Origin of the sequence: Micromonospora sp. NPDC049044, from assembly GCF_040649215.1 — a bacterium.
Classification (GTDB): domain Bacteria; phylum Actinomycetota; class Actinomycetes; order Mycobacteriales; family Micromonosporaceae; genus Micromonospora.
The window spans coordinates 57,672-115,342 of sequence record NZ_JBEZFA010000014.1 but is presented as its reverse complement, the minus strand read 5'-3'; the positions used below and the strand labels follow the sequence as shown (position 1 = coordinate 115,342).

The 57,671-nt window shown below is 71.2% G+C and carries 48 protein-coding genes, 1 tRNA gene and 1 pseudogene (2 of these 50 cut by a window edge); 27 read left to right on the top strand and 23 right to left on the bottom strand.

Annotation, left to right across the window (positions count from 1 at the left end):
- Both ugpC and malQ read left to right on the top strand, forming a co-directional pair.
- Positions 1–326, top strand: partial view of a sn-glycerol-3-phosphate ABC transporter ATP-binding protein UgpC gene (gene ugpC, locus AB0B85_RS14545; RefSeq protein ID WP_357407249.1) — the final stretch only. The gene continues 883 nt to the left of window position 1, outside the view; only the last 326 of its 1,209 coding nucleotides appear in the window; its start codon lies beyond the left edge, outside the window; the stop codon is at positions 324–326.
- Between the two features lie 185 nt (positions 327–511).
- Positions 512–2,581, top strand: coding sequence for a 4-alpha-glucanotransferase (gene malQ, locus AB0B85_RS14540; RefSeq protein ID WP_357407247.1), 2,070 nt, complete (start codon positions 512–514; stop codon positions 2,579–2,581).
- A gap of 11 nt (positions 2,582–2,592) precedes the next feature.
- Here the strand turns inward: malQ and AB0B85_RS14535 are convergent, their stop codons facing one another.
- Complete coding sequence (locus AB0B85_RS14535; protein WP_357407245.1) at positions 2,593–3,702, bottom strand: winged helix DNA-binding domain-containing protein; 1,110 nt, start codon at positions 3,700–3,702, stop codon at positions 2,593–2,595.
- A gap of 179 nt (positions 3,703–3,881) precedes the next feature.
- Between AB0B85_RS14535 and AB0B85_RS14530 the strand changes: the two genes are divergently transcribed.
- The 4 genes from AB0B85_RS14530 (at position 3,882) to wrbA (ending at position 6,394) form a co-directional block, all read left to right on the top strand.
- Positions 3,882–4,274, top strand: coding sequence for a hypothetical protein (locus AB0B85_RS14530; RefSeq protein WP_357407243.1), 393 nt, complete (start codon positions 3,882–3,884; stop codon positions 4,272–4,274).
- Positions 4,275–4,369: 95 nt separating this feature from the next.
- The gene (locus AB0B85_RS14525; RefSeq protein ID WP_357407241.1) at positions 4,370–5,128 is read left to right on the top strand and encodes a HipA family kinase; all 759 of its coding nucleotides are present in this window, start codon (positions 4,370–4,372) and stop codon (positions 5,126–5,128) included.
- Positions 5,125–5,493: a DUF3037 domain-containing protein gene (locus tag AB0B85_RS14520; protein WP_357407239.1), complete on the top strand. Its 369-nt coding sequence runs from the start codon at positions 5,125–5,127 to the stop codon at positions 5,491–5,493. The genes AB0B85_RS14525 and AB0B85_RS14520 overlap by 4 nt, the downstream gene beginning before the upstream one ends.
- Before the next feature lie 283 nt (positions 5,494–5,776).
- Positions 5,777–6,394 carry an NAD(P)H:quinone oxidoreductase gene (gene wrbA, locus AB0B85_RS14515; RefSeq protein ID WP_357407237.1) on the top strand — a complete coding sequence of 206 codons (618 nt, stop codon included), beginning with the start codon at positions 5,777–5,779 and terminating at the stop codon, positions 6,392–6,394.
- A 78-nt stretch (positions 6,395–6,472) separates the two neighbouring features.
- Here the strand turns inward: wrbA and AB0B85_RS14510 are convergent, their stop codons facing one another.
- Positions 6,473–8,392 carry an anthranilate synthase family protein gene (locus tag AB0B85_RS14510; RefSeq protein WP_357407235.1) on the bottom strand — a complete coding sequence of 640 codons (1,920 nt, stop codon included), beginning with the start codon at positions 8,390–8,392 and terminating at the stop codon, positions 6,473–6,475.
- A gap of 207 nt (positions 8,393–8,599) precedes the next feature.
- On the opposite strand from AB0B85_RS14510, the gene AB0B85_RS14505 reads away from it, so the two are divergent.
- The 3 genes from AB0B85_RS14505 to AB0B85_RS14495 all read left to right on the top strand — a co-directional run bounded on the left by AB0B85_RS14505 (position 8,600) and on the right by AB0B85_RS14495 (position 13,068).
- Positions 8,600–10,012: an FGGY family carbohydrate kinase gene (locus AB0B85_RS14505; RefSeq protein WP_357407233.1), complete on the top strand. Its 1,413-nt coding sequence runs from the start codon at positions 8,600–8,602 to the stop codon at positions 10,010–10,012.
- Positions 10,013–10,111: 99 nt separating this feature from the next.
- The gene (locus tag AB0B85_RS14500; RefSeq protein WP_357407231.1) at positions 10,112–12,649 is read left to right on the top strand and encodes a nitrate- and nitrite sensing domain-containing protein; all 2,538 of its coding nucleotides are present in this window, start codon (positions 10,112–10,114) and stop codon (positions 12,647–12,649) included.
- A gap of 5 nt (positions 12,650–12,654) precedes the next feature.
- The gene (locus AB0B85_RS14495; RefSeq protein ID WP_357407359.1) at positions 12,655–13,068 is read left to right on the top strand and encodes a roadblock/LC7 domain-containing protein; all 414 of its coding nucleotides are present in this window, start codon (positions 12,655–12,657) and stop codon (positions 13,066–13,068) included.
- Between the two features lie 80 nt (positions 13,069–13,148).
- Here the strand turns inward: AB0B85_RS14495 and AB0B85_RS14490 are convergent, their stop codons facing one another.
- Complete coding sequence (locus tag AB0B85_RS14490) at positions 13,149–14,492, bottom strand: GH1 family beta-glucosidase (RefSeq protein ID WP_357407229.1); 1,344 nt, start codon at positions 14,490–14,492, stop codon at positions 13,149–13,151.
- 842 nt (positions 14,493–15,334) lie between these two features.
- Between AB0B85_RS14490 and AB0B85_RS14485 the strand changes: the two genes are divergently transcribed.
- The gene (locus AB0B85_RS14485; RefSeq protein ID WP_357407227.1) at positions 15,335–18,241 is read left to right on the top strand and encodes a glycoside hydrolase family 48 protein; all 2,907 of its coding nucleotides are present in this window, start codon (positions 15,335–15,337) and stop codon (positions 18,239–18,241) included.
- A 307-nt stretch (positions 18,242–18,548) separates the two neighbouring features.
- On the opposite strand, the gene AB0B85_RS14480 is transcribed toward AB0B85_RS14485, so the two are convergent.
- Positions 18,549–19,181: a DUF3159 domain-containing protein gene (locus AB0B85_RS14480; RefSeq protein ID WP_357407357.1), complete on the bottom strand. Its 633-nt coding sequence runs from the start codon at positions 19,179–19,181 to the stop codon at positions 18,549–18,551.
- 173 nt (positions 19,182–19,354) lie between these two features.
- Between AB0B85_RS14480 and AB0B85_RS14475 the strand changes: the two genes are divergently transcribed.
- Both AB0B85_RS14475 and AB0B85_RS14470 read left to right on the top strand, forming a co-directional pair.
- Positions 19,355–20,242 carry a phosphatase PAP2 family protein gene (locus tag AB0B85_RS14475; RefSeq protein ID WP_357407356.1) on the top strand — a complete coding sequence of 296 codons (888 nt, stop codon included), beginning with the start codon at positions 19,355–19,357 and terminating at the stop codon, positions 20,240–20,242.
- A gap of 8 nt (positions 20,243–20,250) precedes the next feature.
- Positions 20,251–20,919 carry a maleylpyruvate isomerase N-terminal domain-containing protein gene (locus tag AB0B85_RS14470; RefSeq protein ID WP_357407225.1) on the top strand — a complete coding sequence of 223 codons (669 nt, stop codon included), beginning with the start codon at positions 20,251–20,253 and terminating at the stop codon, positions 20,917–20,919.
- A 24-nt stretch (positions 20,920–20,943) separates the two neighbouring features.
- On the opposite strand, the gene AB0B85_RS14465 is transcribed toward AB0B85_RS14470, so the two are convergent.
- Both AB0B85_RS14465 and AB0B85_RS14460 read right to left on the bottom strand, forming a co-directional pair.
- Positions 20,944–21,807 carry a DUF1028 domain-containing protein gene (locus AB0B85_RS14465; RefSeq protein WP_357407223.1) on the bottom strand — a complete coding sequence of 288 codons (864 nt, stop codon included), beginning with the start codon at positions 21,805–21,807 and terminating at the stop codon, positions 20,944–20,946.
- A gap of 48 nt (positions 21,808–21,855) precedes the next feature.
- A complete protein-coding gene (locus AB0B85_RS14460) occupies positions 21,856–23,070 on the bottom strand; it encodes a low temperature requirement protein A (protein WP_357407222.1) in 1,215 nt (404 codons plus the stop codon).
- Between the two features lie 154 nt (positions 23,071–23,224).
- Here AB0B85_RS14460 and AB0B85_RS14455 point away from each other — a divergent pair, with 154 nt between their 5' ends.
- Together AB0B85_RS14455 and AB0B85_RS14450 are read left to right on the top strand one after the other, a co-directional pair.
- Positions 23,225–24,208 (top strand): LLM class F420-dependent oxidoreductase, encoded by a 984-nt coding sequence (locus tag AB0B85_RS14455; RefSeq protein ID WP_357407353.1) that lies wholly within the window; start codon positions 23,225–23,227, stop codon positions 24,206–24,208.
- Positions 24,205–24,996, top strand: coding sequence for an SDR family oxidoreductase (locus AB0B85_RS14450; RefSeq protein WP_357407220.1), 792 nt, complete (start codon positions 24,205–24,207; stop codon positions 24,994–24,996). The genes AB0B85_RS14455 and AB0B85_RS14450 overlap by 4 nt, the downstream gene beginning before the upstream one ends.
- Before the next feature lie 69 nt (positions 24,997–25,065).
- On the opposite strand, the gene AB0B85_RS14445 is transcribed toward AB0B85_RS14450, so the two are convergent.
- From AB0B85_RS14445 to AB0B85_RS14425, 5 genes are all read right to left on the bottom strand, one after another.
- Complete coding sequence (locus tag AB0B85_RS14445) at positions 25,066–27,345, bottom strand: transglutaminaseTgpA domain-containing protein (RefSeq protein ID WP_357407351.1); 2,280 nt, start codon at positions 27,343–27,345, stop codon at positions 25,066–25,068.
- An 8-nt stretch (positions 27,346–27,353) separates the two neighbouring features.
- On the bottom strand, positions 27,354–28,550 hold the full coding sequence (locus AB0B85_RS14440) for a DUF58 domain-containing protein (RefSeq protein ID WP_357407218.1): 1,197 nt from the start codon (positions 28,548–28,550) through the stop codon (positions 27,354–27,356).
- Positions 28,551–28,561: 11 nt separating this feature from the next.
- Positions 28,562–29,557 carry a MoxR family ATPase gene (locus tag AB0B85_RS14435; protein ID WP_357407216.1) on the bottom strand — a complete coding sequence of 332 codons (996 nt, stop codon included), beginning with the start codon at positions 29,555–29,557 and terminating at the stop codon, positions 28,562–28,564.
- 27 nt (positions 29,558–29,584) lie between these two features.
- A complete protein-coding gene (locus AB0B85_RS14430; RefSeq protein WP_357407214.1) occupies positions 29,585–32,209 on the bottom strand; it encodes a fibronectin type III domain-containing protein in 2,625 nt (874 codons plus the stop codon).
- Between the two features lie 176 nt (positions 32,210–32,385).
- Entirely contained in the window at positions 32,386–35,139 is a 2,754-nt protein-coding gene (locus tag AB0B85_RS14425) for a tetratricopeptide repeat protein (RefSeq protein ID WP_357407212.1), read from the bottom strand.
- A 232-nt stretch (positions 35,140–35,371) separates the two neighbouring features.
- On the opposite strand from AB0B85_RS14425, the gene AB0B85_RS14420 reads away from it, so the two are divergent.
- Positions 35,372–35,458 (top strand) — tRNA-Leu (locus AB0B85_RS14420).
- A 329-nt stretch (positions 35,459–35,787) separates the two neighbouring features.
- Here AB0B85_RS14420 and AB0B85_RS14415 read toward each other — a convergent pair.
- Both AB0B85_RS14415 and AB0B85_RS14410 read right to left on the bottom strand, forming a co-directional pair.
- Positions 35,788–36,738, bottom strand: coding sequence for an NADPH:quinone oxidoreductase family protein (locus AB0B85_RS14415; RefSeq protein ID WP_357407210.1), 951 nt, complete (start codon positions 36,736–36,738; stop codon positions 35,788–35,790).
- Positions 36,739–36,931: 193 nt separating this feature from the next.
- A pseudogene (locus AB0B85_RS14410) lies at positions 36,932–37,710 on the bottom strand (zinc-binding dehydrogenase).
- Between the two features lie 183 nt (positions 37,711–37,893).
- On the opposite strand from AB0B85_RS14410, the gene AB0B85_RS14405 reads away from it, so the two are divergent.
- Positions 37,894–38,160, top strand: a complete 267-nt coding sequence (locus AB0B85_RS14405; RefSeq protein ID WP_357407208.1) for a helix-turn-helix domain-containing protein — start codon at positions 37,894–37,896, stop codon at positions 38,158–38,160.
- Positions 38,161–38,397: 237 nt separating this feature from the next.
- Here the strand turns inward: AB0B85_RS14405 and AB0B85_RS14400 are convergent, their stop codons facing one another.
- From AB0B85_RS14400 to AB0B85_RS14380, 5 genes are all read right to left on the bottom strand, one after another.
- Positions 38,398–39,486, bottom strand: a complete 1,089-nt coding sequence (locus AB0B85_RS14400) for an epoxide hydrolase family protein (protein WP_357407206.1) — start codon at positions 39,484–39,486, stop codon at positions 38,398–38,400.
- A 150-nt stretch (positions 39,487–39,636) separates the two neighbouring features.
- Positions 39,637–40,110, bottom strand: a complete 474-nt coding sequence (locus AB0B85_RS14395; RefSeq protein ID WP_357407204.1) for a MerR family transcriptional regulator — start codon at positions 40,108–40,110, stop codon at positions 39,637–39,639.
- A gap of 19 nt (positions 40,111–40,129) precedes the next feature.
- Positions 40,130–41,002 carry an SDR family NAD(P)-dependent oxidoreductase gene (locus tag AB0B85_RS14390; protein WP_357407202.1) on the bottom strand — a complete coding sequence of 291 codons (873 nt, stop codon included), beginning with the start codon at positions 41,000–41,002 and terminating at the stop codon, positions 40,130–40,132.
- A 606-nt stretch (positions 41,003–41,608) separates the two neighbouring features.
- A complete protein-coding gene (locus AB0B85_RS14385) occupies positions 41,609–42,187 on the bottom strand; it encodes a hypothetical protein (RefSeq protein ID WP_357407200.1) in 579 nt (192 codons plus the stop codon).
- A 135-nt stretch (positions 42,188–42,322) separates the two neighbouring features.
- Positions 42,323–42,757 carry a hypothetical protein gene (locus AB0B85_RS14380; RefSeq protein ID WP_357407198.1) on the bottom strand — a complete coding sequence of 145 codons (435 nt, stop codon included), beginning with the start codon at positions 42,755–42,757 and terminating at the stop codon, positions 42,323–42,325.
- A 171-nt stretch (positions 42,758–42,928) separates the two neighbouring features.
- On the opposite strand from AB0B85_RS14380, the gene AB0B85_RS14375 reads away from it, so the two are divergent.
- Both AB0B85_RS14375 and AB0B85_RS14370 read left to right on the top strand, forming a co-directional pair.
- Positions 42,929–43,648 (top strand): SDR family oxidoreductase, encoded by a 720-nt coding sequence (locus AB0B85_RS14375; RefSeq protein WP_357407196.1) that lies wholly within the window; start codon positions 42,929–42,931, stop codon positions 43,646–43,648.
- Positions 43,605–44,000, top strand: a complete 396-nt coding sequence (locus tag AB0B85_RS14370) for a hypothetical protein (protein ID WP_357407194.1) — start codon at positions 43,605–43,607, stop codon at positions 43,998–44,000. Before AB0B85_RS14375 ends, AB0B85_RS14370 begins: the two co-directional genes overlap by 44 nt.
- A gap of 401 nt (positions 44,001–44,401) precedes the next feature.
- On the opposite strand, the gene AB0B85_RS14365 is transcribed toward AB0B85_RS14370, so the two are convergent.
- From AB0B85_RS14365 to AB0B85_RS14345, 5 genes are all read right to left on the bottom strand, one after another.
- Complete coding sequence (locus AB0B85_RS14365; protein ID WP_357407192.1) at positions 44,402–44,608, bottom strand: hypothetical protein; 207 nt, start codon at positions 44,606–44,608, stop codon at positions 44,402–44,404.
- Positions 44,609–45,022: 414 nt separating this feature from the next.
- The gene (locus AB0B85_RS14360; RefSeq protein WP_357407190.1) at positions 45,023–45,265 is read right to left on the bottom strand and encodes a hypothetical protein; all 243 of its coding nucleotides are present in this window, start codon (positions 45,263–45,265) and stop codon (positions 45,023–45,025) included.
- A 183-nt stretch (positions 45,266–45,448) separates the two neighbouring features.
- A complete protein-coding gene (locus AB0B85_RS14355; protein ID WP_357407188.1) occupies positions 45,449–46,483 on the bottom strand; it encodes an LLM class flavin-dependent oxidoreductase in 1,035 nt (344 codons plus the stop codon).
- Complete coding sequence (locus AB0B85_RS14350) at positions 46,480–46,911, bottom strand: hypothetical protein (protein ID WP_357407186.1); 432 nt, start codon at positions 46,909–46,911, stop codon at positions 46,480–46,482. The genes AB0B85_RS14355 and AB0B85_RS14350 overlap by 4 nt, the downstream gene beginning before the upstream one ends.
- Positions 46,912–47,007: 96 nt before the next feature.
- The gene (locus AB0B85_RS14345; protein WP_357407184.1) at positions 47,008–47,499 is read right to left on the bottom strand and encodes an MFS transporter; all 492 of its coding nucleotides are present in this window, start codon (positions 47,497–47,499) and stop codon (positions 47,008–47,010) included.
- Between the two features lie 94 nt (positions 47,500–47,593).
- Between AB0B85_RS14345 and AB0B85_RS14340 the strand changes: the two genes are divergently transcribed.
- The 9 genes from AB0B85_RS14340 to AB0B85_RS14300 form a co-directional block, all read left to right on the top strand.
- Positions 47,594–47,932 carry a helix-turn-helix transcriptional regulator gene (locus tag AB0B85_RS14340; protein WP_357407182.1) on the top strand — a complete coding sequence of 113 codons (339 nt, stop codon included), beginning with the start codon at positions 47,594–47,596 and terminating at the stop codon, positions 47,930–47,932.
- Between the two features lie 456 nt (positions 47,933–48,388).
- Positions 48,389–49,240 carry a DUF2268 domain-containing putative Zn-dependent protease gene (locus AB0B85_RS14335; RefSeq protein ID WP_357407180.1) on the top strand — a complete coding sequence of 284 codons (852 nt, stop codon included), beginning with the start codon at positions 48,389–48,391 and terminating at the stop codon, positions 49,238–49,240.
- 10 nt (positions 49,241–49,250) lie between these two features.
- Positions 49,251–50,009 carry a MerR family transcriptional regulator gene (locus AB0B85_RS14330; RefSeq protein WP_357407178.1) on the top strand — a complete coding sequence of 253 codons (759 nt, stop codon included), beginning with the start codon at positions 49,251–49,253 and terminating at the stop codon, positions 50,007–50,009.
- 476 nt (positions 50,010–50,485) lie between these two features.
- Positions 50,486–50,983 carry an SRPBCC family protein gene (locus AB0B85_RS14325; protein WP_357407176.1) on the top strand — a complete coding sequence of 166 codons (498 nt, stop codon included), beginning with the start codon at positions 50,486–50,488 and terminating at the stop codon, positions 50,981–50,983.
- 23 nt (positions 50,984–51,006) lie between these two features.
- Positions 51,007–51,828: a helix-turn-helix transcriptional regulator gene (locus tag AB0B85_RS14320; RefSeq protein ID WP_357407174.1), complete on the top strand. Its 822-nt coding sequence runs from the start codon at positions 51,007–51,009 to the stop codon at positions 51,826–51,828.
- Between the two features lie 100 nt (positions 51,829–51,928).
- Positions 51,929–52,207 (top strand): sigma-70 family RNA polymerase sigma factor, encoded by a 279-nt coding sequence (locus tag AB0B85_RS14315; RefSeq protein WP_357407172.1) that lies wholly within the window; start codon positions 51,929–51,931, stop codon positions 52,205–52,207.
- Positions 52,204–53,349: a hypothetical protein gene (locus tag AB0B85_RS14310; RefSeq protein WP_357407170.1), complete on the top strand. Its 1,146-nt coding sequence runs from the start codon at positions 52,204–52,206 to the stop codon at positions 53,347–53,349. Before AB0B85_RS14315 ends, AB0B85_RS14310 begins: the two co-directional genes overlap by 4 nt.
- Before the next feature lie 315 nt (positions 53,350–53,664).
- Complete coding sequence (locus tag AB0B85_RS14305; protein WP_357407168.1) at positions 53,665–55,902, top strand: hypothetical protein; 2,238 nt, start codon at positions 53,665–53,667, stop codon at positions 55,900–55,902.
- On the top strand, positions 55,902–57,671 hold the start of the coding sequence (locus AB0B85_RS14300) for a hypothetical protein (protein ID WP_357407166.1). Its footprint extends 6,588 nt past the window's final position; 1,770 of the gene's 8,358 nt are visible here — the first part of the coding sequence; its start codon is at positions 55,902–55,904; its stop codon lies beyond the right edge, outside the window. Before AB0B85_RS14305 ends, AB0B85_RS14300 begins: the two co-directional genes overlap by 1 nt.

Below are 57,671 nucleotides of genomic sequence, written 5' to 3'. Positions count from 1 at the left end.
ACGACACCCGCCGCCGAGGCATGGAGTTCGAGGCGCCTGTCGACATCGTCGAGTCGATGGGCTCGGACAAGTACGTCTACTTCACCGTGGAGGGCGAGAAGGCCAGCGCCGCCGAGCTGGAGGAGTTGGCCGCCGACGCCGGCGCCGCCGACTTCGCCGGTGGCGGCGACAACCTGGTGACCCGGCTGTCCGCCGAGTCGCCGGTGGCCGAGGGAGAGTCGCGCCGGGTCTGGTTCAACCTGGAGAAGATCCACCTGTTCGACCCGGCCAGCGGCCGCAACCTGACCCTGCGCGAGGGGCGGGCGGCCGGCGCGCTCGCCGACTGACAGCGGATCCGGCACCCCGATCGCACTCGATCATCGTGCCGGTGTCGGGCCGTGCGGGATGCCCCCGCAACGGGGATCCTGACGAGGGGGTCGGCGGTGAACCCGCCGGCCCCCGATCGTGTCCTGCGCCGCGCCGCAGGTCGTGGCAAGGTGGTCGAAGGTCGCATCGTGAGGCGGGGGGCGGGATGGACCGACGACTGGCCGCGCTGGCCACGGCGCACGGCGTGTCCACGTGGTACGAGGACTGGCGGCACCGCCGCGTCGAGGTCGCACCGGAGACCGTCGTGGGCGTGCTCGGCCTGCTGGACGTGGACGCCACCAGCCCGGCGGCCATCGCCGAGGCGCTCGCCGCCGCCCGCGCGGTCGACCGGGACGCGCTGCCGGAGACGGTGGTGCTCACCCACGGCGCCACCCGGGCACTGCCCGGCTCCGCGGTGGTGACCCTCGAGGACGGTGGTCGGCGCACTGTCGACGGTCAGTTGCCGGCCGACCTCCCGCTGGGCTGGCACCGGCTGGCCTGCGCCGGCCGGGAGGTGACACTCGTGGTGGTGCCCCGCCGGCTGCCGGTGCCGCCGCGCACCTGGGGTTGGCTGCTCCAGCTCTACGCGCTCACCTCGGAACGCTCCTGGGGCATGGGTGACCTCGGCGACCTCGCCGACTTCACCACCTGGGCCGGTGACACCGGCGCCGGGCTGGTGCTGCTCAACCCGCTGCACGCGGTCGGGCCGGCGCACCCGGTCGCTGCCTCGCCCTACTCGCCGGCCAGCCGACGCTTCGTCAACCCGCTCTACCTGCGGGTCAGCGACACCGCCGCGTACCGGGCGGCGGACCCGGCGACCCGGGCGGTGGTCGACGCCCTGCGCCCCGACCGCGCTGCCCGGATCGACTACGACGAGGTGTGGACGGCCAAGCGACACGCCCTCGAGCTGCTGCACCCGCACGCCGAGCCGGTCGACCTCGCCGCGGACCCGGCGCTGGCGAGCTTCGCCACCTGGTGCGCGCTGGCCGAGCGGCACGGTAACGACTGGCGGGCCTGGCCGGCCGAACTGCACCACCCGGACGCCCCGGCCGTCGCCGAGCAGCGCCGCCAGCTCGCCGACCGGGTGGCCTTCCACGCCTGGCTGCAGCACCTCTGCGATGAGCAGCTCGACGCCGTCACGGCGGCGGCCCGCGCGGCCGGGATGCCGGTCGGCGTGGTGCACGACCTGGCGGTCGGCATCGATCCGGGCGGCGCGGACGGCTGGCAGCTCGCCGACGTGCTGGCCCAGGGTGTGCGGGTGGGGGCCCCACCCGACGACTTCAACCAACTCGGCCAGGACTGGGGCCTCGCCGCGTGGCGCCCGGACCGGCTCGCCGCGACCGGGTACGCCGCCTACCGGGACATGCTGCGCCGCACCCTGCGGCACGCGGGCGGCCTGCGGATCGACCACGTCGCCGGCCTGTGGCGGCTGTGGTGGGTGCCGCCGGGCGGCGGGGCCGCCGAGGGCACCTACGTCCGCTACGACGCCGCAGCGATGCTCGGCATCCTCGCGCTCGAGGCGCACCGGGCCGGCGCGGTGGTGGTCGGTGAGGATCTCGGCACGGTCCAGCCCGCGGTGACCCGAGGGCTGCGCGGCCGCAACATGCTCGGCTCGACGGTGCTGTGGCTCGCCCGCGACGACGAGGGTGACTTCGTCCCGCCGGCCCGCTGGCCGCGCAACGCGCTCGCCACCATCTCCACCCACGACCTGCCGACCGCACCGGGCTTCCTCACCGGCGAGCACGTGCGGGTGCGCGACGAGCTGAAACTGCTCGGCACGGACGTGGCGGTGGAGCGGGCCCGCGCCGCCGCCGACCGGGAGCGCCTGCTCGCGATGTTGCGGGCCGAGGGCCTGCTGCCCGACCCGGCGCTGCCCGACCCGGCGCTGCCCGACCCGACCGCGACCTCCGGCCCGGCGCTCGGCCAGCCGGCCGCGACCTCCGATTCGGCGTTGAGCCGGCCGGCGGCGACATCACCCGACGGCGAGGTGGTGGTGGCGATGCACGCCGCGCTCGTCGCGAGCCCGGCCCGGCTGCTCGGCGTCTCCCTCTACGACGTGCTGGGCGAGGTGCGCCAACCCAACATGCCCGGCACCGTGGACGAGTACCCGAACTGGCGACTGCCGCTGCCGGCGACCGTGGCGGAGATCCGCACGGACCCCCGGGTGGCGCGGATCGTCGACCTGCTCAGCACCGCCCGGCCCCGACGGGCCAACACCGCGCCGGCCGAGGACTGACGTCGGCCCGGTCACCCCAGCCAGGTGAATCGGGGCGGGAGCCCGAGGAAGTCCGCGTACCGTCCCAGCGCCTGCTCCACCCGGGCCCGGGCCACGGCGTCGAGTGGCGCGAGCGGTTGGATGGTCACGGTGACCGCGGCGCGGCCGACCTTGCGCTTCCACACTCCGACGACCCGACCGGCGCGAACCACCGTTGCCTGGAAGATGCCGTTGTTGCCCGGTACGACGGCCGGTTGGTGGCTGGGGTCGAGCATCAGCCGGCGATCCCGGTAGCCGAGCAGGTACTCGTCGAAGCCGGGCAGCACGAGCAGGTCGTCATCCGGAACACCAGGCATCTCGGCCAGCGCCGCGTCGACGTACATCGGCTCGCCGTCGACCCGGACGGTGCTGAGCGCGTTCTCGGCGGCGGCCAGACCGCGTCGCGCGTCGGTGAGCGTGAGGCCGCTCCAGCCGGCGAACTCACGGGCGGTGACCGGCCCGTGCCCACGGACGTAGCGGAGGGCGAGCAGCGCCAGGGCCTCGTCCCGGTCCAGCTGGCGTGACTCGGGCGCCCACTCGTCGAGCAACGCGAAGGTCTGTTCGGTCCCGACGTTCGGGGCCAGGCAGGTCACCCCGCGCACGCTCGCGGACCACAGCAGGTGGTACCCGCGTTGCCCGTCGGTGCCGATGCCGGCCGCACGCAGGGTGGCGAGGCACTGCGCGCGGGTGAGCCGGCCGCCGCCGGCCAGCGCCTCGCCGAGCACGTCTATCGCGCGGGCCTCGTCGGCCTCGCTGAGGCCGAGCTGTGCCCGCCGGGTCGCCGAGGCGGGAAGCGAGCGTACGCCGGTCAACGCCAGCATCCAACGGGCGTCGGCGGGCGGAACGAGATGCACGGTGCCCCGCATCGGCCAGGTGCGCAGTGCCTCGCGCCGCTCCAACGCCGCCTGCACCTGAACGACGGTCTGCCCGGGCAGCCGGGCGCCAAGCGACCACAGACCGCTCGCCAGGTCCTGCGCCTGCATCGCGCCGAACCACTGCACGACGTCGGCGACACTGCCGGGTTGGCCGCCCGGGTGCGGGCGCAGCAGCAGGCTCGCCATCCGCAGACCGAGCGCTTCGGACGCCGTGAGGTCCCTGCTCATCGAGCTCCTTTCCCGGGGTCGTCGCGCCAGGGTAGGGCAACCGGCCGACATCGACCCCGTGCCGGCGGTGCCGGCCCGCTGCCACCGGTGGTGTCGCCCCGACGGGTGGCATAACCGCCCACGCAGGGGGAAGGCGGTCGCCCGGAGGTGCGCGCGCCGCGCGCACGGAAGGGAGTCTCATGACTGCCGCAAGCGAGCCGGCCCGCGGGGCCGGCGTAACCGCCGGGTCCCGGGGCCACCGGGGGGACGCCCGTGCGAAGACCAGCGCGGCTGCCACCTTCGCCCTGGTGTTCGGGGTGGCCGGCTTCTTCAGCGTGCTGACGGCGATCCTCGCCTGGTTGGGGCTGGTGCTCGGCATCATCGGGATCATCCTCGGCATCGTCGGCCTCAAGATGGCGCGTCGACCCGGGGTCACCGGTCGTGGCGTGTCGATCGGCGGCCTGGTGCTGAGCATCCTGGCCGTGCTGATCGGCCTCGGACTGGCCGCCGGCATCACCACGTTCGTCAACAACGAGAACGCGGTGAACCGGCTCCAGACCCAGGTCGACAAGCTGCGCGACAAGCTCGACTGAGGGTGTGCGGGGGCCAGGGCATGCCGCTGGCCCCCGGCCCGGTCCGCGGCGACCACGCCGACCCCGGCCTCGGAGATCACAGTAGGGTGGGCCACGTGCTCCGCCAGGTAACCGCGATCCGCTACGTCACCCCGCTGCGCGAGGGTGGTTCGTTGCCGGGCGTCGTCGAGGCCGACGACCTGGGCACGTACGTGGCGAAGTTCCGGGGTGCCGGCCAGGGGCCCAAGGCGCTGATCGCCGAGGTGATCTGCGGCGAGCTGGCCCGCCGTCTGGAGCTGCGGGTGCCCGCACTGGTCGTGCTCGACATCGACCCGGTCATCGGGCGGGCCGAGCCGGACCAGGAGGTCCAGGAGTTGCTGCGCAACAGCGGCGGGGCCAACCTGGGGATGGACTTCCTGCCCGGGGCGCTGGGCTTCGACCCGCTGGCGCATTCCGTCGACCCGACGCTCGCCTCCCGGGTGCTCTGGTTCGACGCGTACGTGGAGAACGTCGACCGGAGTTGGCGCAACCCCAACCTGCTGGTCTGGCACCGGGAGTTGTGGCTGATCGACCACGGTGCCGCGCTCTACTTCCACCACAACTGGCCGCGCGCCGGGGCGGCAGTGCACCGCGCCTACCGAGCCGACGACCACGTGCTCGCACCGTACGCCTCCCGGCTGGCCGACGCCGACGCCGAGTTGGCTCCCCGGATCACCCCGGAGTTGCTCACCGAGGTGTTGGCGCTGGTGCCGGCGGAGTGGCTGACCGCCGCCGACTTCGCGACGGCCGACAGCGCCCGCGCCGCGTACCTGGAGCACCTGTCCCGCCGGGTCGCCCGCACCACCGACTGGCTGCCGCAGGGGAGCGCCGCATGAGGCACCCCTTCGAGTACGCGCTGATCCGGCTGGTGCCCCGCATCGAGCGCGGCGAGCAGATGAACGTCGGGGTGCTGCTCTACTGCCAGCAGCGTGACTTCCTGGCGGCGCGTACCCACCTGGACGCCGACCGGGTCCGCGCGCTGGCGCCCGACGTCGACCTGCCGGCGGTGGCCGCCGTGCTCTCGTCCTGGGACCGGACCTGCTCCGGCGACGGGCCGGCGACCCGGATGCGGTTGGGCGAGCGGTTCCACTGGCTGGCCGCGCCACGCAGCACGATGATCCAGACCGGGCCGGTGCACACCGGGCTCACCGCCGATCCGGCGGCCGAGTTGGAACGGCTGATGGCGGCCCTGGTCCGCTGAGCGGCGGCAGCCCGGGGTGGGTCCCCTGATCGCGCTACGCCAGCGTCGTTGCTGGCGGAGCGCGATCCCCCGTTCAGGTGCGCGGTGCGGGGCGGCGGTCGGTTCCCGCCGGCACCGGTGGCATCAGGATCGCCGTCCGTACGGGCCGGGGGACCGAAACAGTCGGGAAGTTGCGGAAAACTTGAGCCGGCGCACCGGAACAGGGGTCCGTCCGCCCCGCCGTTAGAGGTCGTGGCCACCGGGTAGTCGCGAGAGCTGACCCGAGACGAGAAGGGGACATCTGATGGCTGCCCAGACCAAGGTAGCGGTGATCTACTACAGCGCCACGAGCATCACGTACCAGATGGCGCAGGCCGTCTGTGAGGCCGCCGGAGAGGCCGGCGCCGACGTCCGCCTGCGTAAGGTCCGCGAGCTGGCGCCAGACGAGGCGATCCGCTCCAACTCCGGCTGGCAGGCGCACCATCTGGAGACCCAGGATGTGCCCGAGGCGATGGTCGACGACCTGGCCTGGGCCGACGTGGTGATCATGGGTGCCCCGACCCGGTACGGCATGGTGGCGGCCCAACTGAAGCAGTTCATCGACACCACCGGTCCGCTGTGGGCCCAGGGGGCGCTCGCCAACAAGGTGTACGCCGCCTTCACCTCGACGGCGACCTCGCACGGCGGCCAGGAGACCACGCTGACCTCGCTCTTCAACGTCTTCTACCACTGGGGCGGGGTGGTGGTCGCCCCCGGTTACACCGACACCAGCCAGTTCATCGCCGGCAACCCGTACGGCGCCTCGCACACAAGCAACAACGGGGAGATCGCCCCGGACGCTGTGGCACTCGGGGCCTGCGCGCTCACCGCCCGACGCGCGGTGTTGTTGGGAACCGCGTTGAAGGCGGGCCTGGCCGGCTGACGACCGGTGGCGTGGGCGGGGGCTCTCAGCCCGTCCACGCCACCGGTCGCCGCCAGCCCTACCCGGTGCGGGGGACGGCTAAGCCCGTCCACCAGTGGCGGACAGCTCGTCGGCACGCGGTGCCGGCAGCAGATCGGTCAGCAGTTCGGTGAGCACCGCCAGCCCGTCCGGGCTGAGCACCGACTCCGGGTGGAACTGCACCCCGGCGAAGCCGTGCCCCCGCAGGGCGTGCACGGCGCCGTCGCCCGCGTCCCGGGCCAGCTCCACCGACCCGTACGCGCTGGCCAGCCGGTCCGCCTCGGCCCGCGCGGTGAAGGTGGAGTAGAACCCGACCCGCCGGACCCGACCGAACAGCGACACCTCCCGCTGCATGCCCTGGTAGGGGGCCTCCCGGCGGTGCAGGGACAGCCCCAGCAGCCCGGCCAGCACCTGATGGCCGAGGCAGACCGCGAGGGTGGGTCGCCCGGTCGTCAGCAGCTCGGTCAGCAACTCCCGCAGCACCACCATCTTCGGCTCGGTCGAGCTGCCCGGGTCGCCCGGCCCGGGACCGACCACCACCAGGTCGTAGTCGTCGACCGGGCCACCCGCGTGCCACTGCCGAAGGCTCACCGTGAGGCCGAGCGCGCCCAGTTGGTGGGCCAGCATCGCGGTGAAGGTGTCCTCGGCGTCCACGATCAACACGTGGCGGCCGACCAGAGCGGGCAGCCGGGACGCGTCCGGCGCCCGCTGGTCCAACCAGAACCGGGCCAGCGGCGCATTGCGGGCGGCCAGCGCGTCGCGTACCGCCGGGTCGTCGGCAAGCCGCGCGACCGGGCCGGCGCTGGCGGACGCCGCCGGCCCGAGGCCGAGCGCGGCCAGCACCCCGGCGGCCTTGGCGTGCGTCTCGGCCACCTCGCCGGCCGCCGTCGAATGCCGGACCAGGGTGGCGCCCACCGGCACCCGCAGGTGGCCGGTGGGGGAGATCTCGGCGGTACGGATCAGGATCGGCGCGTCGAGCGTCTGCCGGCCGGCCTCGTCGTGGCCGAGCAGGGCCAGCACACCGGCGTAGTAACTCCGACCGCGACCCTCGTGTCGGGCGATCACCCGGCAGGCGTTCTCCATCGGGCTGCCGGTCACGGTCGGGGCGAACATCGTCTCGCGCAGCACCTCCCGAACGTCGCGGGTGCCCCGCCCGGCCAGCAGGTACTCGGTGTGCACCAGGTGCGACATCTCCTTCAGGTACGGCCCGATCACCTGGCCGCCGTCCTCGGCGACGGTGGCCATCATCTTCAGCTCCTCGTCGAGCACCATGTACAGCTCCTCGACCTCCTTCGGGTCGGCGAGAAAGCGCAGCAGTGCCTCCCGGTCCGCGGTGCCGCCGCCGGACCGGAAGGTGCCGCTGATCGGGTTCATCATGACGAGCCCGTCGTCGACGCTCACATGCCGCTCCGGGCTGGCACCGACGAGCGTCCTGGTGCCGGTGTGCACGACGAACGTCCAGTACGCGCCGCGTTCGGCGACCAGCAGCCGGCGGAGCGCGGCCAGCGCGGCGACGAGCGGTCGGCCCTGCACTGTGGCGTGCAGGGTGCGGTGGATGACGAAGTTCGCGCCCTCGCCGCGGCCGATCTCCTCGGCGAGGACCCGCTGCACGGTCCCGGCGTACTCCTCGTCGGTGACGTCGAAGGCGACGTCGGTGGTGCGGACCGGCTCGTCGGGCAGCGTGGCCAGGGCGTCGGCAAGCGCGATCCGCCGGTGCTCGCGGACCTGGAGGCACTCCAGCGCAGCGCCGTCGTCGACGCAGGCGAAGCCGCGTTCGGTGATCTGCCGGTACGGGACCAGGGCCAGCGTCCGGGCTCCGGGCGGGCCGGCCGGCAGTGGAATGTCGGCCAGGCGCTCGACGGTGTCGACCGGGCCGGTGAACAACTCCAACTCGTCCGCGCCGTCGCGGCGCAGCAACGCGAAGGGGCCCGGGTCGGCGCCACTGGTCACGGCGGCGAGCAGGTCGGTCAGGTGGGTCATCGATGTCTCCATGGGGCCGGGCGCCGCCGGTCGGGGCGGCCATCCGGGCCGGGAGAACCGGCGGCCGCCTCGATGGCGGCCGCGTGGATGAAGCTACGCGCGGAGGGTGGCCGCCGGGTTGGCGGGCCACCAGCAGGTCAGATGCGCGAGCATGTGATCCACCCTACGCGCCCGGCGCCCGCCTGGCACCGGGTAACTTGACCGGCGATGAACATTCTCGCGCTCGATCTGGGTACCTCCTCGGTACGCGGGCTCGTCCTGGACTCCGACAGCCGCCCGCTGCCCGACGCGCTGGCCCGTCGCAAGGTCGACCTCGCCATCGGCGACGACGGCACCGGCACGCTGTCCGGCCCCGGGTACCTCGCCTGCCTGATCGAGTGCCTCGACGAGTTGGCCGACGCGGGTCACCTGCACGACGTCGACCTGGTGGCGATCTCCGCCCAGTGGCACTCGGTGCTCCCACTCGACGACCACGGCACCCCGCTCGGCCCGGTGCTCACCTGGCTGGACACCCGGCCCGCCCCGGTCGGCGGTACGGCCGGACCGGGCGACCCGGACGGCTTCCACCAGCGCACCGGCTGCTGGTGGCACCGCTCGTACTGGTCGATGCGGGTGCCCTGGCTGCGTGCCCAGTCCGGCAGCTCGATCGCCCGGTTCGTCGGCCTGCCCGAGTACGTGCTCGGCGAACTGCTCGACGCTGCGCCCATGTCGGTGTCCCAGGCCTCCGGGACCGGTCTGCTGGACCTGCGCACCCTGCGTTGGGACGAGGAGGCGCTGACCCTGGCCGGGGCGCGGCCGGGGGACCTGCCGGAGCTCGGCGAGTTGGACTGGCACGGTCGGCTCCGGCCGGAGCTGGCCCGCCGGTGGCCGCAGCTGGCGCAGGCCCGGTGGTCACCACCGGTGGGCGACGGTGGGGCGTCGAACGTCGGCTCGGGTTGCGTCGATCCGAGCCGCGCCGCGGTCACCGTGGGCACCTCGGCGGCCGTGCGGTTGATGCAGCGGATCCCGGCCGGCGAACCGATGCCCCGGCTTCCCGAGCGACTCTGGCGCTACCGGGTCGACCACGACCACGTGGTCACCGGCGCGGCGTACGCCTGCGGCGGCAACCTGTTCGCCTGGGCGAACCGGGAGCTGCGGTTGCCCCAGGGGGCTGAGCTGGACGCGGCGTTGGCGCTGGTGCCGGTGGGCGGTGGGCGACCGGCCGACCCCCGCTTCGGTGGCGACCGGCCGCCCGGTCTGGCCCCGGCGGGCAGCGGGCAGCTGCGTAACCTCAGCTTCAGCACCACCGCCGTCGACATCCTGGCCGGGCTGATGCAGGGGCTGTGCGAGCTGGTCGCCGAGGACCTCACGGTGCTGGAGTCCACAATCGACAAACCTGTCGGTGTGGTGCTTGGCGGGGGTGCGGTGGCCGCCTCGGTGTGGTGGCGGCAGGCCTTCGCCGCCGCGCTGGCACCGCGACCGGTGTCGCACCAGCGCAACCCGGAGATCGGGGCCACCGGTGCGGCCCTCGTGGCGTTGGGTCGCTTCGGACACGCGATCGAGCTCGCCGACATCGGCCGGACGGATGAGCTGGTCATGCCGACCACGGCAGGACGTTCCCACCCGCAGTATCCTTCCTGAACCTTCGCGTCGCCCGGGCCGTTGACAGCGCTCCCGAGCCTGGTTGGATGGACCGCGCTCCCCGGGCCGCGGTGGACGCGGCACGACCGAGGAGGCAGGGTGGCGGTGGGTTCCGACCCGTCGAACGGCGCGGTGTCGAACCACCGCCGACGTCGCTTCGACGTCCGAGTTGTGCCGCATCGACGCCGGTCACCGTTGCGGATGCGGGACTGGCGGATCAACACCAAGCTCGCGACAGTGCTGATGGTGCCGTCGCTGGCGTTCCTGGTGCTCGCCGGCGTGCAGACCAGCGCTCTGGTGGGGCGGACGACAGCGTTGAACGACTTCTCCCGCCAGGTCGGCATCGGCCGGCAGATCACCACTGTGGTGCACCAGCTCCAGCAGGAGCGGGACCGCTCGGCGGGGGAGCTGGGTGAGCTGCGCAGGGGCGGCGACCGGGAGACCGCGGTGAACAACCTGCGGCCGTTGCAGGCGGCGACCGACCGGGCCGTCGAGGCTCTGCGTCGGGCCGCCGACCCGCTCGCGGACGCTGACGCGTCCTGGCGATTCGCCTACTCGGAGGCGTTGGAGGCGTACGACCAGGTCGTCGACATCCGGCCGGCGATCCCCCCGGCGGTGCTCAGCAGCGACACGATCCTGAGCAACTACTTCCGGGCGGTCGGCGCGATGCTCGACCTGCTCGCCGAGCCCACCCCTGGTCAGGGTCAGCCCGCGTTGAACGACGCGGTCCTGCGCTACGTGCAGTTGGCCCGGGTCAAGGAGCTGTCCTCCCGGATCCGGGCCCAGCTCTACGCCGCCGGCCGGGCCGGCGGATACGGCACCGAGGACCGGGTGCTCCTCGCGGATCTGCGTACCCAACAGCTGACCGCGCTCGGTGCGTTCCGGGTGGCCGCGACAAACGACCAGATCCGCCGCTACGACGAGACGACGGTGATCCCGGCGTTCCTGGTCGCCACGCGGCTTGAGGAACGCAGCCTGCCGAGTGGCGACGCGGCGCCGGAGGTGCTGCCGTCGGAGCAGTGGTGGGCGGCCAGCCAGCAGCGCCAGGACCTGCTGCGCCAGCTTGAGGCGGGGGTGCTTGACGACGCCGTGCGGCAGGCCGAAGACGCCAGCAACGGTCAGCTACGGACCACGCTGCTGGTCGTCGGCGGAGTCGTCGCGGTGCTGCTCGTCGCGCTGCTGATCTCGTTGCTCGTCGGGCGGTCGGTGGCCCGTTCGATGCGTTTGCTGCGTAGTCAGGCGCTGCGGATCGCGCAGGTCGAGCTGCCGGACGCACTGGACCGCCTGAAGTCCGTCACCGGTGGGGTGCCCAGCATCGACGTCCCCCCGGCGGTGGTCCGCTCGCTCGACGAGATCGGTGAGCTGGCCGAGGCGTTCGTGGCGGTGCACCGCAGCGCGGTCACCGTCGCCGTCGAGCAGGCGCTCATGCGGCGCAACGTCAACGCGATGTTCGTCAACCTGGCCCGGCGCAGCCAGGTGCTCGTGGAGCGCCAACTGGAGCTGCTTGACGACCTGGAGCGTGAGGAGAGCGACCCGGACCAGTTGGAGAACCTGTTCAAGCTGGATCACCTGGCCGCTCGCATGCGTCGTAACGACGAGAGTCTGCTGGTGCTCGCCGGCACCGATTCGACCCGGCGGTGGAACCGGCCGGTCGGCATCGGTTCGATGCTGCTCGCCGCCGCCGCGGAGATCGAGCAGTACCAGCGCATTCGCATCGAGTCGGTGGCCGACGTGTACGTGGTGGGCCACGCCGTCGGCGAACTGGTACACCTGTTGGCCGAGCTGCTGGAGAACGCCACTGCCTTCTCCCGCCCGGAGACAATGGTGGTGGTGACCGCCCGGGTCGACGCCGCGACCGCGCTCATCGAGATCGTCGACAGTGGTCTCGGCATGAGCCCGGCCGCGCTGGCCGAGGCGAACGCGGTGCTGGCCAGCCCCCCGGCCGCGGATGTCGCCGCGGTGGAACGGATGGGCCTGTTCGTGGTCAGCCACCTGGCCGCCCGGCTGGGCGTCGCCGTGCGCCTCGACGGCGGCCACGGCGGCCTGGTCGCCCGGCTCGCGTTGCCGGCGATGCTGCTGGCTCCGGCGGGCGCTGTGGAGCTGGACCCACCCGCGCCGGCCCGGATGCTGGCGACGAGCGCCGTGCGGGCAATGGCCGCACAACTCGGGGACGCCCGGGAGGCAGGTGCCCCGGGGCCGGGCTTCGGCGCCAGGGACCTGCCGGTGGCGGGCCGACGGCCGGAGGTGACGGTGCCGCGTCAGGGCCGGCCGACGCCGATGCGCGCCGAGGATGTGCTCACCCCGGCCGCCGCCCGCGGCAACGGTGGGGGCTGGTGGTCGCGTCAGGGTCCGTCCGGGCCGGCGGCGCCCGCACCGGCGATGCCCCCGACCGTGCCGGTGACCGGCGGCACGACCGAGCGGGGTCTGCCGGTGCGGGTGCCGATGGCGCAGTTGAGTGCGGTCACCCGCACGGCACAACCGACCTCACCGCCGAACCGCGTCGACCCGGACCCGGAAGCGGTCGGCGGCATGCTCACCCGGCTCTACAGCGGGGTGCGGCGGGCCGAGGCCGAGGACACCACCGAGATACCCGTGCCACCGTCCGGGGGGTACGACGAAAGGGGACGACGACAGTGACGACGTTGAGCCAGGAGGCGCGTGACCTGAGCTGGCTGGTGAGCGCGTTCGCGGACCGGGTGCCGGGCGTGGCACACGCGGTGGTGGTCTCCTCGGACGGGCTGCTGGTGGCGATCTCCGATCACCTGCCCCGTGACAACGCGGACAAGCTCGCGGCGGTGACCTCCGGGCTGATGAGCATCACGGCTGGCGCGGCGCAGATGTTCGACGGGGATGTCGTCAAGCAGACCGTTGTCGAGATGGGCCGCGGCTACTTCCTGGTGATGCAGATCCGCGACGGTTCGATCCTGGCCACGCTCGCCGCGGGGGACGCGGACATCGGCGTGGTCGGCTACGAGATGGCCCGGCTGGCCAAGCAGGCGGGGGAGATGCTCACCCCGGCGCTGCGCGCGGAGTTGCAGCAGGCGCTGCCCCGCTGACCCGCCTGACCGGGACCCGGACGGTCCGCAGCTCACCCGAGCCGAGCCGTCCGGGCCCGGCATTCCGGGTGGCGGCCCGTTCAGAAGCCGCCGTCGGTGATGACGGAGCGGTACCAGGTGGCGCTGCTCTTGAGCACCCGCCGCTGGGTCGGGTAGTCCACGTAGACGAGCCCCCAGCGCTGGTCGTATCCCGCGTCCCACTCGAAGTTGTCAAGCAGCGACCAGACGTGGAAGCTCTCCAGGGGCACCCCGGCGGCGATGGCCCGGTGCACGGCGGTGAGGTGGTCGCGCAGGAAGCTGATCCGGCCTGCGTCGTGGACTGTGTCGTCCGCCGCCAGCGTGTCCGGGGTGGGCAGGCCGTTCTCGGTGATGGTGAGCGGGATCGGGCCGTAGTCGCGGGTGACCCGGGTCAGCAGGTCGTACATCCCCTCGGGGTAGATCTGCTGCCACTCGGCCACCGAGGTCGACCAGCGGCGGACGGTGCCGCCGTCGCCGGTGACGTAGATCGGGGTGTAGTACTGCACGGCCAGCAGGTCGACCGGCGCTGAGATGATCTTCAGGTCGCCGTCGCGGATGCCCTGGACCATCCGGCTCTGCGGCCCCAGGTCGGCCAGCAGGTCCTCCGGGTAGCTGCCCCTGAGCAGGGAGTCGAGGTAGAGGCGGTTCTCGTAGCCGTCGTAGAGGTGGGCGGCGGCGGCGGCCTGCGCGGAGTCGTCGGCGGGGTAGCAGGGGTGCAGGTTGAGCGCGGGGCCGATCCGGCTGTCGCTGCCGCTGGCCCGCAGCGTCGCGACGGCGAGCCCGTGCGCGAGCTGCAGGTGGTGGGCGACCAGGTAGGCGGCGTCCGGGTCCTGCCGGCCCGGGGCGTGGTGGCCGGTGAGGTAGCCGTTCTGCACCACGGTCTTCGGCTCGTTGATGGTGAGCCACGCCGGCACCCGGTCGCCGAGGGCGCGGAAGACCACGTCGGCGTAGTCGGCGAAGCGGTGGGCGGTGTCGCGCGACTCCCAGCCGCCGTCGTCCTGCAGCGCCTGCGGGAGGTCCCAGTGGAACAGGGTGGCCATCGGGGCGATGCCGCGCTCGTGCAGGCCGTCGATGAGTCGGCGGTAGAAGTCGAGCCCGCGCTGGTTGGGCAGGCCGCTGCCGTCGGGCTGGATGCGTGGCCAGGAGATGGAGAAGCGGTAGCTGCGCAGCCCGAGGTCGCGCATGAGGTCGAGGTCCTCGGCGTAGCGGTGGTAGTGGTCGGCGGCCACGTCGCCGGTGTCGCCGTTGCGGGTGCTGCCCGGCACGCGGCTGAAGGTGTCCCAGACGGACTCACCGCGCCCGTCCTCCTTCGCGGCGCCCTCGATCTGGTAGGCCGAGGTGGCCGCGCCCCAACCGAAGTTGTCGGGGAAGCGCAGTGGGCCGGTAGGCCCGGTAGGTATCGACATGGATTCTCCTCATGGATACGGGGCCACCGCCGAGATTCGGGAGCGCTCCCAGAATAGGCCAGGGGCGGCCGACCCGGTCCTTCGACCGACACGGCGGCCGGCGATGGCGGGTCGAGGCGGGTGAGGGCCCCAGACAGCGAACGAGGCCGCCGGGCGGCGCGGTGCGCCTGTCCCGTCGGCCTCTTTTCCCATCGTGTACGGGGGTTTAGTGTGGGGACGGGGGAGGGCAACCCCCGTCCCCACCGTAACTGCACACACACGGGCGGAATTTGGGTCCTGCCGTGCGTGTCGCGCGGGAGCCGGGCCACGCGAGTGGCTCTGGTTCCACCTCCCTCCGTAAGGCGGGACGATGGCTGACGACGGCGTCCGGGCTGGCCCGTCGTCGGCCCTCGGGTTGGCTCGCCGGGCCCGTCAGGAACGACCCCAGCGATCTTCTTGTTGGAACCTTGTCGATGGAAGCGCTCCCATCGACCGATGTTGCGACTGTAACGCCCGTCACGGCTTTGTGAAAGACCCAAAACGAGATCGAAACAACGAGCTGAACGAGCGGCGTCTGCGCTTGTTGTGGGAGCGCTTCCATGGCAGACTGTCGATTCAACGCGACAGGAGCCACATCGCGTGAGCGCGGGTTCACCGAGGGCAGCCGGCAGCACGATTCCGGTCACGGTCACCCGAACGCAGCCGGCGGGACCCCCTCCCGTGCGGGCCGCACCGCCCTACCCCGGCCGGGCCCGGGGGAGACCACCTTCCCGGCGCCTCGAATCTCCCGCGGACCACCACCCTCGCGGGCAGGCGCCTTCGCCGGGGACCGTCCCGGCCTGGTCCGAGGAGACACCGCGCACATGAGACAACTGGCAAGACGCCGTCGAGTGGCGATCATCGCTGCCGCCGCGCTCGCCGCTGGCGGGGTGACCCTGCCCGCCGGCGCCGCACAGGCCGCGCCCGCCTGCGACGTGGTCTACGCGACCAACGACTGGAACACCGGCTTCACCGCCAACGTGACGATCAAGAACCTGGGCGACGCGGTGAGCAACTGGACACTCAAGTGGACCTTCCCGAACAGTGGCCAGCGGGTCACCCAGGGCTGGTCGGCCCGGTTCAGCCAGTCCGGCAGTGAGGTCACCGCGACAAACGAGTCGTACAACGGCAACCTCGGCACCGGCGCCTCCACCACCATCGGCTTCAACGGCTCCCACACGGGCAGCAACCCGAAGCCCACCTCGTTCACGCTCAACGGCACCCCCTGCAACGGCACCCCGGCCAACCAGCCGCCGACGGTCTCCCTCGACCTGCCGAGTGGGCCGTTCACCGCGCCGGCAGACGTACCGCTGACCGCCACCGCCAGTGACCCGGACGGGACGATCAGCAAGGTCGAGTTCTACCGCAACGGCCTGCTGATCAACACCGACACCTCCGCCCCGTACGCGTACACCCAGGAGGACCTGCCGGCCGGCAACTACACCGTCCAGGCCAAGGCGTACGACAACGCCAACGGCATCGGGGTCGCCGAGAAGGCGTTCACCGTCGGCGCCGCCAGCGGCCCGACACTTGTCGCCACGCCGTCCGCGGTGAGCGTCAGCGAGGGTGGCAGCTCCACGTTCAACCTCAAGCTCAGCGCCGCGCCGACGGCAAGCGTGCCGGTCACCCTCACCCCCAGCGGCGACCCGGACATCACGGTCTCGCCGACCAGCACCACGCTGACCCCGAGCAACTGGAGCACCGGGGTCACCGTCACTGTCGCCGCGGCTGAGGACACCGACACCGTCGGTGGCGCCGCCACCATCACCGCCGCCGCCACCGGCCTCGCCTCGCTGGCGGTCACCGCCACCGAGATCGACAACGACACCCCCGGCGGCGACAACACCTACATCGCGAAGTTCCTGGAGCAGTACGGCAAGATCAAGAACTCGGGCTACTTCAGCCCCGAGGGCGTGCCGTACCACTCGGTGGAGACGCTCATCGTCGAGGCGCCCGACCACGGGCACGAGACCACCTCGGAGGCGTTCAGCTTCTGGCTCTGGCTGGAGGCCAACTACGGGCGGGTCACCCAGAACTGGGCGCCGTTCAACAACGCCTGGACGGTGATGGAGAAGTACATCATCCCGTCGCACGCCGACCAGCCCACCGCGGCCTCCGCCGGCACCCCGCAGTACGCCGCGGAGTACAACCTGCCCAGCCAGTACCCCTCGGCGTTGAACCCGAACATCTCGGTCGGGCAGGACCCGCTCCGCTCGGAGCTGCAGTCCACCTACGGCACCGGCGACATCTACGGCATGCACTGGCTGATGGACGTCGACAACACCTACGGCTTCGGTCACTGCGGTGACGGCACCACCAAGCCGGCGTACATCAACACCTTCCAGCGGGGCACCCAGGAGTCGGTGTGGGAGACCATCCCGCAGCCCTCCTGCGACACCTTCAAGCACGGCGGTCAGTACGGCTACCTCGACCTGTTCGTCAAGGACACCGGCGCCCCCGCCAAGCAGTGGAAGTACACGAACGCCCCGGACGCCGACGCCCGCGCCGTGCAGGCCGCGTACTGGGCGCTGACCTGGGCCAAGGCGCAGAACAAGCAGGCCGACGTCGCGGCCACCATCACCAAGGCCGCCAAGATGGGCGACTACCTGCGGTACGCGATGTTCGACAAGTACTTCAAGAAGATCGGCAACTGCGTCGGGGCCAGCACCTGCCCCGCCGGCAGCGGCCGGGACTCCGCGCACTACCTGCTGTCCTGGTACTACGCCTGGGGTGGCGCGTACGACACCAGCCAGAACTGGTCCTGGCGGATCGGCTCCAGCCACAACCACTTCGGCTACCAGAACCCGTTCGCGGCCTGGGCGCTCACCAACACCCCGGAGCTCAAGCCGCAGTCGGCGACAGCGGTCTCCGACTGGACCAAGAGCTTCGAACGGCAGCTGGAGTTCTACACCTGGCTCCAGTCGTCCGAGGGTGGCATCGCCGGTGGCGCCACCAACAGCTGGGACGGCAGTTACGCCCAGCCGCCGTCGGGCACCAGCACCTTCTACGGCATGTTCTACGACGTCGACCCGGTCTACAACGACCCGCCGTCGAACCAGTGGTTCGGCATGCAGGCCTGGTCGATGCAGCGGATCGCCGAGCTGTACCTGCAGACCGGTAACGCGAAGGCCAAGGCGCTGCTGGACAAGTGGGTGCCGTGGGCCATCGCCAACACCACTGTCGGCACCAACTGGTCGATCCCGTCGGACATGGCGTGGACCGGTCAGCCGACCACCTGGAACCCGTCCAGCCCGCAACCCAACACCAACCTGCACGTCGAGGTGATCAGCAAGGGCCAGGACGTCGGCGTCGCCGCCGCCTACGCCCGGACCCTTATCGCCTACGCGGCCAAGTCGGGCAACGCGGCGGCCAAGACCACCGCCAAGGGTCTGCTCGACGCGCTGTCGGCCGCCAGCGACGCCAAGGGTGTCTCCACCACCGAGAAGCGTGGCGACTACCGGCGCTTCGACGACGTCTACAACGCGTCCACCGGCCAGGGCCTCTACGTGCCGTCGGGCTGGACCGGGAAGATGCCGAACGGCGACGCCATCGCCGCCGGCAAGAGCTTCCTCGACATCCGTTCCTTCTACAAGAACGACCCGGACTGGCCCAAGGTCCAGGCGTACCTCAACGGTGGTGCGGAGCCCGAGTTCAACTACCACCGGTTCTGGGCACAGGCGGACGTCGCGATGGCGTACGCCGACTACGGCAGCCTGTTCCCGAACGGCTGACGACGACCCGGGGTGGGTGGCGTGGACCGCCCACCCCGGGATCCGGCCCAGGGTCCGCGGAACGTCGGACCCTGGCCGGCGGACGGCCTGACACCCACGGTCAGGCCGGGGTGGGCTGGCCATCTGGCCGACGCAGCGGATCGGCTGGCCCACCCCACCGCCCGGACTGGAGCCCACCGCGAAAAAGCCCAGAAATTCGGGCCGTCACGGGATCACGCAGAGGTCCGCAACGGAGTAACGTACGTCACCGGAGAGGCCGCTCCCCCCGTGGCGGCCTCTCCACTTTCTTGGCCGCCACCGCCCCGATTCATCCCGGCGGTCGCGACGGCTCTCCGCCCAGCGGATGACGCAGACCCGGGTGCCCGGCCGGCAACGACCGCCGCAACACCACCCAACTCAGCGCCAGCGCCGCGGCGACGAGCGGCCAGGTCAGCGCCACCCGGGCCACCACAAGCGCGAGCACCTGCCCACCCAGGTAGAGCGGCACGAACACCGCAAGCCGCAGCAGGTAGGTAGCGGTCCACACCCAACTGGCCCGGCCGTAGCCGCGCAGCAGCGCCCGATCGCGCCGCCACCGGGTGCGCTGGCCCAACACCCCGCCGACCAACACGCCGAGCAGTGGCCAGCGCACCACGATGCTGACCGCCCAGGCGAGCGCACTCGCGGCGTTGGACAGCACCTGAATGAGGAAGAAGTCCTCGGCCCGGCCGGTGCGCACCGCGATCAGCGCCGCGACGCAGACGGCCAGCAGACCGACAAGCACCGAACGCGGCCGGTCACCCCGACGCAGCCGTACGCCGGCCACCAGCGCGCCCACGGCCAGCGCCGCGCCGATCCCACCCCACAGCGACTCGCCGCCGAGCAACCAACCCGCCGCGAACGCGAGCGGTGGCAGGGTGGCGTCGACGGCACCGCCCCGCCCGCCCAATAGGTCTGCCAGCGACTCGGTTCGGGCCCGCCCGTTCGGGTCCCCGCGCTGGTCCGGCGCGGGTGCGGCCGGGTCCCTGTCGTACGCCGATGCTCCGCCCACCGCCGCCTCCTCACCTCCGGCACAACGTAACCTCCGGCGGGCGGCGGGCCACCGCTCGGCCGGCCGGCACCGGCCGCTACGGTGTGCGGATGCGCGCGACGGCACGGGGTTGGACCGCGGTCTGGTTGGTCGTACTGGCCCTTGTCCAGGCGGCTGCCTTCCTCGCCGTGTGGCGGGTGGCCGTGCACACCGAGATCGGCCAGTGGGTGGACACCGTCGCCCTCACCGGCAACCGGATCGGGCAGGACACCATCGAGGGTCCCGTCGACCGGATCCTCAACGCGATGTCGGTGGTCTCGCTGTTGGTCGCCACCGCGATGATCGGGTTCATCGCGCTGATCCGGGGCCGGATCGCCCTGGCGATCACCGCGACCCTCCTGATCGCCGGGGCGAACGTGTCGACCCAACTCCTGAAGTACGCGCTGATCCGGCCCGACTACGGTGTCGATCCCGAGCGCGCGGCGGTGGGCAACAGCCTGCCCAGCGGGCACACCACTGTGGCCGCCGCGGTGGCTGTCGCACTGGTGCTCGTGTTGCCGGCCAAGGTGCGGGCCGTCGGCGCCTACCTCGCCGCGGCCTACGCCGCCATCGCCGGAGTCGCCACGCTCTCCGCGGGCTGGCACCGGCCCAGCGACGCGATCGCCGCGTACCTGGTGGTGGGTGTCTGGGCCGCGGTGGCCGGGCTGGTCCTGTTGATCACCCAGCGGGAGCAGGCCGAGGTCGCCCGCGGCGACGCGCACCGGACCGCCGCGTTGGTGCTCGGAGTCGGCGGGGTGCTCGCACTGGTGGTCTGCGGGTTCTCCCTCACCTGGCTTGTCGACCTGCGCGACACCGGCCCGGACGAGCTGAGCCGTCAGCCCCTGTTCGTCGGGTACGCGGGCAGCGCCGCCGGGATCGCCGGCACGATGGCGGTGGTGATGGCGTTGGTGCTCACCGTCGTGCACCGGCTGGTGCCCAGGGTCAAGGGCTGACCCGGCCGATGGACGCGGTCCGCGCGGCGTTCGCCGCGGAGTGCGCGCAGCTCACCGAGATCCTCGCCGACCTCGTCGACGCCGACCTGGACCGGCCCACCGGTTGCCCACCGTGGACGGTCGAAGAGTTGATCGCGCACGTGCGGACCGGAGTCGGCCGGCTTGCCGACATGCTCGCCGCGCCGGCCCCACCCCGCGCCGAGGTCGACGCCGCCGGTTACTTCGGCAGGGCGAAGTTCACCCCGCCTGTCGACGCCGACCGGATCGCCGGAGGCCGCCGCGACGCGTCGCAGGTGGACCGGGCGGCTCTGGCGACCGAGTTGGACCGCGCCTGGCGGGCCACCGACGCCGCGGTCGACGCCGCGCCACCCGATCGCGTCGTCCGGACCCGACACGGCGACGCGATGACCGTCACCGAGTTCCTGCGGACCCGGGTCGTCGAGGTGGGCGTGCACGGCCTGGACCTGGCCGCCGCGCTGGGCCGGCCGCCCTGGCTCACCCCGCCGGCGGCCGAGGTGATCGCCGACCTGCTCAGCGGGGGACGACCGACGCCGGTCGGGTTGCGCTGGGACCGGCTGACAGTGATCCGCAAGACCACCGGACGGGCGGCGCTCACCGCCGCGGAACGGTCCGCGATCGACGCCGCCGGCTTCCGCTGGCTCGCCTTCGGCAGCTGACCGCGCGCCGCTGGTCGGTGGAGGTCAGCTCGCGGCGCGGGGCGCGGGGACGTGCGGGGCGACGCCGCGCAGGTGGGTCAGCACCACCGGGTCGATCCGGCCCGGCACCAGCCGCTCCTCCAGGTTCTCCAACCCCGCCCAGGAGACCAACGCCGCTTCGGTGCCGCCGTCGGTCACCGGATGGCCCAGCGCGGTGAGCAACGCCGCCACCTCGTCGGCGACCGCGCCGCTCAGGTCGAGCAGGGTGGCCGGGTCGGGCCGGCTGAACAGCATGGTGTGCACCGCGAGCAGACGACCCAGCTCGGCGACCGGGTCCGGGTGGTCGTCCACCCGGAGGTCGACGAGCACGTCGCTGGTGCCGCCGTACCCACCGCCGCGCTCGACCACAAGCAGCCCGGCGCTCTGCCGGCCCCGCCGGTCACCGCCGGCCTCGTCGCCGGCCCGCAACGCGGCGACCAGCCGTTCGGCGAACGGCAGCGCGGCCCCGGCCAACCAGGCCTCGCCAAGTGCGTCGACGACCTCCGGGCCGGTGAGCACGTTGCCCTGCGCGGCCCAGCCGTCGCCGGCACGCCCGCCCGCCCACGGGTGGCAGGCCGGCCCGGTCCAGCTGGCACCCGAACCGTTGACGCCCACCACGCCGAGCTGGCGGTGGTCCCGCTCGGGATCCGCGGCGATCAGCCCGGCCACCACGTCGGCCGGGGCCACCCCGGTACGCAGCAGGGTGAGGCCCTGCGGACGGTACGCGAGGTTGACGTGCGCCTGGGTGGCCAGGGCACCGACCTCGGCGGCGGCAGCCGGCACCAATGCCCCGGCGGCGAGGAACTTGCTGGCGACGACGACGCCGTGCCGACGACCGTCGGCGGAGCGGGCGACAAGCGAGAAGGTCACCCGCCGAGAGTAGACCCGACCGGGCCGGACACCGCCGGGCCGGGCTGCTCAGAACGGCGGCGCGGCGGCCTCCGGTGGGGCACCGCGCGCCCGGCGGGCGTCGGCGACCGCGACCGTGGCCAACACCACCACCCCGACCGCGGTCGCGATCACACCGGGCAGGTACAGCAGCGGCACCGACGCCGCCACCAGCACGGTGAGCGCGATCCACCGGGACGGGGAGATCCGTCCGAACACCTCGTACTCCAGGCGGGCCCGGCCGATCAGGAACAGCGCCGGCCCACCGAGCACCATGGCCAACCAGGGGCCGGGAATCTTCTCCAACGGATGCTCGATGATCAGCTCGTAACCGATAGCGGTGGCGGCGAGGCCGATCACCATCAGCAGGTGGGTGTCGGCGGCCGACCGGCCGATGTTCGCCGGGTGGCGGGCCTTCGTCACCGCCTCGCCCAGGATCCGCCCGGCCCGCTGGACGTAGATCCGCCACAACACGATCGAGGTGGCCAGGGCCAGCGCGAACGCCCACACGTGCCCCGACTCGTACTGTCCCTTGCTGTACGCGAAACCCGCCACCAGGATCGTCTCGCCCAGCGCGACGAGGAAGAACTGCTGGTACCGCTCGGCCAGGTGCTCCCCGGAGATCTCCCACTTGGAGACCGTCGAGCGACCCAGCCCCGGCACCGGCCAGCCGCAGCGGGCGGCCAGGTACTCGATGACCAGCGCCGCCGACCAGAGCACCACCTGCTTGTTGGTTCCCAGCAGCGCGCCACCGATCCAGAACACCCCGCTGAACGCGAACACCACAGCCATGCGCACCTTCAACCGGCGGTACGGATGCGCTCCCAACGCGAGCGACAGGATCAACGGCCGGGTCAGCTGCGCGACCACGTACGCCACCGCGAACATCAGCGCGGTCTCGCTGAACGCCCGGGGGATCGCCACCCCCATCAGCATGCTGCCCACCAACGCGGTGATCACCACGGTCTGCAGGGGCACCTTGTACGGGTCGTAGCGGCTTGTCGTCCAGGCGGTGCCCTGCCAGACCGACCAGAGCGCGAGCAGCAGCAGCAACGTCTTGCCGCCGCCGGTGACCACCGCCATGCCGTGCTCCCGGGCCGGCCCGTCGGTCAGATCCTCGAACGCGCGGGCCGAGATCCGGGTGAGCGCGAAGACGTACACCAGGTCGAAGAAGAGTTCGAGGAAGGTGGCCCGGACCGGGTCGCGTTTGGCCGGCTCCAGGTGCCCCGCTGCCCTGGAAGCCATGGTCAGCGGCCTGCGCCGTCGGTCCGGTCCACCTCGAAGTCGTAGCATCCGCGCCGTTACGGGCGGCCGGGAACCGGCGATTCTGCCCAAGCCGGAGATCTTGCCCGGGGCCCCCGTCAACGGGCACGATCGGTCGGTGACGAATCGATGGGGCATGACGGTGCCGTTGGGTGGGATCGCCCTGGCGCACCACGACGCGGCCTACGCGGCCCTCGACCGGGCCGGGTTCACCGACGTCTGGTCGTCCGAGGTCGCCGGGACCGACGCGTTCACCCCGCTGGCGCTCGCCGCGGCCTGGCAACCGCGGTTGCGGCTGGGCACCGCCATCGCGCCGGTCTTCACCCGGGGTCCCGGGTTGCTGGCGATGAGCGCGGCGGCGCTGGCCGAGGCCGCACCGGGCCGGTTCACCCTCGGCATCGGCGCGTCCTCACCGGTGCTCGTGCGGGACTGGAACGCCGTGCCGTTCGACGAGCCGTTCCGCCGCACCCGCGACGTGCTGCGCTTCCTGCGCGCCGCGCTCAGTGGCAAGACCGTCGACGAGGCCTACGACACGTTCACCATCCGCCGGTTCACGCTCGAACAACCGCCGGCGGTGCCGCCACCGATCCTGCTGGCCGCGCTGCGTCCGGGGATGCTCCGGCTTGCCGGTGCGGAGGCCGACGGTGTCATCCTCAACTGGCTCAGCGCCGAGGACGTGCCGCGGGCCCTCGCCGAGCTGGGCGAGCGGCGCGCCGGCTTCGAGGTCGCCGCCCGGATCTTCGTCTGTCCCACCGAGGACGTCGCGTACGCCCGAGCGTTGGGCCGCCGGCTCATCACCAGCTACCTCACCGTCGGCGCGTACGCCGAGTTCCACCGCTGGCTCGGCCGGGACGAGGCGCTCGCGCCGATGTGGGCGGCGTGGGCCGCCGGTGACCGGCGCGGCGCCAACGCGGCGGTGCCCGACGACGTGGTCGACGCGTTGGTGCTGCACGGCACACCACAGCGGTGCCGCGCCGAGGTGCACCGCTACGCCGACGCCGGGGTCGACGTGCCGATCCTGGCGCTGCTGCCCACCCCGGAGGTCACCGCCGGCGGCGCGCCCGCGCTGCTCAGCCTCATCGCCCAGCTGGGGGTCGAGCCGGTGGGAGCGTCCGCGTGAACCTCACCGACCGGATCGTGGTGGTCACCGGCGGGGCCGGCGGCATCGGGGCGGCACTGTCCCGCCGCTTCGCCGCTGAGGGGGCAGCCGCTGTGGTGATCGCCGACCTGGACGCCGACGGGGCGGACGCGGTGGCCGACGGCATCGGCCCGGTCGCGCACCCGATCGCCCTCGACGTCACCGACGAACAGCAGGTGCGCGACCTGGTCGCCGACACCGAGGAACGCTACGGCCGGATCGACCTGTTCTGTGCCAACGCGGGAGTGACCACCGGCGGGGGAGTGGAGGTCGACGACGTCGACTGGGACCGGGCGTGGCGGGTGAACGTGCTCGCGCACGTCTACTCGGCCCGCGCGGTGTTGCCCGGGATGCTGGCCCGGGGAGGTGGGCACCTGCTGCACACCTGCTCCGCGGCGGGCGTCCTCACCGCGGTGGGCGACGCCGCGTACACCGCGACGAAGCACGCCTCGGTGGGGTTCGCCGAGTGGCTCGCCATCACCTACCGGGACCGGGGCATCCGGGTCAGCGCACTCTGCCCGCAGGGCGTGGACACTCCGATGCTCGCCGACGGGCTCGTCGAGGGTCATCTCGGTGCCCGGGTGGTCGCCGCGTCCGGGGTGGTGCTCACGCCCGACCAGGTCGCCGAGGCGGCCATCGCCGGGCTGGCCGAGGAACGTTTCCTGATCCTGCCGCACCCGGAGGTCGCCGACTACGCCCGCCGTCGCGCCGAGGACCCGGACGGCTGGCAGGCCGGCATGCGCAAACTCATCCGGCGCCTGACCACCTGACCCGCCCGGTCCGCCGTGCTCAGGACGGTTGCGTCACTGACGAGCCGGACGGCGAGGCAAGCCTCCTGATCAGCGGGGGGACCGGCGGGACCGGCGCAGCGGAGCCGGGTGGACGGACCACAGCAGCCGCCGCCACCAGGGCCGGGCGGAGCGAAGGCTGGCGACGTAACCGGTGGCCACCTCGGCGGCGCGGGCCGCCTGGTCGGCCGCCGCGGCGTCGGGGGCGAACCCCACCTGGTTGAGCAGAGCCGCCAACTCGTCGACGGACGGGCCGTCACCGTCGCCGCTCGTGCCGCCGCTCGCGCGGGCCTCGGCGAGGGCCACCCGGGCGTGCCCGGCCACCTCGGTGGCGGCCAGGTCGTCCCCGACCGGTCGGCCGGCCAGCCGGAGCGCGTCGGTGACCTCCTGCCACGCACCGGCGATGCGCTGACCGGGATCACCCTCAACGAGCCGGGCACGGGTGAGTGCCCGGCGCATCGCCCACAGGGTCAGCAGCAGCGCCCCCACCAGCACCAGCAACCCACCGCTGCCCCCGGCGACGAGCAGCGGAGTGGACACGCCGCCCCGGCCGGGCGGCCCCTCCCCGGCGGCGACCGGCTCGGGTGACCCGGTCGGCTCCACTGTGGGCGCCGGCGCCTCCGACGGCGGGGGGTCCTCAGGTGTCGGGCGGAAATCCTCCTCCACCGGCCTCGGCTCCTCGTTCGGGCGCGGCAGCGGGTTGAACGGCACCCACCCCAGCCCGTCGAAGAGCACCTCCGGCCAGGCGAACGCGTCACCGGCAAGCACCGGCCCCTGCCCGCCAGCCCGAAAACCCACCACCACCCGGGTCGGCAGCCCGGACAACCGGCCGAGCACCGCGAACGCGGCAGCGAACTGCTCCGACGTGCCCTCCTGACCACCGCCACCGCGGGGCCCGAAGAGAAAGAAACCCAGATTCGGGTACGCGTGCCCGCTCGGCGCGTCCGCCACCACCCGGTAGTGCTCGGCCAGGAACTGCTCGATCGCCAGCGCCCGGGTGTAGGGGGCGCCATTCTGCTCGGCGAGCTGCGTGGCCAGCCGACGCATCGGATCGGGCACCCCGTCGGCCACCCGCAACACCCGGGCCACCTCCTCGCCGGCGGGCACGTTCGCACTTGCCAACAGGTTCTCGTCCGGCCGCTCCTCGGCGGAGGTCACCGCGTACCGCAGCCCCGGCGTCAACCCCTCCGGCCGGATCAACGTCCCGCTCGCCGGGTCGTACGCCACCCGGGCGCCGCTTACCTCCCGCGGCGTCGCCACCGCGGGCAGCAGCCGACCGGTCAGCTCCGCGACGGTGATCTGTTGGCGGACCGTCTGCACGGTGCTGTCGCGGGACGGGGCGGCGGCCGGCAGGATCCGCCCCGCGTTGCGGTACGTCGCGCCGACCCGCCAGGTCACCCCGTCGTAGTCGCTGAGCACCGCCAACCGGATCCGCACAACGTCAGCGGCGTCACCGGCCGGCTCGGCCCCCGGCGCGGCGACAGCGGCGCGTTCCGTGCTCACGTCGAGCAGCTTCTGCTCCGGGTGCAGCGCCCAGCCGGAGATCCGGATCAACGGGTTCTCGTCGAGCGTCTGCACCTGCGGCGGCTCCACGTACCGGCGTGGGTCCACCGGCCGCCCGTCGACCTGGGCGGCGACGACCGGGCCGAGTAGCGCGACAAGTCCGACCACAAGCGCCACCCCGAACGCCGCGCTGGCGGCCAGCCGCAGCCGCACCGCCGCGCGTACCCGGGGGGCCAGCTCGGTGGTCGGATCGGCGGCGGCCGGCGTCGCGCCGGTGCGGGCCGCCAGGCCAACCGCCGCGACCGCGACGAACGCCACTGTCGCCCCGACCGCCGGGGCGGCATTCGGACCCACCACGTAGAGGGCGGCGGCATACAGCCCCGCGGCCGGCAGGTAGCCCAGCAGCACCCTGCCCGTGCGCAGCGCTACCTCCGCGCCGGCCAGCCCGGCCAGCCAGGCGGCGACCACCGGAACCAGCACCGTGTCCGGGGTGGGCTCCACCGGGATCATCGCGGTCAGCAGCCGTGGAATGCCGTTGCGCGCGGCGTCGCTGGTGACCTCCAGCAGACCGCCCGGAAGCTCCGCGCGGTTGGCGGCCAACCGCAGCGACCACAGTGTCCAACCGGCCATCGCGGTCACCGACACCGGCGCCACCAGCCAGGACGGCAGTCGCCGGGCGGCCACGCTCACCAGCACCGAACCGGCCGCCGCGCCGATGACCAGCCCGGTGAGCAGGTTGCCCGCGTACACCCGGCCCAGCACCACCCCGGCGAGCGCGGTCAACCCGATCAGCGTCAGCGGGACCACCGCCGCCCGCAGCACCCGCACGACGTCCGTCACCACCGGCGTACCCCGTCCCACTCGGCGGCGAACTGTGCGCCGTCGGCCGCGTCGACCACCACCAGGCCGGCCGCGCCCGGCGGCGTCGGCTCGGCCGCGCCGAACACCCCCACCACCACCGACGGGTACGCGCCCCGGAGCGCCCCGACATGCCCCAGATCGTCGCGCCCACCCGGCCCGGTCAGGAAGATCAACGTGTCACCGAGCCGGTCCTGGCGCAGCCGGGTGGTTGCCGCGCGAACCGCCTCGTCGGCATCCGCGAGCTCGGCGGCGGCGAGCCGGTCCAACGGGCCGAGCGCCGAACCGACGTCCGGCACCCCGGCCACCCCGGCTGCCCCGGCCGCCCCGGCCGGCGTGGCCGGCTCCGGACAGGCGAACAGCAACACCACCGGCAGGTCGGCGCGGTGTGCGGCGGTGACGATCGACGCCGCCGCCTCGCACGCCGACTCGAACGACTCCGCCACCCGACCCACCCGCTGCGGGTGCGCGGCGGCGCGGTTGTCCAGCAGCACGACCAGGTGCGGCAGGCTGGTGTCCACGTTCTCCCGCACCATCAGCTCACCCACCCGGGCGCTGGTCCGCCAGTGCACCCGGCGCAACTCGTCGCCCACCACGTACTCCCGCAGCGAGTCGAACGTGATCGAGCCGTGCGGCACCCCGTCCACCCGGCCGTCCAGGCTGCGCCCCGCGCCGCGCGGGACCGCCGTCAACGGGTGCACCCTGGGGTACACCCAGACCGGCACCGTCGCGCCGTACGGGCGGGCCAACGCCACCAACCCCAGCGGATCACGCCGGGTCACCCGCAGCGGCCCCACCGGCACCACCCCACGCCGGTGGGTCGGCACGTCGTAGCGGACCTCGGTGTCCCGGCCGGGCCGCAGGCGCAACACCGGCACCGGCACGCCGCGATCCCCGCACCGATCCTCGGCCAGCAGGTTCGCCGACCGCAGCCGGCCCGCGTTGCGCACTGTCAACGTCATGCTCGCCGGCTCGCCCCGCGCCACCCGATCCGGATTGGCGTGGCGGATCACCGTCAGCCGGGGCCGCCAGGCCGCGACAAGCGCGGCGTAGCCGACGGCCGCGCCGGCCGCCGCGCCGAGCAACGTCAACTCGGGGTACGCGAACCGGAAACCCGACCCCAGCAGCACCACGGCGGCGACGAGCAGCCCGATCCCACGGGCGGTGATCCCCATCGAGCTGCCGGTCAGCCCTGCACCGGAGCGGGCTGCCCCGACGGCAGCGGCACCGGCACCGAGGCGACGGCCTGACGCAGCACCTCGGCGGCGGTCATCCCACGCACCTGGGCATCCGGTGTCAGCAGCAACCGGTGGGCGAACACCGCCTCGACGAGCGCCTTCAGATCCTCCGGCATGATCCAACCCCGCCCGTCGATGAGCGCGTACGCGCACGCCGCACGGGTCAACGCGATCACACCCCGAGGACTGACCCCGACCCGCACCTGCGGGTGGGTGCGGGTCGCGGCGGCCAACCGGACCGCGTACGCGTAGAGCGGCTCGGCGATGTGCACCCGACGGGCCATCCGGACCATCTCCCCGACGGTGGCGGTGTCGGTGACCGGGGCGAGCGCCTCCGGGGAACGCACCGTCGCGCCCCGCAGCACCTCCACCTCCACCGCCTCGTCCGGGTAGCCGACTGACAACTTCACCAGGAACCGGTCCAGTTGCGCCTCGGGCAGCCGGTAGGTGCCGTCCATCTCCACCGGGTTCTGGGTGGCCACCACCAGGAACGGCGACGGCACCGGATGCCGGACCCCGTCCACTGTGACGGTGCGTTCCTCCATCACCTCCAGCAGCGCCGACTGGGTCTTCGGTGACGCCCGGTTGATCTCGTCGGCGATGACGATGTTGGCGAAGACCGGCCCCGGATGAAACTCGAAGTCCCGGCTGGCCTGGTTGAAGATGGTCACCCCGGACACGTCCGACGGGAGCAGGTCGGGCGTGAACTGGATGCGCCGCCACTGACCCTTCACCGTGGCCGCGATGGCCCGCGCCAAGGTCGTCTTACCGACCCCCGGCACGTCCTCCAGCAGCACGTGCCCCTGGGCGAAGAGCGCGGTGAGCGCCAGCCGCACCACCTGCGGTTTGCCGAGCACCACCGCGTTGACGTTCTCGGCCAGCCGGGCGGCCAGGGCGGCGAAACCCTGCACCTCCGGCTGGGTGAGCGGCTCGTGGGTGTTCACGGTCGGCGGTGCTCCTTGCCTGGTGGTTCAGCAGGTGGGCAGGACGTTGATGTTGTCGCCGCCCTCCAGGTTGAGCCAGGCCCAGGGAATGTAGTTCTTTCCGCTGAACTCGACCTGCACCCACCAGGTGCTGCGCTTGTGGTCGTTGTAGACGTAGGAGTCGACGTCCTCGCCGGTCTTCTTGCAGTACGCCTTCAGCCGGGTGCCGGGCTTCGCCCAGCCGGCCTGCTGGTCGTTGTCCTGCTTGGTGACCTTGAAGACCTCGTTGCCGTTGCGGCCGTCGACCTCCTTGTCGCAGTAGGTGCGCTGGTCGGCGCCGGTCCCGTTGTTGCAGGTCGCGATCCCGTACAGCGCGGGAGTGGCCTGCGCCTTCGTGGCCGTGCCCTGGCCGGCCGCGTTGGTTGCCGTCACAGTGAACGTGTACGCCGTGCCCGGCGTCAGACCCGTCATCGTGATGCTTGAACACGCCCCGGCCTTCGCCGGCTCACCAGTGGTGCTCAACGAGCAGGTGGCCTGACCGCCGCCGGCGTCCACTGTGAACGTCACAGTCGCCCCGGTGGCCGTCGCGGACGAGCCGGTCACCGTGACCCGTGGCTCGGCGACCGTACGCGCGGTGGCGGTGGCCTCCGGCCCCGGACCCGCCTCGTTCACCGCCTTCACCTTCACCGTCACGTTCTGCCCGTTGCCCAGCCCGGTGACGGTCGTGCGGGTCTCGGAAACCTCGCTGACCCGCCCACCGACGTCCACCACGTACTTCGTCACCGGGCGGCCGTTGTCCTCGGCCGGCGCCCACTGCACCGTCACCGCACCCGGCTGGTTGGCGACGGTGCCGGCCCGCAGCTCGAGCGGCGCACCGGGCGCCGCGAACGGCACCACAGTGTTGCTGACCGGCGACGCCGCCGAACCGGCGCCCTTGTCGTTCACCGCCACCACGGTGAACGCGTACTGGGTGCCGAACTCCAACTCACCGGCGGGCACCACCAGCTCCGTCTTCGTCGACTCGCCGACCGGCGCGTTCGTCCCCGCCGAACTGGCCGTCACCGCGTACTTCGCGATGGTGTTGCCCTGCCCGTTCGCCGCCGGCCACTTCACCAGCACCGTGCCGTCCGGCCGCTCCTGGGCGGTCACGCTCGCCGGCGGGTCGGGCACCGCAGCCGTCGGGACCACCGGGTTGCTGCTGCGCGGCGGGCCGTCGCCCTTGGCGTTGACGGCGTGCACCGCGAACCGGTACGTCTCACCGTTGGTCAGACTCTTGACCTCCACCGCACGCTGGTTGGCGCCCACCTCGAGACGCTGACCGGCACCCTCCACCACGTACTTGATGATCTCGGCGCCGTTCGCGGCGGCCGGCCGCCAGCTCACCCGCGCCTGGGCGTTGCCGGCGGCGGCGGTGACACTGCGCGGCGCGCTCGGCTTGCCCACCCGGGGCTTCTTCGGCGGGGGCGGCGGCGGGGCGACCGGCGGCGGATCGCCGCCGAGCACGTCGTTTGCGTACTTGTCGACCTCGCGCACCTGGTGCTTGTCGTCCACCACGCGGGCGGTCGCCGTGTCGGGCGAGTTGATGAACAGGTGATTTTCCCGCACCTCAAGCTCAAGCGGCCCGTTCGCCCGCCCGGCGATGGTCTCGACCAACTGGCCACCCGCGTCGAAGGCGTAGATCTCGCCGGTGGCCTCGTCGGCGCAGTAGAACCGGTCCGCCCAGGCCACCGCCGCGCTGAGCCGGTCGCCCTCACCCGGCACCGTGAACGCCCGCTCCTGTCCACCGTCACCCACCACCAGCACCCGCCGCTCGGCGGGCACGGTGACCGGGACCCGCTGCCCGCTGGTGCGCGTCGGCATCGCCGCCGCACCGGAGAGCGTCAACGGCGTCGGGTGGACCTTGCCCTGCTGGACCCGCACCAGCTTCCCGGCCGTACGGTCGAGCACCGCCACCCCCTCGTCCAGGGTGGACACCACAAGCTCGTGGCTGGCCTCGGCGACCTCGTACGACTCGATCTGCTTCGGACTCAGCCCGGCGCCGGCCGGCGCGGCCGAGGCCGGCGCGGACGGCAGCGTGGCGGCGGTGATCGCCGAGACGGTGCCCTGGCTCGGCACCGCGATCCACAGCCGCCCCTCACCGTCGAAGGTGCCGCCGGTGATGCCCGGCGGATAGTGCACCGGCTCGCCGACCGGGGTCAGCGACCGCGGGTCGAGCTGCCGCACGATGCCCTGCACGGCGTCGACGACGAAAGCCGAATCCTCGTGCAGAGCGACACTCACACCCAGGCCGGGGGTGGTCCGGGTGGTCGCGGTGAGCTGCAGGGTGGCCAGGTCCAGCGAGCTGACCTGCCCGGTGTGCAGGTCACGCAGGACCAGCAGCCGGTCGGTCTGGGTGATCTGCATCGGGTGTCGCACGGCACCGGGGATCTCGGTGCGGGTGTCCACCCGCGCGGTGACCCCGTTGACCCGGGCCAGTTCGCTACGCGCCGCGCTCCACAGCCACGAACTCGCGTCGTAGTTCGCCACCGCGTTGTCGGCGGCACCGAGCCCGAGAACGGTCAGTCCCATGGCCGCCAACAGCGCGGTCACCGTGCCAACGGTCACCAGCCCGCCGCGCAGCCGGGACCGGGAGCGAGGGGCGTCGGTCCGTACGGCGTCTTCGATGCTGGCCACAGCCGGCTGCCTCCCGTGAGTCGTGGCAGGTGGCGCGCAACGCGACCACCCCTCCCCTGAGCCGGGTGCCATCATATGGCGCTGCTGGTGACGGGGGAACCCGCACCGTCACCCCTGTGGATACCGAGCGTGTGCGCAATGGACGCCCAGCTCAGGCCGGTTGAGCTCGGCCCTTCTCAGCTCGGCGACGGTCGGCCCGAGGGCCCGCCGCTCGAAGATGTGGTGCGCTCCCGCGTCGTACAGACCTGTCCGGAGGTCGCGAAGCTGTCGGTGGAGTAGACCGCCAACACGGTGAAGCAGTGATCCACCCGCGAGTTCAACCCGTTCACCGTGTAGCTCGTCTTACCCGGGTCCACGGTGGCCATCACCCCCAACGGCTGCCCGGCCCGACCGGCGGCAACCATGAACGGCACCGCCCCGCCGGACGGGTCCGTCCAGGTCAGCGTGATCGTGGTCGCGTCGTCCCGCAGTCGCAGGTCCCCGGGAGGTGGCCCGACCGGTGCCTGTGCCGTTGCGGTCGGCGAGGTCCCCGGGGGCGGCGGATCGTCACGGGTCAGCACCACCGCCCCCAGGCCGACCACCGCCACGACGGCCACCCCGGCGGCCACCGCCGCGCCGATCAGCGTCGCCCGGTTGCGCCCCGCCGACCCACCCTCATCGGTGTACGACGGCCGGTACCCGTCCGGCACCGGGTGGTAGTGCTGACCCGGGTACGGCACCTGCATCGGCTGGTGCTCCCGGGGTGGGTACTGGTCCCGGCCTTGGTACTGGTCGTGAGTCGGGTACTGGTTGTGAGTCGGATACGCATCGTGGGCCGGGTACTGCTCGGGGTGGTGCTGCGGCGTCGCCCGAGGTGCCGCCGGCGGTGACCCCGCCAGGTCGGTGCCAGGGGCCGCCAGCCACGTTGCCGGAGCCGGCTCGGTCGACGGCACGACCGCGCTCGACTGGGCGACTGTCGAAGCCGGCGGAACGGCGCCGGCCACGGTGCCACCCCTGGTCGGGTCACTGTCCGGCTGGACGGACGGGATCACCTCGGTCTGGTCGGACAACGTGGCCGAGGTCCGCTGCGTCGGCACCACCACGGCAGCACCGCCTACCAACCCGAACCCACCGTCCGCGCCACCGTCGTCCTCGTCCGTCGGGGATTCCTCGGCGGCCTCGGCGGACGCGGCACCGGCAGTCGGCAGGGGTTGCGGTGGGGCGTTGCGGCTCCACGGCGGTGCGGTCAACCCCCACGGGGGTACGGGCGGCGCACTCACCGGAGGCGCGGAGACGGGGTGCCCAAAGCCGGGTGGTGCGGAGACCGGGTACGAGTGCCCGGGTGGTGCGGAGACGGGGTGTCCGAAGCCAGGTGGTGCGGAGACGGGGTGGGTGTGTCCGGGTGGTGCAGAGACGGGGTGTCCGAAGCCAGGTGGTGCGGAGACGGGGTAGGAGTGCCCGGGTGGTGCGGAGACGGGATGGGGGCGGACGGGTGGTGCTGATGTCGGGGACGGGTGCGCTGGCGGCGCGGAGACCGGCTGCGGGTGGCCGGGCGGCGTCGCGAACGGTGGTGCGGCGGCGGGCGGCCCGCTGACCGGGTGGGTTGGGGGTCCGCTCACCGGATGCGTCGGCACCGGCTGCCCAGGGGCCGGGAATGGGCGGCCCGACGGCTGCGCGTCGACGGCGGAGGCGTTGACCGGACCAGTCGCCTCGGCTGATCCGGCAGCGGCTCGGGCAGCCTCCTCGGCGAGGAGCGGTTCGATCTGTCGTACCTGGATCGTGGGGTTGTCCCACGGAGGTGCCGGAGGCCCGGACACCGGTGCGGTGACGGCCGGTGCCGGGGCGGGTGGGTTCGACGGCTGGTGCGGCACGTCGACCGGCGGGTGGGACGCGTGGTCGCCGGCCCGCTGACGGGGCGGCGTGGTGGTCCCGGCCGTCGGTCGCTGTGGTGGCCGCTGATCGGACGGCGGTGGCTGGCTGTCGGCTCTTGGTCGAGGTGGCTGGCTGTCGGCCCTTGGCTGGGGTGGCTGGCCTTCGGTCCTTGGCCGGGGTGGCTGGCCCTGGGTGTCCGGCTGGGCTGGCGGGCGCTCCGCGCTCGGTCGGAGCGGCTGGCTCTCCGGCGCCGGCCGGGAGGGCTGGCTGACCACTGACCGGGCGGAGCCGGACACATGCTCGTCGCCGCGTTGGCGGGGCGCCACCCCGGACGCGGCGGACGGCGCGCTGGGCTGCGCCGGCGTGCTCGGGGGAGGGGCGGGTGCACGCCGAGGGATCGGAGCCGGCGCTGCGGCGGCGGGCCCGGGTGGGTGGGTTGCGGCGGGGCCGCGTACCCCTGGAGGGGTTGCCTGCGGTGCGGCCGGCGGCGGCGGAGCCCAGCGCGAGTTGGTGGACGCCGGGCCGTCAGCAGTGGGCCGCATCGCGGCCAGGGTCGCCATGGACAGGGTCGGGCCGGCCAGTGCCGACCGGATGCCAGAGTCCGCCGCCGCGGCGACCGGGTCCGGATCGTGCTGCTCGGTGGGCGTCGACGCGGACGGACCGAGGTAGGCGCGGGCGGCGCGTACCGCCGGGTGGTGCTCCCCGAGGGTGGCCGGGCCGGCGGTGGCGACGCGGGTGTAGTTGCGGCGGGCCTCGTGCCGGTTGCCCAACTCCTCCGCGACCTCGGCCAGTTCGAAGGCGAGCGCGAGCATCACCGGGTCCGAATGCTCCCACCGCCGCTCGCCCGCCGCGAACGCCTCCTCCAGCACCCGACGGGCGCCGAGCGGATCGTCCGCCTCACGGTGCAGCCGCGCCAGCAGGTGCGCGGTGTGCAGCAGCTCAGGATGATCCTCGCCGTACGACGGGGCAGCGGATCCGACCGCCTCCGCGAGTAGCTGCCGGGCGGCCCTGACGTCGCCCGTGGCACGCAGGGCGAGGGCGCGGTGTTGGGCGGCGGCCAGGGGGGAGGGATGGGACACGTGGCAATGCTGCCGTCCGAGGGGTGCCGGACGCTACCCGGACACGCCCCGGACGGCGAGTCATGACGGACAACGAGGCCCTTTGAGCAGCGGCGGAAGTGCCAGGAGAGAGGCGGCGGAAGGCGATGTGCATGATCCACGAGTGGCGTGTACAGTAACTCCCCGTGCGGCCCGCCGTACCGACCATCGGGTGGCAAGATCATCTGGTCGGCAGGGTAGGCTGTACGAGCAAGTCCGGGTGGCGGAATGGCAGACGCGCTAGCTTGAGGTGCTAGTGCCCGTATAGGGCGTGGGGGTTCAAGTCCCCCCTCGGACACCAAAGATTTGCTTCACGGTGCGTGTCGAGATCGACATCAACGCGCACCGTTTGCGTTGTCTGGCTGGTAGCTCAGCCGGAGGCCGAGTTGTCGGTAGACCTCGGCACCAGTAGCTGGTTCCGTTAGGTGAGACGTCGATCCCACTCGCGATGCCGTGGCCAGTGCATGCTCTCTGGCGACCTCTTCAGCACACCCGAAGCCATCGACCTTCGGAAGGTTCAGCTCATCACGCCGCGATGCACCCTCGCTCATGCCAAAAGGAGTGCATCGGTTTGGCGGCCGAGGCTCGCGGTGCTTCGCCGCATCGCCGACGGATTATCGGGCTCAAGTCTCAGGGACGCAGGGTTACCTTGCCGGTGGTTCTGCGGGCGATGAGGTCCTCGAAAGCGCGGCGGGCGTCCTCCAGGGGATATGCCGCATGGACCATCGGCTTCAGCACTCCGGCAGCCGTGAGCGCGAACATCTCGGCCAACGGCTCCGCATAGGCGCCGGGAACGGTGAGGGCCGGGCGTAGCCAGAAGCCCATCACGGCGGTGTTGCGGTCCGCGAGGGCGCTCGGATCGACAGGTGGACAGCCCTCGCGGGAGGCATTCCCGAAGGTGACCAGACGTCCGAAGTTCCCCAGGATTTCGAGGCCGGCGCTGAACACGCGGCCGCCAATCGACTCGAGGACAACGTCCACCGGCATGCCATCGTTGGCCTCCAGGACCCGCTCGGCGTAACAGTCCGGGTCGCTGGACACGGCGACGTCCGCACCCAAGGAGAGGGCCAGGTCACGTCGAGCGTCCGTAGAGGCTGTCGCGATCACACGCCCGGCACCGAAGTGCTTGGCGAGCTGCACAGCAAGCGAGCCGACACCACCGGCCGCGGCGTTGACGACAACGCTCTCACCGGGACGCATCCGCGCACAGCTTCTCAATACATGCCAGGCGGTCAGGCCCTGAACGAGAAGCGCGAGCGCCTCGGCGTCGCCCACCCCGTCGGGCACCACAACGGCGTCCGCGTCTTCCACGACCGCTTGCTCGGCAAAGCCACCACCGCCGAAAATCGGTGCGAGCACCCGACGACCGTCGCTCACTCGCCCAACCACCTCAGTGCCCGGGATGAATGGCAGCTCCGGCACCGGACGGTACGACCCGGCAATGCGGCTGGTGTCGGCAAAGTTAACCCCTGCCGCACTCACGTCGACGAGCAGTTGCCCATGGACCGCCATCGGCTCCGACACATCGACGATCTCCAGAACTTCGGGACCGCCGAAACGGACGCACTGCACAGCTCGCATGATCAGCAACGTACCCCCCGCCGGCAGTAGCCGGCGACCGCAGCATGATCGATCATCCGCTTTGCTGCCGGTCGTGGGCCGCCAAGCGATGTGCCATCACGTACCGTAGTTCCTCCCGACATCCTGTGGCACGCGGAGCCGATGAGCGGACCGGCAGCCGATGCGAGTCGGAGATGCGGTAGCTGGTTGAACGTCAGGGCGTGACGTCTACCAGCACCTTGCCGACCGCGCCGGTCTCCACCGCTCGGTGAGCGTCGGCGGTGCGGTGCAGTGGCAGGCCATGTTCTTTGCCGACCGGCAGCGCGCCGTCGCGGATCGCGACGGCGACATCCTCGACGGCTGCGGCGCGCGCCTGCGGGCCAGCCGTATAGAGCACCAGGAACTGTAGGCGCGTGTTCAGCACCATGTTCTGCCCCACGTTCAGTTCGACCGCCTGTCCGCCCTGGTTGGCGTACGTCGCGATCGTGCCGCGGGTACGCAGCACGGCCAGATCCAGAGTTAGGTTCGCGCCCAGCGCCACCTCGGCGACGATGTCGACGCCGTCCGGGGCGATCGCACGGATGGCGGCGGCCGGGTCGCCCTCGCGATAGTTGATGACGTGGTGGGCGCCGGCGTCGAAGCCGGCCTCGTCTGGCAGCGGCACGGCCTGATCGGCGGGTACGACGGTGAACTCGGCGGCGGTGCCGGTGGGCCGCCCCGCGGCGGCCATGAACAGCCACACCCGCTGACCGACCCGGCTCGGGTCGACGCCGTCACCGACGGCGTCGATCACACCGGCACCGTCGAGGTGCGGGGTGATCTCGGAGAACAGCTTGCGGTGGGCGACGCCGGAGCGGGCCTGCCAGTCGGTCGGGTTGACCCGGACACGGCAACCCGGACGCGGACTTCGCCGGGTGCCGGCGTGGGCCGGTCACGTTCGACGAGTTGGAGAACGTCGGGGCCGCCGTTGTCGCGGTAGATAATCGCCTTCATGATCCATCCAATGTTCGATCTGCATCGAACTGTTCGAGGCGCGTCGAACAGTACGATGGGAGTCGAACTTTCGCAACGTCTGGCTAGGCTTCGTCTCGTGACCGAGGTGATCGAACCCGCCATCGAGACCGTGACGATCGACGTCGTGCTCAGCGCGCTTGCCGACCCGTGCGGCTTACGCTCGTGCGCGCCTTCGTCGCCGCTGGGGACTGGACCTGCGGCAGCGACGTCCTGAAGGACACTGGCGTCACCATCGGCAAGTCAACGCTGTCGCACCACATCAAGGTCCTGCGCGATGCCGGCCTGATCCGCACGCGCGTCAACGGCACCCGCCGACTCGTCACGCTACGTTACGCCGAGGTGGAACAACGCTTTCCCGGCCTGCTGACCATGCTCCGCGAACACGGCCCTACCCGTGGCGCCGCGAAGGCACCCTCCTCAACCGCATGACACGTGAACCGGGGAAGGTTAATGGCGGGTCCCGTCGTGGCCTGCAACTACGGCAACGAACGCCGTGTCGGAGCACGCTGGCAGGAAGGGGCGTTTACCGGCTGACGGCCCGGAGCAAGGACTACCGGTACTAGACGAACCCGCAGGTCGCAAGGAACGAGCCGCCATCCTGGCGATCCAGGCCGGCCTTGCACCCTGACCAGAACCAGCAGCAGTGCCGCCGGTTGAGCTCCTGGATTATCGCAGCGGGCTGAAGAAGGCGCGCAGGTCGGCAGCGAGCAGGTCGGGCTCTTCCTGGGCGAAGAAGTGGCCGCCGATCCTGGGCTCGTGCCAGTGGGTGAGGTTGGCGTAGGTGCGTTCGGCGAACGACCGGGGCAGGCCGGCGTCCTCCACGCTGACCGTGATGCCGGCGGGCACGGTGACCATTGGCAGATGTGGGGCCTGGCGGTCGTCACGGTAGGGCCGGAAGGACGTGCCGATGCAGTTGGTGACCCAGTAGAGCATCACGGTGGTCAGCAGCTCGTCGAAGCCGAACCGGCGGGAGATGTCGCCGCCACAGTCGCTCCAGCGCTGGTACTTCTCGATGATCCATGCGGCCAGTCCGGACGGCGAGTCGCTCAGCGCGGCCGCAAGGGTGTCGGGCCGTGTTTCCTGGAGGATTCCGTAGCCCCAGTCATCTTGGGCCTTCGCGTCGAGCATGGCGATGAACGCCTCCTCGGCTGGGCTGAGGTCGCCCCTGCGGTCCGCTGGTGGGAACTTGATGTGCTGCGAGAAGACCCCGATGACCCGATCTGCGTGGCGGGCGCCGAGCCACGTCGACACGCCGGACCCGATATCGCCACCGTAGGCGCCGAAGCGGTCGTAGCCCAAACGGGTCATCAGCTCAGCCCACACGTCCGCGACAGCCGCCTCGGTCGTCGGGCCCTCGGCGAGTGGACCGGAGAAGACGAAGCCGGGCAGGCTCGGTATGACGAGGTCGAAGTCTGCGAGCCGGGACACCAGGGGCAGCATCTCCGTGTAGGTGCTGGGCCAGCCATGGGTCAGGGCCAACGCCGTAGCGTCGGGCGATGCTGAGCGAACATGAACGAAGTGGACCGGCGAGCCTCGGACCGTGGTGACGAACTGAGGGTACCGATTGAGGGCACGCTCGACCGCACGCCAGTCGAATCCATCGAGCCAGTACCGCACCAGATCTGCCAGGTACCCAGGGTCGGTGCCGGCGGCCCACGGCTCTCCTGGGGCGGCTGGCGCGAGCCTTGTCCGCGAAAGCCGAGCCCGCAGGTCGTCCAGGACGGCTTCGGGCACATCGATGTGGAAGGGCGTCACCCGATCATGATTTCATCGCAAGGAGTCACTTGGCAGCCGCCCGAATGGGCAGGCCGGTGGCCTTCTCTGCTTGTGTACAGCAACGGAGTCAGTGACCGAGTGAATCGCCGAGGCGTGCGGACGCTCGGGGACCGTCACGGCTCGAGTGGGTCAGCCTTCCGGGTGCCCGTCGTAGACGCGGATCTTGTACTCGGTGGTCTCCAGCGCCAGCCTGAGCTCACGGATCTGCCGCGTGATCCGGTCGTGCTGGTCGCGCATGATGCGTCGGCGTTCCGTGACGGTGCTCGGGCCCTGCTCGACGAGCGAGATGTAGCGTTTGAGATCGGTCATGGTCATGCCGGACAGGCGCATCCGGGTGAGGAAGACGAGGCGGCGCAGGTCGGCTGCGGAGTACTCGCGGTACCCGGAGGCGTTGCGGGCGGGACGCACAAGTCCCTCCTGCTCGTAGTACCGGAGGGTGTGCGTCGACAGGCCGACAAGCCGGGCCGCCTCGGCGACACTCCTGGGTACCGTCGAGGCCTCGATGGGGGCGTCGTCGAGCAACTCGTGCAGCGCGTCGATCGTCGAGGAGGACGGCCCGTCGCTGGCAGCGAGGATGCGTTCGATCAGCGCTTCGGTGGCCATGGCCGTCAGCGTACGGCGATCAGAACGCGCGAACCGCGGGCGGTATGCCTGGGAAGTCCGCCGACTCGCTCACCGACGCCCACTTCTCGACGTCGTCGAGCGCCCCACGGTAGACGCGGGTGAGGTTGCGAACCGCCTCGGCACCGAGCGGGAGCCGCAGCGGCGCCTCGGGTGTGTCAAGCATGTCCCGGATCACCCGGGCGGCGCGTGCCGGGTCGCCCTCCTGGATGCCGTCGGCCCCCTCCATGTTCCCGCGCACCGCACCGGTGACCCCGTCGTAGATCGAGCTCCGCCGCGCTGTGTTGAGCACACCCGCGGCGTTGAACGCGGTGCGGAAGCGACTGGGTTCGACGATGAGGACACGGATGCCGAACGGTGCGACCTCGCCCGCCAGCGCTTCCGACCAGCCCTCGAGGGCGAACTTGCCGGCCGAGTAGCTGCCGACGGCGGGGAACGACATCCGCCCACCCTGGCTGCTCATCTGCACGATCGCACCAGAGCGACGCTCCCGTAGGTGGGGCAGAACGGCACGCACATAGGCGGCCGGGCCGAACAGATGCTGCTCGAGCATGGCCCGCAGCGCGGCGTCCGTGATCTCTTCGGCGGCACCGACCTGTCCGGCGCCGGCATTGTTGACGAGTACGTCGACGCGCCCGAACAACTCCAGCGCCCGCTGCACGACCCCGGCCGCTCCGGCAGTGTCGCGCACATCGTGCTCGACAGCGAGGAGCCCATCCCCGTACCGCGCCTTGAGCCCGTCGAAGCGGTCAACCCGTCGCGCGGTCCCGATCACATGCTCGCCAGCCTCGAGTGCCGCCTCGGCGAGCCCCAGACCGAGGCCCGAACTCGCTCCCGTGATGATCCATGTCTTCGTCTCGTTCGCCGTGGTCATGGCGCCGACGCTAGAGCTTCGAGCGCGCTTGAAAGCAAGCCGCGCTCAGTCTCCGGAGGCGACCAGCGGTCCCGTCCGCTTGATCCTTCGCGCGACGATCTCGATTTCGAGGCGTGCAAGCCGGGGAGCGCGTCGTACCGGTGCAGGTGGTCGCCGTGGGCGAGGCACCGTGACAGCGCATCCTCTGTGATGACCTCTTTGGCGGATCCGAAGAGGTCACCACCGTAGCTGAGCTTGCGTGAGCTTCAGAGTTGCGCCGAGCGCCAACGGCGGTGGGGTAAAGGACCGTGTCGCCCCTCGGCCACAATTTAGTACATGATCCACTTGGGTTTACCTGAGCGGATACCGTGCGGGCTGTCGGCCGGTAGGTCAGGTTCAGCCCCAGTTCGCGGTAGATCAGGGCCTTGTCGGCGGGGTCGGCGTCGTGGAGCACTGCGGTGATATTTCCCAGGGTTTCCGCGATGTGGCGGATCTCGTCGGGGCTCATTGTCTGGCGTCCGGTGAGGCGGCGTAGCTTGCCCTCGGCGGTGACCTGTTCTGCTTCAAACGGCGACGGACCGGATCTTGCCGGTGATGGCAGGAGGCAGCGTCCGCTCATTGCCGATGTCAACGCGCGATCGACACCTCGATGATGGTGGCCGTTCCTACCGCGGGTCGGCCCTCGTACATGGTGATCGTCATGCCCGGCTGCAGGTGACGCCAGAGGGCGGGGGACAGTGGGCCCAGGCGGACCGACCCTGTGGCACCTGGTGGCAACGCTGGCGCGGACTCCACCCAGACACGTGCCACGAGCAGATCGGGATCGCCCGCGGCTGTACACCGGCCGAGGTTCCACAGCGGTCGGAGGATGCCCTTGCCCGGGATCGGTGTTCGCCGGCCACCCTCGGTGGCCGACAGGAGCCGCAACTCGGCGCGGACAGTTCCGTGGATGCTCTCCCAGCGGGCCCAGTGGCACCACGCGGCGGCGTCGGGCAGCCACATCAGCTCGGCACTGTCGATCAGTAGATCCCACCAAGCGGTCGGCGGTCGCCAACCCGTGTGGAGGTCTGCAAGGAGGTCGAGCGCGATCTCCCACTCGTCGTGGTCGAGGTACTCGCGTACGTCCACCACCGTCACGCCGGCCTCGTTCACGACGTCCGCCGGGACCATGGCCGCAGCTCGACGGAGCAGTTCGGCAACATCCACGCGCAGATTCTTCACCGTCGCCGCAGGATCAGCGCGACGGCTCCCACCGGCGCACCGGCCTGTCGCTGATCGGGCGTGTCAACAGCCGGTGCCCGCTCGGCAGATGTGCGTCGCCGGGGCGAGTGCGGGTAGGGGCTATGCCCAGGGTGGGATGTATCGGCCGATGTAGTCCCGCGCACGGGGGAGCGGGTCACGCCAGTACTGGTTCGGCATGCGGTGGTGGTGCTTCTGGCAGAAATCAGCGAGATCCTCTGCGATCTTGAGGCGCGTGAGCGGTTGGCCTTCGAAGTCCGTGTTGACCGCCAGCAGTTGTGGCTCGGGATTCCAGCCTGAGTGGTCGAACGCCCAGCCGCCCCAGGCGGCGTAGGTGTGGAAGACCTGCCGCTGACCCGGGAGGCGCACCCCAGCTATTTCGATGGGCCTGTTTGAATAGGTCTGCCGGCAAACCCAGGCGAGGATGTGACAGGCTCCCGCGGCGAAGAAGGCCTGGTCTGTCCGGTCCCATGCGACCCGTTGGTCTGACCGCTCGATCGGCGTCCGACGAAACGGTCCCGCTGCTGTGGCTGCCACAGCCCGGACGGTAGTGGATGAGCTGACAGACTCGATCATGCCGAATGGGGCGTCGCGGTGAGTAATCGGCAGTGGTGCCGAAGCCGTCCGGTCCGGTAGCCGAAGAGCGGATGCCCGATCTTGGCAAGTTTCTGTTGACCTCAACCGGAGTTCAGATGCTTCACTTCGGCCATGAATCATGACGGCCTGCGCGTCGCCATCACCGGTGCCGCACGTGACACCGGACGACTACTGGCTGAAGCGTTCGCCGAGCGCGGTGCACAGGTCTTCCTCTCGGCCCGCGACCTGGCTGCGGCCGAGCATGTTGCGGATGCGATCAGCCAGCGGGGACGGGGTCGGGCTGATGCATTTCACTGCGACCTCGCCGTACCGGAGTCGGTGCGCGCGTTCGCCGGTGCCGTAACCGAACGGACAAAGCACCTCGATGTGCTGATCAACAATGGTGCCCCATACGTCGAGGGTGACGACCTGGGAGACGTCTCGGACGACAAGATCGAAAGCGTGATGGCTGCGGGCGGGACCGGCACCATGTTGTTGACCAAAAATCTACTGCCGCTGCTACGGGCATCGTCGCGGCCCGACATCGTTAACATGATCTCCGCGTGCGGCGAGGTGGGGCACCGCCGCTCGGGTGCACATCCTGCGTTCTACGCGGCTAAGCATGCCCACGCCGGACTTGCTGAGATCCTGTCTCACCGGCTCCGGCCAGAAGGGATCCGGGTAATCTCACTTTTTCCGCCGGACTTCGTTCAGGACGGGCCCCGACAGGTAAACAGCGAGCTCACCGCGCGATCGGTCATCGACTGCGTGCTTTTCGCGGTCGGCCAACCACGAGACTGTTTCATTCGTGAGTTCCGCTTCGAGCAGGTTCGGCAGGCGTCCACACCCTGACCGCTCACTGCGCGAAGCAGTCGCTGTCGAGGAGGGGCCGTGCGCCGCGCTGGTCCGCGACCCGTCGTTCCGCGCGGTGGCGGTCGGCTGGTTGGCCCGCGGTGGTGGCACCGCCGCGTGGCGCCCGATCACCCTCAGCCTGGTCGCCGCCGACCCCGCCGACCCCGAACCGCTGCGCGCGGTCCTGACCGGCGGGATCCCGTTGCACAGCGCGTGCGGCTTCGCCGACGACCTGGAAGAGCTGCTGCGGACCCGACCCGACGAGGCCGGACCGATGCGCCGGCTGCTGGCCGCCGTCGACGCCACCCCGGCGTGGCGGGTGGCGCCGGCTGCTGTCGGTCGCCCCGGATGACCATGGCGGGCAGGTGTCCCTGGCGTTGCTGTCGGACGAGACACCCGACGCGATCGCACCGCTGTGGGTTCGACTGTGGGACGCGTATCCGGACGACGAGCGGCGGGCCGTGTTGCGGAACCTCGCCGAGCGGCAACTCGCCGGCCAGCCGATCGACGAGCCGGGGTGGCGTAACGTCCGCCGCAGGCTCATCGACGGCACGGTGACGGCACCCCGGACACCCCACCGGAGTCGGTCGTCGGCGTCGGCACGGCCCTGCTGTTCCTGCCGGCTCCCCGCGCGGGGGACGGGACGTCCGCGCCGTGGCAGTGCCGGCTGGAGTGCCCCCACTGTGGTGTGCCGTTCGACCTCACCAGCGGCGACGGCGTCCGGCAGGCCCGGTGGACCTGCCTGCGGTGCGATCACGACCTGACCATCGACACGGCGACGTTGGCGATGACCGTGCGGGCGATGACGCGGGCCGCCGCGAAGCCGGTGTTCGTCTTCAGCCGGGCCCCCGGTTTCGGCCGCGGATCCACTGCGACCGGTGCGGGCGGGAGATCGCTGCGGATGTGCCCACCCCGGACGGCGGACACGTCGCCTTGGACCGCGAGTGCTGGCTGCTCCACGAGGTGACGGCCGCCGACGTTACAGACTTCGTTGAGCACGGTCGGTACGTCGAGGCGGGCCGGACCGCCGAGCAGTCCGACTAGACCACCCTCACTGGTGCCGGCTGTTGAACTGAAGCCCTGCCGGCGCCAATCAGGGGCCAGACCGCATCGATGCATGGCTCTGCTGTCGTCGCGGTGGCGTCGGTATGGATCCCGCGAGCTGAGACCCAGATACCAACGGCGAAACTCTGAGTAGGGCCTCCTGAACGGTGACCTCTTCGGCCGAAGAAGTCACCACCACAGCTAGACTTGCGTGAGCTTTAGAGTTGCGGTGAGCGTCATCGGCGGTGGGGCAATGGGTTGGGTCGCCCTCGGACACATAATTACCACAAATTGATGATGATCCGCGCAGGTTGACCTGCGCGGATTCTTTCATGGTGGTGTGCAGTGCTCCTGGTCGCAGACGATGGTGATCTTCCTCCTGCGCAGGAGTGCGACCAGGTCGTGTGGAGTCTCGATGCCGCCGGGGAGGCGGGGGTGGGCGGCGAATCGGGCGATGATGTGGTCCTCCCTGAGGTAGAGGATCTTGCGTCGGCGGTTGGTGGGCGCTTGGGTGCTGGTGTGGCCGTGGCGGCATCGGTAGCCGGGGCGTTGATTGATCCAGTGAGATTCCATCCTTCGTCCGCAGGGTCCGCAGCGGCGTCGGTGCCGTTGTGCGCGGGTTGCCGGTTCCAGACCTGCCGGCCCGTGTAGCGCGGATTGGCGAGTATCTCTCGGCCGGGTCCACTGCCGGGCAAGATTGGGAAAGGCCGTCTCCGACTAGCGGAGACGGCCTTTGAACTGGGGGTGGAGCTCAGGTCACTTGGTAGAGGGCTGCCATCCGATGGCCGGAGCGATGGTCTGGGCGATGGTGGTGAGTAGTCGCAGGTTTTCGTCGACTCCGAGTTGGTTGGGGATCGTGAGCAGCAGCGTGTCGGCAGCCCGCACGGCTGCGTCGTCGCTCAACTCCTGGGCGATTCTGTCGGGTTCGCCGATGAAGCTCTTGCCGAATCGTGAAACAGCACCGCCGAGCACACCCACCTGTTCCTGCGCACTGTGGACCATGTCGGCGCCGAACATCTGACGGTCGCGCTCCGTGGTGATGGGCAGGACCGAGCGGGCTACGGAGACCCGAGGCTCACCAGTGTGTCCCGCATGCCGCCAGGCGCTGCGAAAGACGTCGATCTGTTCTGCCTGGGCTTCGGCGAACGGAATGCCGGTGTCCTCGGACAGCAGGGTGCTGCTCATCAGGTTCATTCCCTGTTCGCCAGCCCATCGGGCACTGGAGCGGGTGGATGAGCCCCACCAGATCCGTTGGCTCAACCCTTCCGAGTGTGGTTGGACGGCGAGTCCGGCTCGGACGCCGGTAGCCTTCGGATCGGTGAAGGCGACCGAGCCTCCGCCGATCGCGGTCCGGTAGCGGGCCGCGTGCTCCCGGGCCAAGTCGGCGTCCGTTCCGCCCTCCGGCGCGAAGTGCCCGAAAGACTCGTACCCGCGCAGGGCGGGTTCCTGCGATCCCCGGCTGATGCCGAGCTGGAGCCGGCCGCCGCTGATCAGATCCGCCGCAGCGGACTGCTCCGCCATCGCGAGCGGGTTCTCGTAGCGCATGTCGATGACGCCGGTGCCGAGTTCGATGCGCCGTGTGCGCGCGCCCATCGCCGCCAGCAGTGGCCACGGACTCGCGAACTGCCGCTGGAAGTGGTGAACGCGGATCCAGGCGCCGTCGATGCCGAGTTCCTCGGCGGCGACGGCCAGCTCCACGGTCTGCGTGAGAGCGTCCCGCGCGGTCGGTGTGCTGGTGCCCGGGATTCGTCCGTAATGGCCGAAGCTCAGAAATCCGATGCGCTTGTTCATGCCTGTTCCACCGCCAGTTCGTCGATACGAGAGGCGGCACGATGCTGCGCGCGCTGCAGCAGCATCACCCACACCGAGATCGCGGTGGTCACCACCGCCAAGATCACCATTAGTAGCCGGAAGGTGTCCGCGTAGGGGGCGGCGGCACCGGGACCTCCGGCCGCTGCGCTGTAGGCGAGAGCGGTATCGCCTGTCGCACCGACCAGCAGGCTGCTCAGCGCGGCCGTGAACCCGGCGACGGCGAGCGTCTCGCTGCCCAACCGCGCGAAGTTCAACACCCCGGCGGCGGCACCGGCGGCCGCCGGTCGGACGGCGGCAAGAGCCTCACCATCGATGAGACCCACCGGCAGCCCCCAGCCGAAGCCGAGCAGCAGCATCGGCACGATCAGCACCGCCAACGGCAGCGGCGAGAAGTCCAGAATCTTCACCCTGCCCGGCTCCTTGACCGTCTCCGACGTGGGCAGGAACCCTGTGGCCAACAACATCAGCAACGAGACGCCACCGAGGAGGGCGAAGATGCCACGCTAGCCGACCGCGGAAACCAGGAGGCCCGCGATGGTGGGGGCGGCCGCCAACCCGACGCCGATGGTCGTACCGAGCAGCGCGAACGCCCGGGCTCGGGCCTTGCCCGTGAAGGCGTGCGAGATCAGTGCCGACCCTCCGGTGACGATCGCCGCGGCGCCGACACCCGCCAGCACGCGGCCGATGTCCAAGATCAGCAGGTTCGGGGCGGTGAAGCTCAGCACGGAACCGGCGACCATGACGGCGTTGCCGACGGCGAAGACCCGCCGGTAGCCGAGCCGCCCGGCGACCGCCCCCCACGCGAGGGTCCCAAGCGTCACCGAGAGGTTGAAGCCGTTGACGACCCACTGCAGCCCTGCGGGCGAATCCCCCAGGTCCTCCGCGACTGCGGTGAGAGTCAGGGCGGTGCCAGCGATGCTGATCGGCATCACGAAGATTGCCAGCAGGACAATGGGCAGGACCAAGTTCGCCTTGGTCGGCCTGGGTGAAGCCACGATTGACACCTCTCGTAGGTACGAAATTTTTCGTACCAAAGAAGAGCATGGAGCTGAGGTACGATGCAAGTCGTACCTCAGGAAAGGCCACGTGATGGAGACGACACACCCTGCGACAGCAGACCTGGATCTGGGTTCGATCCTCCAGGCGCTGGCTGATCCTCACCGTCGGCGGGTCATCGCCGAGCTCGCCGCTGACCGGAGCGACCCCGAGCGGACCTGCCACTCCTTCGGCCTGCCCGTCTCCAAGCAGACGTCGACGTACCACTTCAAGACCCTGCGTGCCAGCGGCCTGATCCGGGACTTCAACTACGGCAACCGGAAGGGCATCAGGCTGCGACGCGCCGACATCGACGCCCGTTTTCCCGGGCTGCTGGACCTCCTGGCGGCAGAGCACAGTCGGACCCGGCAACGGGCCGAGACCAAGCCATGAGCGAACTAACCTGACTTTTAACCTGTGCGGCGTGGCCTAGGGCACTCAACGGGGCAAGCACCGCGAGTGCTACAGCTGCGGCTACTCTGGACCTCGTCCAGCCGGCGCGCACCAGACCCGCCTCCACGCATCGCATCGTGGCCTCGGCCGCAATCAGGCGTCGGACTGCCGGCAGCCACGTTACGAAGAGACCTACCCCAACACGGTGGCCGTGTCCCTATCAGCGGTCCGACGACGCCACCCGACCCGGCGACAACACCCTCGGATCATCCGAACGACAGGGGCAGGAAGTCATACCGGGCCGGGCGACCGAGCGTCCCCGGCTGGGGACGACCAAGAAGTAACGGGCACGCCCGGCTGCACCTCGACGAGGAACGCCGCTGGGTTGACCTTGACGCTGCGTCAACTTCTAGCATCGGGGTCATGTCGATCACTGTTCTTGACACCTACTCCGCCATGCGGCAGATCCTGCTGGCCCCGGTTGCGGACCGCGTTGACCTGCTGCGTTCGATGCTGGAGGCGAACGCGGGCATGTACCGCTACCACCCAGGCGAGCTCGATCTGGTGGCCGTACACCTCCAATCGTCCGGGTTCCCCATTGACCGCGACGAGGAGCGTTGCCTCGACGCGCTCGAGACCCTGGCGGCGGCCGGGGCCTGGGAGCGGATGCAACGCGCGCTCGACAATGCTCTCGCCGTACTGCTGGATGCGACGCCGGGGCTGGAGGCCCCGGACATCACCGTGCTGTTCGTCCTCGGCGATCCGGCTGACGAACACTTCATGGGTCCCTGCCAAGGATTGACCGGGTTCGGCGGCATCTCGGGCAACATCGCCATCACGTTCTGGCCCTTCCCCGAGAACGTGGAACGGCTGGAGGCCACCGCCGTGCACGAGCTCAATCACAACCTGCGTTGGAGCCCGGGCGGGGTCGTGTGGGACCCGATGACCGTCACGGTCGGCGAGCACATCGTCGGCGAGGGCTTGGCCGACGCCTTCGCCCGACAGCTCTACGGCGACGAGCTTGGCTTCGCCCGCATCGGCGTGCCGCACCTGCACGACGACGAGGTCTTTGCCAAGGTGCTCACCGGGCTCGACGTGACAGGCATGCAGAACTTCACCGCCTGGGTGCACGGCGACCCCGGCGCGGAGCATCTCGGCGTCGACCCGGTGGGATTGCCGATGGGCGCGGGGTACGCCGCAGGCAACCGGCTGGTCGACACCTACCTGGCGGTGACCGGGCAGACGGCGGCGCAGGCCCTGCTCGCCGACGCCTCGGAGATCATCGCGACCACGCTGTGCCGCGGGTGACAGTGGAACAATGGAGTGGACGATCCAGGAGCTCGCGGCGAGGGCTGGCATCACCAGCCGGACTCTGCGTCACTACGACAGTTTCGGGCTCTTGGCCCCATCCCGGGTCGGCGCGAACGGGTACCGCTACTACAACCCCGTCGCGGTCGCCCGGCTTCAGCGGATCCTCCTCATGCGTCGGCTCGGCATGGGCTTGCCAGCCATCGCCGAAGTTTTGGCCGAGGAGGTGGACTCACTCGACGGACTCCGCGCCCACATTGCCGCGTTGGAAGAGGAACGGGTCCGCATCGAACAGCAGATCCACTCTGCGCGTCAAACGCTGGAGGCCATACAGGCAGGGGTGGAACCGCGGATGGATGTCTTGTTGGCGGGGTTCAACGACCACTACAAGGACGAGGTGATCTCACGTTGGGGCGAGCGCGCGTTCCAAGTGAGCAACAACTGGTGGCATGGCAAGAGTCTCGACCAGCAGCGGGCCTGGAAGCATGACACCGAAGACCTCGTTGCCGCATGGATCGCCGCGGTGAAGGCCGGGGATTCGCCGGCATCGGAACACGCTCAGTCACTGGCTGCCCGGCACGTTCAGTGGCTGAGCCAGATCCCGGGGACCCCCACCGCTGAGGGCGACCGGGAGCGCTCAATCGAGATGGTGAACGGCATTGGGGACATGTTCGTCGACGACCCTCGCTTCGCCGCCATGTACGACGACGAGGCGGGGGCGACGTTCGTCCGCGACGCGCTGCACACGTACGCGCGTACCCGGATGTAGCTCGTGTGGTGATACTCCGGGCTCGTCTTCGGTGAGGGCCTGGCGGTTGACCACGCGTTTCAGCTCACCCGGACCCACGGGTCAGTTTTCAGGCGGAGCCGACACCCTGACCGGGCAGTTCAGGATGGTGACCTCTTCGGCGTGCCCGAGGAAATCACCACCACAGCTAGGCTTGCGCGAGCTTCAGACTTGCGCTGAGCGTCAACGGCGGTGCGGGAAAGGGTCGTGTCGCTCCTCGGACACGAACCATTACCCCACGGTGCGCGCTGAGATCCACTGCAGCGCGCACCGTTACGCACGACAAGCGGCGGCCATGCTCGTCGAGCCCCGCGGCACGCCTGAGCACCGGGGGCGGGGTGTGGGTTTCGCCGGAGACCCATGCCCAACCGCAGTACGGAAGGCTGCACGGCGAGACCTTGAGGGTATGTACTGACAGGTGTCTGCCCCGGGCGGGCGCGGCCCGTGATGCTGGTGGCATGACGAGAAAGAGCGTTCCGATCACCGTCTTCGCACGTACGACGTCCAGCCCCGCCCATACCCACCGGGTCATCGTGCCGATCGACCTGACCCAGGTGTTCAAGCCGTGGGGACCGTTCCCCGGCGTCGCGGAGGTGCGTGACCAGACCGGTGCCTGGGACAGGCCGGGGACCTCGCGACAGACCTGGTTCACCGACGGCTCCAAAGCCGACGAGCGGCTCACCGAGGTCGTGGACGGACACGGGTTTGCCTACGAGCTCAGCGGCTTCACCAACGTGCTGGCCAAGCTGGTCTCCGGGGTGCGTGGCGAGTGGTCGTTCCTTCCCCACGGCACTGGCACGTCGATTCGGTGGACCTACGACTTCCAGCCGCTGCCTGGCCGCCGCTGGATCGTCGCCGGGCCGTTCAAACCGCTCTGGACCCGCTACATGCGCGCCGCGCTCGCCCGGACGGTGACCGTGGTGCAGGGCACGCCCGGTGCGACCATGGGGGAATGAGCGATCTGAGCTTCGGTGCCCTGGTGCGCGGCTGGCGCGACCGCCTCGACCCGGCCGATGCCGGCTACGCCCGATCAGCTCGCCGGCGCGCGCCCGGCCTGCGCCGCGAGGAGCTCGCCGAGCTCGCCGGCCTTTCCCAGGAGTACGTGCTGCGGCTGGAGCAGAGCCGGGCCATCAACCCGTCCGCCCAAGTGGTCTCGGCCCTGGCCCGCGCCCTGCGGCTCTCCCCTGCCGAACGCGACCAGCTCTTCCGCGCCGCGGGCCTGCTCGCGCCCCGCGACCAGACCGTCGGCACCAACGTGCCGCCGAGCATCCGCCGCCTCGTCGACCGCCTCGGCAATCTCCCGATCGGCGTGTTCGCCGCTGACTGGAGCCTGCTGTGGTGGAACGACATGTGGACGGCTTTGCACGGCGATCCGTCCGGTCTGCCGCCCGCCGAACGCAACCTCGCCCGCGCCCTCTTCGGCACAGGCGAGGACCGCTGGCAACCGCGCCCGGTCACCTCGGCAGCCGGACCGTACGCTTTCGAGACCGCGATCGTCGCGGACCTGCGCGAAACAGTGTCCCGCTACCCGGCCGATCCGGAACTGGCGGCGCTCGTGGACGGTTTGCGGGCGGCCTCACCGTTCTTCGGCGAGCTGTGGTCGGTGGCGGGCATGGGACAGCTCATCGGTGATCTCAAGACGATCAGCCATCCCCAGCTGGGTGACATCACTCTGGACTGCGACGTGCTGACCGTGCCCGGCGTCGACCTGCGCATCGTCACCTACACGGCAGCCCCGGGAACCAGCGGCGCCGACCAGCTCGACCTCCTGCGTGCGTCACGGCTCAGCGAGGCTCGCTGACGACCGAGCCACCCAGGGAGCCAGGCTGGCAACAGCCAGGTGTACGCGACGCCTGCGAAGGCAACCAGGTGCGGAGGACCTGGTCGCGGAGGTGCCGGACGTGGCTGTCGGATCGGATCCGTGGTCGGCGGTGGACCTCGGCGTGGACGCCCGGGCGGTGCTCCGGTCGGCCCTGATGCGGCTCAAGCCCGAAGAGCGGGAGGTCCTGAGGCTCGTCGCCTGGGAGGACCTGACGGCAGCCGACGCCGCACGGGCACTTGGCATACCGGCCGGCACCGCACGGCGGCTGCTGAGCCAGGCCAGGACGGCGTTGCGCGACGCGCCAGGGGTGTCCGCGCTTCTGAAGGACCGCAACAGCGCGAGGGAGAGACACCGATGACCGACGAACTCGATCTGGTCGGTGCCTTGGGCAGCGCAGAACCACTACGCCCGGAGGCGTATCAGCGGGCGCGAGCGGTGCTGCGGGCGGCGATGGCCGACCCCGGAACCGTCCGGCTGCTGGGCGCGAAATCAGCGGAGGACACGACTATGGAGGCGACGCCAACCATGGAAACCACGACTACCACGCGGGACCGCGAATCCATCCCGGCGGTTCAGCGCCGCCGCGGGATCGGTATCGCGGGCCGATTGGGCATCGGCGCCGGGGTGGGGGTCGCCGCCGCGGCGGCAGTCGTCGCCGTGGTGCTCTCTTCGTCGGCGACCGGGGGCATGGAGGCCGGCAAGGATTCGGCAGCTGCCAGCTCGGGCTCGACCACTGTCGACGAGTCGGCCGAGCGTGCGCCGCTGATGACCCTGGCCGGGTCCATCACGACTGTCGCCCCGTCCGGGGGCGACGCGTGGCTGGTGAAGGCGACGCAGGTCAACGGCACCAAGACCATGCAGGTCGTCTACACGCTGTACACCGACGATCACGCGATCTACACGGGCAACAGCGTGCGGGACATCAAGCGTGCGATCGCGCGTCACCAGGACCAGATGAACGACGGCGGCTACGCTCCGCTGCTCAAGGCGGCCGTCGCCGCGGCGGACAGCAGCCCGGCCGACGGCCGGACCCAGATGCTCAAGGCAGCAAAGGACCCGCTGGTGGGCCTCGACTCCGTTGCGCAGAAGGCGGAGTGGGACAGGCAGCAGGCGGCCGCCCAGGTGATCATCAAGCAGAAGGGTGGCAACGCCGCGCCGAAGCCGTACAGCCCCGAGGCCGTTGAGCGGCACTTCGACAACGCCCTGTGGACGTACAGCACCCAAGCGCCGTCCGCCGGCGACGGCAACACGCAGGTCCGGGCCGGTGTGCTGCGTCTGCTGTCCACCATCTCCGCGGTCAACGTCGAGAACTCGACCACCCACGGCAAGGCCACGCTGACGATCACCGCCGGCCCCGAGGTGTTCGGCGGCCAGGGCAGCGAGGTGCTGACCATCGACGCCAAGACCGGCATGCTGGTCAAGCACGTCTCCACCGTGCCGGACCTCCCCCCGGCCACCACGACGTACGAATCCTCCCGCGTGACGACGGCCGACCTGTAGGCCGGGACCCCCCCACACACCGTCGACGACCGTGGGCTCGGTTTCGGCGGCGTGACGCTGACCGCGCAGACGGTCGCTGGGCGCAGGGCGGGGGGACACCGCCGACGTTGCGATGCGGTTTCCCCCCGCCTGCGCACCTTCGACGCTTCGCCCGGCTGGGCGCCTCCGCCGACCGCATCGGCTGGCCCGGAATCCCTTCGCGCCCCTGCCACTGATCGAGGGTCGCGTCCCGGTGTCGTGTGAAGAGAGGACTTGCTGGCGTCCCTGCGGCAGGACGACCGTCGACCTTGAGCGGCGGAGCGGAGGAGACACGGCGTGGGAGTGCTAGCGGAGTGCCCTGAACTGTTCACCATTGCCGGGCCCAGCATGTTCCTGTACCAACAGGCCGGCTCGGGCTCGAAGGTGCACGACGATCTGGTGTACGACCTGGCCCGGCAGAGCATCACGCCGGGTGACGTCGCACTGCTCATTCCCGTGTCGGCCCTCACCTCCACTAGCCTCCGCGCCTATCTGCACGATCTGGTGGCCGCCGACGGCCGGCTGGTGGTGGTCCCGTTCCAGCCCGGGGCCTCCGGGCTGCTCGATCTGGACAGCACAGTTCGGGTGCAGGACGGGTTGGGCATCGTGCTGGCCGTGTCGGGAAGTGCCGTCGAGGAGGGCGTGTCAGCGGGCCTGGAGGCCCGTCTCGTGCCGATCGAATCGACGCAGGCGCCGGGTACGACCGGCCGGTCGGCCAACGTTTACCGTCTGCTGCCCGAGGCGCTGGCGGCGAACCATCGACAGCTTGCCGAGTTGGTCACGGGGGACCAGCCACCCTCCCTGGCCAAGCTCGTCAGCCATTCCGCGACCGGTGGGCGCCACACTGCCGGCGGTGACGGGTTCCTGATGGGCGATCTCTCGCCCTTGGCCGGCGTGTACTACGCGACCTTCGGCGAGCTTCCTCACCTGTCCATCGCGGAACTGCTCGCCTCCACGAGCCCGCTGTCTCGGCCGCGCCTGAATGACGCCCTCGGCCTGAACTCGATGCCCATGCCTCTGGCGAACGTGCTGCGGGAGTTCGAGTCGGGCCGGGCGGCCGCCGCGCTGGTGCACGCTTCTTCCGGGTCTCCTACGCCCGGGTCGTTCTGGGTGCTGACGGACGACGCCGGGCAGTTGCGGTGGACTGACGGAACCCAGCCAGTCGCCGCGGTGGTCCTGGACGGGGCGGTCGACCGGCAGGCCGCCGTCCTGGAGCACCCACACAGCGAGTTCGTGCTCGTCAGGTCCGGGGGAGTGCCGTACCGGCCGGAACTGCCGGCCGAGCCGGTGTGGACACCTCGGGTGTCGGCCAACGCCCGCCGGCGGGGCAACACGATCCTGCTCGGCCCGGACCGGCCGTCCGCCACGACCGAGAAGATCATGGCGGATCTCGACCACCACGACGGCCCGAGCATTCTGGTCGAGGTCCGTCGCGGCCCGCGCAGCGGGCACGGCACCACTCTCGACGAGTTGACCGCCGAGAGCCTGCACCACACCCTGGCGAAGAACCCGGCGATCAGCCTGGTGGTCGGCACGGAAGGCAACGCCGAACTGGAGTTCATCGTGGCCGACCAGCACGGCCGGTCGTTGGTGCACCCGACGATGACCGGGCTCGGGAAGGGCTGGGACGTGCAGGGGGGCCGGTCGGCCTACCGGGAGCTGTACCGCAACCTCACCGACGGTGCGTTCGCCCGGGCCGTGGCCCTCGCCCTTTCGCAGATGGCCAGTCCCTCGCAACTGGTGTCGGACTTCGTCACCCAGCCGACGTGGAAGGCCGCGGAGAAGTACCTGAAAAAGTTCTCGGCCGAGCTGCGCAACCTGCAAGTCCTGCGGGAGCTGACCGACCTGGAGTCGGCGAGGGTGGCCAACGGCAAGCGGACCTCCCGGTTCGGCAACGGGCCGATCGAGAAGAGTCCCTTCTACCGTCCGGATCGGACCACTGGGGCTTTCCGGGTCCTGATCCAGCAGGACCTGCGTGCGCAGGGCAGCCGGGCCGGGAGCGACGCGCGTCCGCTGGAACCGCAGCACGCCTGGCTGATGGAGGCGGTCGAACCGTACACCCGCACGGTCGACTCCACGCTGCCGCTCGGCTACCTCACCAGGCGCCGCGTGGACGCCGCCCGCCTCGGCCAGGAGGTCGGTGACCATGTCATGGACCTGCTGTGGGTGCGGGAGCTGATGCAGGCCGTGCGAGATGTCGACAAGACACAGTTCTACATCACCGACGCCAGTGTCGTGGTGGGGGCCAAGGACGAGTTGGAGCAGGATCGGGCGGGCCGCCGTCCGGGCCAGCCCGAGATCTTCCGCGCGCTCGCCGCCGTGGTGGAGGCGATCGCCGACATCGTGGCAGTTGACAGGACCGGCGCCGACTGGCGCGACCGGCTCAAGGTCACCGACTGCCTGACCGGCCTCCATCGTGCCTACCTGCACGGCATCATCGCCAACATCATCGTGCCGGCGTTCCAGGCCCACCAAGCGCAGATCAGGAGCATGCAGGACCGGGTCAACGCCTGCTACGACAAGGCTGGTGTGTGATGCCCCCCGCTTCCGCTCCGCCCATCTGCCTCGACGGTTACACGCCGGTCTTCTCCGGCCTCTTCCTCCAGCTCGGTCCCGCCGGCACCCCGGCGCCCGCGCACGTGCGGGACGCACCGCGGATCGACGGTCTCGTGCAGGTGCACCTGCCCGTGGACGCACTGGGGTCGGTCCGGGTCCGGGCGGTACTGGAGCGCCATGAGCCGACGACGGCCGCCCGCCTGTCGGTGAGCCTTCCCCCGCAGCGCGCCGCGACGATCAGCCGCGCCGAGGCGCTGTCCGTCGCCAACGGCCTCGGCGTGTACCTCGACCTGCCGGAACGCGCCGACCTGATCGACGCGGCCGACGACCGGTTCCTGCCCATCAACCGCGAGCGCGCGGTCGCCGGCCCGGCCGCCGTGACAGGTGTCCGGGTGATCCCGGAGCAGCACCTGCTGAGCGATGTCACAACGGCCGTGGACACGCGCACACTGAACAACTATCCGGCGATGCGCGGCCAGCTGCGGCTGGCCTCGGGCAACGTCGAGATCGGCGTACCCCGTGCGGTGGTCGACACGCTGCCGAACCGGACCGCGGAACCGGCGGCCGAACTCGCCGCACCGGTGACCGTCGGCGGCTACGCCGAGCTGATGACGCATCTCGACGGCCTCGCACCCGGGCAGCAGGCGAAGGTCACCGCCACCGCCTCCGGACACACCCGCGACGTGACCGCGACGATGTACAGCTGGGGTCTGGCGGTGTCGGGACCGCTGCCCCGGCGTCCGAAGTCCCTGGCCGTGTCCCTTCCGGTCGCCACTCGAACCCTCGACCCGGCGCAGACACCCGCGTCGCCGGAGCAGTCGTCCGCACCCGGACCCGAAACGATCGCCGACCTGCTCTACGTCGAAGCCATGCTCCCCGTCCTCCAGGTGCGACTCGACCAGGCCGAGCGGCAGCTCTCCGCGGACAATCCCGAAGTGCAGCAGACCGAGCGGGCACTGCAGGAACTCAGGGAACTGGTCGACGACGCCAGGAACAACGGTGAACTGCCGGAGCGGCCCCTCAGCCAGGCCCTGCTCACGTCGTCCTTCAAGGACGTCCGGCGCTGGCAGGACGAGGCCCGGGACAAGGCGCAGGCCCTCACCGGTCAGACGTCGCAGGGCCAGGACGCGTCGCGTACCCGGCGCCTGCTCCAGAGCGTGTTGTACCGGGACTTCCTGATCGAGACGAGCGCGCTGGGTCTCAAGCCGGAGGATCCCGGCGAGGCGCAGTTCCTGCCGATCGTCAGAACGGCTTTCGACCCGGCGGTGTCGGCCGTGACCCACGAGCACATGCAGGAGCTGGACCGGCACGTCACCGACCTGACCAGCAACGGTCAGGCGGTCACGATGGAAGGGCTGACCCGACGTGCCGGCTTCGACCGGCTGCGTCAACGACTCGCGTCCCGCCCCTCCGCCCCGTGGATCACCGAGATCGACGATGCCGTGGCGGCACTGTGGCCGGCGGCGGCACCGGATCAGGACCTGGCGCGGTCCGACCGCAGGCTCGAGTTGCGCGAACTCGGCGCGGTCCTGGTCACGGAAGGCGGGGCCTTCGACCCGACGCCGGCGAACCTGGAAGCGCTCAACCAGGTGATCGATGCCGCCTACCGGCGGTACGGGAAGGCCAATGACCGTGCCCGACCGCACGGGCCGATCCCGGTGCAGGCCCTGCGGGACCTACTCCACCACAAGCTCGGTGACGGAACGGCCCTGAACTGGTCGAATGTGCAGCGGGCCGCAGATGAGGAC

Bases quoted from the DNA above. Each gene is read 5' to 3' on its own strand.
- wrbA (WP_357407237.1), top strand. From the start codon at position 5,777: ATGGCTGCCCAGACCAAGGTAGCGGTGATCTACTACAGCGCCACGAGC.
- AB0B85_RS14440 (WP_357407218.1), bottom strand. From the start codon at position 28,550: ATGGGGATCACCGCCCGTGGGATCGGGCTGCTCGTCGCCGCCGTGGTG.
- AB0B85_RS14375 (WP_357407196.1), top strand. From the start codon at position 42,929: ATGAATCATGACGGCCTGCGCGTCGCCATCACCGGTGCCGCACGTGAC.
- AB0B85_RS14455 (WP_357407353.1), top strand. From the start codon at position 23,225: ATGACGGTGCCGTTGGGTGGGATCGCCCTGGCGCACCACGACGCGGCC.
- AB0B85_RS14490 (WP_357407229.1), bottom strand. From the start codon at position 14,492: ATGTCGATACCTACCGGGCCTACCGGCCCACTGCGCTTCCCCGACAAC.
- AB0B85_RS14310 (WP_357407170.1), top strand. From the start codon at position 52,204: ATGACCGACGAACTCGATCTGGTCGGTGCCTTGGGCAGCGCAGAACCA.
- AB0B85_RS14530 (WP_357407243.1), top strand. From the start codon at position 3,882: ATGACTGCCGCAAGCGAGCCGGCCCGCGGGGCCGGCGTAACCGCCGGG.
- AB0B85_RS14485 (WP_357407227.1), top strand. From the start codon at position 15,335: ATGAGACAACTGGCAAGACGCCGTCGAGTGGCGATCATCGCTGCCGCC.
- AB0B85_RS14325 (WP_357407176.1), top strand. From the start codon at position 50,486: ATGACGAGAAAGAGCGTTCCGATCACCGTCTTCGCACGTACGACGTCC.
- AB0B85_RS14355 (WP_357407188.1), bottom strand. From the start codon at position 46,483: ATGAACAAGCGCATCGGATTTCTGAGCTTCGGCCATTACGGACGAATC.
- AB0B85_RS14470 (WP_357407225.1), top strand. From the start codon at position 20,251: ATGGACGCGGTCCGCGCGGCGTTCGCCGCGGAGTGCGCGCAGCTCACC.
- AB0B85_RS14360 (WP_357407190.1), bottom strand. From the start codon at position 45,265: ATGGAATCTCACTGGATCAATCAACGCCCCGGCTACCGATGCCGCCAC.
- AB0B85_RS14390 (WP_357407202.1), bottom strand. From the start codon at position 41,002: ATGACCACGGCGAACGAGACGAAGACATGGATCATCACGGGAGCGAGT.
- AB0B85_RS14415 (WP_357407210.1), bottom strand. From the start codon at position 36,738: ATGCGAGCTGTGCAGTGCGTCCGTTTCGGCGGTCCCGAAGTTCTGGAG.
- AB0B85_RS14335 (WP_357407180.1), top strand. From the start codon at position 48,389: ATGCGGCAGATCCTGCTGGCCCCGGTTGCGGACCGCGTTGACCTGCTG.
- AB0B85_RS14340 (WP_357407182.1), top strand. From the start codon at position 47,594: ATGGAGACGACACACCCTGCGACAGCAGACCTGGATCTGGGTTCGATC.
- AB0B85_RS14330 (WP_357407178.1), top strand. From the start codon at position 49,251: ATGGAGTGGACGATCCAGGAGCTCGCGGCGAGGGCTGGCATCACCAGC.
- AB0B85_RS14510 (WP_357407235.1), bottom strand. From the start codon at position 8,392: ATGACCCACCTGACCGACCTGCTCGCCGCCGTGACCAGTGGCGCCGAC.
- AB0B85_RS14535 (WP_357407245.1), bottom strand. From the start codon at position 3,702: ATGAGCAGGGACCTCACGGCGTCCGAAGCGCTCGGTCTGCGGATGGCG.
- AB0B85_RS14460 (WP_357407222.1), bottom strand. From the start codon at position 23,070: ATGGCTTCCAGGGCAGCGGGGCACCTGGAGCCGGCCAAACGCGACCCG.
- malQ (WP_357407247.1), top strand. From the start codon at position 512: ATGGACCGACGACTGGCCGCGCTGGCCACGGCGCACGGCGTGTCCACG.
- AB0B85_RS14520 (WP_357407239.1), top strand. From the start codon at position 5,125: ATGAGGCACCCCTTCGAGTACGCGCTGATCCGGCTGGTGCCCCGCATC.
- AB0B85_RS14505 (WP_357407233.1), top strand. From the start codon at position 8,600: ATGAACATTCTCGCGCTCGATCTGGGTACCTCCTCGGTACGCGGGCTC.
- AB0B85_RS14395 (WP_357407204.1), bottom strand. From the start codon at position 40,110: ATGGCCACCGAAGCGCTGATCGAACGCATCCTCGCTGCCAGCGACGGG.